This window comes from Klenkia taihuensis, from assembly GCF_900112525.1.
In the GTDB taxonomy this organism is placed as follows: domain Bacteria; phylum Actinomycetota; class Actinomycetes; order Mycobacteriales; family Geodermatophilaceae; genus Klenkia; species Klenkia taihuensis.
The window spans coordinates 226166-282501 of the sequence record NZ_FOMD01000001.1 but is presented as its reverse complement, the minus strand read 5'-3'; the positions used below and the strand labels follow the sequence as shown (position 1 = coordinate 282501).

The window sequence follows — 56336 nt, the reverse complement described above, 5'->3', positions numbered from 1 at the left end:
TGCCGCCGAGGATGCGCTGGTAGGTCTCCATCGCCTCCCGGGCGGTGCCGTCGAAGGACAGGTAGGGGCAGAGGTTCGCGGTCATGCCTGCAGGACGGCCGGGGTCGCCGGAACTCATCGCCCGCCGAGGAACTGGCCCAGCGCGCCGCCGAACCCGCCCTCGCCGGACTGCTGGCCGGCGCCCTGGCCGGCGATCGCGCTGACCGGCGGCTCCTCGGAGGCCTGGACGACGACGAAGCCCTGGCCGTGGAAGGAGAGGGTGAACCGCTCGCCGGTGGTGCGGCCGATGAGCGTGCCCAGGCCGAAGGAGTCGTTGGACTGCAGGCCGGTCTGCAGCGAGGAGGACCAGGCGACGGCGGCCTGCGGGTCGGCGTAGGTGGGCTGGTTGACCGCCAGCACGACCGGCTGGCCCTTGGTGGTGATGGCGATGCGCCCGACGCCGGTGAACACGCAGTTGAACAGGCCGGCGTTGCCGCCCATGCCGGCGCCGGAGACACGGCGGATGTCGTAGGACAGCGTGGGGTCGAAGGCCAGCACGTTGGCGCCGTTGATCGTGAGCCCGTCGGAGCCGTCGAGGTCGATGAGGTGCACGTCCTGCGCGGCGTCGGCGAGGAACAGGTCGCCCTGGCCGCGGACCTTCATCAGCGGCACGCCCTCGCCGGTGAGCTTCTGCTTGAGGAACCCGCCGATGCCGCCGGAGCCCATCGCGTCGAACTGCAGGTTCCCCTGGTAGGCCACCATCGAGCCGGCCCGGGCGAGCACCTCCCCGTTCAGCCCGACGCGGCACATCTTGCCGCCCTGCTTCTGGATGCCGACCGCCTGCTGCTCGGCGTACTCGGGGGCGAACAACTCGCTGCGCATCGTGCTCTCCTGCTGCTCCGGGGTGCCTGCCGCGGCCATGATGTCGGGTCCGGGGGCGGCGTGGCTACGGTCGGTGGATGAACAGCGCGGAGCTGGACCAGCTGCTCACCACCGCGGCCGGCGCGGCCGACCCGGCCGGCGGGTTCGGCTACCTCGACGAGCACGGCGCCCGCACGCCCGGGAAGGTCCCCGAGACCTGGATCGGCGCCCGGATGACCCACGTGTTCGGCCTCGCCGCGGCGTGGGGCCGGCCGGGGGCGGTGGAGCTGGCCGAGCACGGCCGGCGGGCGCTGACCGGGCTGCTGCACGACGACGTCCACGGCGGCTGGTGGCCCGACGCCCGCGGCGGGGGCACCAAGCAGGCCTACGTGCACGCCTTCGTCGTCCTGGCCGGGTCGACCCTCAGCCGGGTCGGGCTGCCCGGGGGCGACGACCTGCTCGACGACGCGCTCGCGGTGTGGGACGGGCACTTCTGGGACGACGACGCCGGCGCCGCCGTGGAGGAGTGGGACGCCGGCTGGACCAGCTGCGCCGACTACCGGGGCGCCAACGCGAACATGCACGGCGTCGAGGCGCAGCTGGCCGCCGCCGACGCGCTCGCCGCGCGGGGGGACGACGCCCGGGCCGCGCAGCTGCGGCGGCGCTGCCTGCGCACCGCGGAACGGCTGGTGGGGGAGGCCCGGGCGCGGGACTGGCGGCTGCCCGAGCACTTCGACGCCTTCTGGACCCCGCAGCCGGAGTACAACCGCGAGCGGCCGGCCGACCCGTTCCGGCCCTACGGCGTCACCGTCGGGCACCAGTTCGAGTGGGCCCGGCTGGTCGCCCAGCTCGGCACCGTCGTCGACCTCCCGGCCGGCCTCGCCGACGCGCCGGGCGAGCTGTACCGGGTGGCCGTCGAGCGCGGCGAGAGCCCCGACGGGCACCCCGGCTTCGTCTACACCCTCGACTGGGACGACCGGCCCGTCGTCCCCGCCCGCATGCACTGGGTGATGGCCGAGGCGCTGGCCGCGGCCGCCGTCCTCGGCCCGCTCACCGGCGACCCACGCCACGGCGCGGACCACGAGCGGTGGTCGAACCTGGTGGAGCTGCTGGTCCGCGACCCGCGGACGGGGAACTGGCACCACGAGCTCACCCCCGACGGCCAGCTCGGGCACACCACCTGGACCGGCCAGCCCGACGCCTACCACGTGGCCCAGGCCCTGCTGCTGCCCCGGCTGCCGGTGACCAGCAGCGTGGCGGAGTCCGTCGTCCGGGCCGTGGGCTGACCCGCTCCGCGCGGAACGGGTCAGCCCACGGCCACGGCGTGGAACTCGACCTCGGCGGCCAGCACCGCCGCGTACCAGCGGTCCAGGTCGGCGTCGGGCACCTCGGAGCCGATCAGGTCGACGTCGTCGCGCAGGGCGTCGACCTGGGCGAGGAAGGCGGGCTCGGCGTGCAGCTGCACCCAGACCTGCAGGTCCGGCTGCCGGGGCGCGTCGACGGCAGCCGCTGCGGTGCACCACCGGGCGTACATCGTCTCCGCGGCGTACATGCCGACCACCGCTGCGGACCGGCCACCCTCGGTGACCTGGGCCAGCACGACGTCGGTCAGCACCCGCGCCCGGTCGAGGACCGCCGGGGCCTGCGCCGGGTCGACCGGGTACCGGCCGCGCAACCCGGCGAAGTAGTCGCGCTGGTCGGTGACCAGGTTGGTCAGCGACCGGGCGTGCGGCAGCAGCTCGTCCCAGGTCGGGGAGTCCCACACCACCCGGCCGAGCACCCGGGAGGCGGTGAGCACGAAGGCCTCCTCGACCAGCAGGTAGCGGGCCAGCGCGCCGTCGGTCAGGGTCCCGTCGGTCACCTGCTGCACGAAGGGGATCGCGCAGGCGTCGTCCAGCGCCCCGGCCTGCCGCGCCAGCAGCCCGGCCGACCGGCTCAGGAGCGGGTCAGCCAACGGACCAGTCCGTCCCACAGGTCGGCGTAGCCGGGCCACTGCTCGCAGAACTCCGGCGGCGCCCAGTGCGGCGAGCAGTCGGACGTGAAGACCCCGGCCCGGCCCGACCCGTACTCGTCCACGGCCACCAGCGGGTCCGCACCGACCAGCGCGGGGACGGCGGCACCCGGCCGGGCGACCACCCGGTTGTAGCCCAGCAGCAGCGGCCACTCCTCGCCGGCGCCGCCGAGGGCGGGGTGGCCGGCGTCGGTGACCACGGGGGCGATGCCCGCCGGCGCCTCGACCCGGTCGTCCTCGGGCAGCATCTCCACCGGCAGCACCTCGGCGATCGCGGTCTGCCGGAACGCCGCCCGGGCCTGGAACCCGGAGAAGGAGAGGTAACCGCCGACCATCAGCAGCGCGCCGCCGGCCCCCACCCAGTCGCGGAGGGCGGCCAGCCGGTCGGCACCGGGGGTGAACCGCTCGAAGACCCCCGGTGCGAGCTGGATGGAGTTGGCGCCGATGTCCGACAGCACCACCAGGTCGTAGGCGTCCAGCGCCGCGGCGTCGTCCGGGAACCCCGTCGGCACCAGGTGCGCGGGCAGGTGCACGACCTCGTGCCCGCGGGCGGTGAGGGCGTCGCGCAACGGCCCCACGCCCTCCACGTAGGAGTGCACCGAGAACTCGTCCACCCCCTTGACGTGCGTCGAGGTGGTCATCCAGCTCTCGCCGGCGATCAGGATCCGGGCCACGTCAGCGTCCTCTCGTCGCGCGCTCGAACAGCGCGCGGGGGTTGGCGGTCATCAGGTCGGTCACCGTGTCGTCGTCCAGCCCGCTGCGGCGCAGCCGGTCGGCGAAGACGACGGGGACGTAGGCCAGCCCGTTGCCGCCGTGGCGGGTGAGCATGGCCTTGAGGAACAGGTCGTGGGAGAGCAGCAGCCGGTCGCCGTGGCCGGCGCCGACCAGGGCAGCGACCGCCGCGGCGGTCTCGGTGGGCGAGGGCGACTGGCCCTCCCCGGGGTAGTCGAAGGGCATCCCGACCATGTCGAACTCGAGCACCGCCCCGCGGTCGGCGACCGCGAGCTGGTACTCGCGGTCGGCACCGGAGGGGTCCATGTGGCAGAGCACGACCGCGCCGGGGTCCACGCCCTCGGAGCCCACCACGACGTCGAGCACCTCGTGCGCCCGGCGCTGCCAGCCGGGCAGGTGCACGAACAGCGGGACGCCGACCTCCCGCTGGGCCCGGCAGGCCGCCCGCAGCGCGGTCCGCTCGTCGTCGGTGAACGCGGGGGAGACCCCGATCTCGCCGATGACGCCGGGGCGGACGTCGTGGCCGGAGGTGAACTCGGCGACCAGCTCGGCGGCCAGCCGGTCGGCCGTGGCGGAGGCCAGGTGCGGCGGGTGGGTGGCCTGCAGGTACCACCCCGAGCCCATCACCACCTGCACCCCCGTCGCCTCGGACAGCGCCCGCAGCCGGCTCGGGGCCCGGCCGATGCCGGGCGGGGTCAGGTCGACCACCGTGCGGCCGCCGACGGCGGCGAACCCCTGCAGGTCGACGGCCATCGCGGGGTCGTCGTCCAGCCGGCAGTTGTCGGCGTTCTCGTAGGGGTGGTCGGCCAGCAGCCAGGCCAGGTCGGCGCTGACCGGTGCGTCCAGCAGCTCGCGCAGCCGCGGGTCGGGGGAGGGCCGGAAGGCCGACCGGTTGTCGTTGACCAGGTGCTCGTGGGGCAGCACCAGGCCCAGGTCGGCGGAGTCGACGTGGCCGGTGACCGTGCGGACGGCGGTCACGGGCGCCGGGTCAGGCGTTGCACGAACCAGGCCAGGTCACGCCCGCGCAGGTTGACCCACACGACCAGCACCAGCACGGCGCCGGTGATGATCGGCGTCAGGTACGGGCTGACCGACAGCAGGGTGAGCCCGTTGGCGATGATCTGGGTCAGCAGCGCACCGATCAGGGTGCCGACGATCGTGCCGCGGCCGCCGAGCAGGCTCGTGCCGCCCAGCACGACGGCGGCGATGACGGTGAGCTCGAAGCCCTGCGCGCTGTTGGCCGACCCCGACCCCAGCCGGGCGGCGATGAGCAGGCCGGCCAGGCCCGCGGCCAGGCCGGAGAACCCGAGGGCGGCCATCGTCACCAGCTTCACGTTCACCCCGGCCCGGCGGACGGACTCCGCCGCGGCACCGATGCCGATCACGTACTGGCCGAACCGGGTGGCGTGCAGCAGCACCAGCCCGAGGACGACGACGGCCAGCGCGATCCACGCGGTGGCGGAGAAGCCCAACCAGCGCGCCGTCCCCAGCTTCGCCACGAAGGTGGTGGAGGCGATCGGGACGGAGAAGCCCTCGGTCTGGAACAGCGCCAGGCCCCGGACCACCGACAGCGTGGCCAGCGTGACGATGAAGGCCGGGATGCCCTGGTAAGCGGTGAACCAGCCGTTGACCAGGCCCCAGCCCAGGCCCATGAGCAGCGCGGCGACCATGACCAGCGAGGAGTCCCAGCCCGAGACCAGCAGCTGGGCGGAGATCGCCGCGACGAAGGCGACGATCGAGCCCACCGACAGGTCGATCTGCCCGGCCGTGATCACGAAGGTCATGGCCACGCCGACGATGAGCACCGGCCCCACCTGGGTGGCCAGGTTGGACAGGTTGGCGAAGGTCAGGAAGGCGCTGTCGGCGAGGGCGAAGAAGACGAACACCGCCAGGGTGACCCCGGCCATGACCAGGGTGGCCTTGTTGGTGCGCTCCCACAGCGACCGCTGCCGGGCCAGCCGCTGCACGCTCGGCCCGGCCGGCGCCTCCGGCGGGGTCTGGGTGGTGCTCATGCCCGGCTCCCTTCGGTGCGGGTCGGCTGCGGGGTGCGGGTGATGAGGCCGACGAGCTTCTCGATGTCGAGGTCGGCGATGGCGGCGTCGTCGACGCTCTGGCCCTCGTACATCACGGTGATCCGGTCGCAGACCCGGAACAGGTCCTGCAGACGGTGGGTGATGAGGATGACGCCGACGCCCTGCGCGGCCACCTCGCCGATCAGCCGCAGCACCGACTCCACCTCGGCGACGGCGAGCGCGGCGGTCGGCTCGTCGAGGATGAGGACGTCGGGCGCGAAGGAGACGGCGCGGGCGATGGCGACCGTCTGCCGCTGCCCGCCGGACAGCGTGCCGATCTCCTGGTGGGTGCTGGTGACCTTGACGTGCAGGTCGGCCAGGATGCGGGCGGCCTGCTCGTGCATGGCCTTCCGGTCGATGAACGGGCCGCGCTTGGGCTCGCGACCCAGGAACAGGTTGCTGGCCACGTCGAGGGTGTCGCACAGCGCGAGGTCCTGGTAGACGATGCCGATCTTCTCCGCCTGGGCCTCGGAGGGGGTGCTGAAGCGCACCGGCCTGCCGTGCACCCGGATCTCGCCGTCGTCGTGCTGCACGGCGCCGGCCAGCACCTTCATGAGGGTGGACTTGCCGGCGCCGTTGTCCCCCACGAGACCGAGGACCTCGCCGCGGCGCAGGGTCAGGTCGACGCCGCGCAGCGACTTCACCGGCCCGTAGGACTTGGTGATCCCGGACAGCTCGACGAGCAGGTCACCGGGGGCGGTCGTGGTCGATCCCGTGGGGGCCATCGGTCAGTCCTCCAGGTAGAAGGTGTAGTCGTCCACGTTGTCCGGCGTGACGATCTCGGTGGGCACGGGCTGGTCGCGCTCGACCGGGTTGCCGCACGCCAGGTCGATCGCCGCGGCCATCGCGCGGTAGCCGAACTCGAAGGTCTGCTGCTGCACGACGCCGGTGATCCAGCCCTCGCGCAGGCCGTCGACGGCCGGGTCGGAGAGGTCCCAGCCCACGACGTCGACCCGGTCCTGGGCGCCCTGGCCGCGCACCGCGGCGGCGACGCCGATCAGCGCGGGCTCGCCCGTGGCGTACACGTACTGCAGGTCGGGGTTGCCGGTGAGCAGGTTCTCCGCGGCCGACTGGGCCGTCTCCTGCACGTTCTTGCCGTCCACCACGGTGCCCACGGTCATCCCCCCGGCGGTGACGGCGTCGGTGAAGCCCTGCTGGCGCTCGAGCTGGATGGTGGAGTTGAGCGCGCCGACGATGCCGACCTCGCCCTCGCCGCCGGACTGGTCGAGCAGCGCCTCGCCCATCTGCGCGCCGCCCTCGGAGTTGGCGGTGCCGACCTGGGCGTCGACGGTGGGGTCGTCGACGATGGCGTCGACCGCCACCACCGGGATGCCGGCGGCGTCGGCGGCCTGCACGGAGGGCTTGATGCCCTCGGTGTCGATGGCGTCGACGATGATCGCGTCCACCCCGCCGGCGACCAGGGTGTCGATGGCGTTGGCCTGGGTCACCGAGTCGTCGTTGCCGCTGATGATCTGCAGCTCCACGCCCTGGTCGTCGGCCATCGCCTGGGCGGCGGCGTTGATCTGGTTGAAGAACAGCGCCTGCAGGTTGATGGTGACCAGCCCGACCCTGAAGGGGCCGTCGGCGGGCTGCTCGCAGCCGGCGGGCTGCACGCTGGAGGCCGGCAGCGAGGACGGCGCCTGGCTGCCGGGCGCGGCGGAGTCGGCGGCGGGGGAGCCGCTGTCGCACGCGGCGAGGGCCAGCAGGCAGGCGCCTGCGGCGAGGGCGAGGGGGCGGCGCTTCACGGGTTCTCCTCGGGGCGGGGCGGGCGGGACGGGGCGGGCGGTGCGGGGCGGGGGTGGTCAGGCGGTGCGGGCGAGCTGGTCCAGGGCGGCGGTGACCTGGTCGGGAGCCGGAGCGGCGCGGGCACCCTCCCGGGTGCAGGACAGGCTCGCGGCGACCCCGGCCCGGGTGGCGGCGGCGACCGGGGGGAGACCGGCGGCCAGGCCCGCGAGGTGGGTGCCGACGAAGCAGTCCCCGGCGCCGGTGTCGTCCACGACGTCCACGGGCAGGGCCGGTCCGGACGCCGCCCCGTCGGGACCGGCGAGCTCCCAGCCGGCCGCGCCGTCGGTGACGACGAGCGTGGTGCGCGGGCCGCGGTCGGCGGTGGACAGCCCGAGCAGACCGGTCAGCCGGGTGCGGCCCACGACGACGTGGTCGGCGGCGGCGAGCGCCGCCCGGGCCACCCCGGTGTCCTCGCAGCCGTCCAGGTCGACGGCCAGCACCACGCCCGGGCGGACGGCGGCCGGCAGCTGCGCGGCGCGGTAGCCGTCCAGGTAGAGCACCCCGCCGCCCGCCCCGGCCAGCCGGTCGGCGACCCGGGCCACGTGCGCGGCCCCCAGGGCGTCGTCCTGGCTCACGACCGACCGCCGGCCGTCGCCGTCCACCAGCACGATGGCGGTGGACAGGTAGCCGGACCGGTCCGTCCAGGCGGTGTCGACGCCCTCGGCGTCCAGCTGGGCGAGGAACAGGTCGCTGGGCAGGTCCGACCCCACCACGCCGGCGAACGCGGCGCGGGCGCCGGCCCGGGCGGCGGCGACCGCGGCGTTGGCCCCCATGCCGCCGGGCAGCTGGTCGATGGCGGTGGCGTGCACCCGCTCGTCGGGGGCGGGGAAGCGGGGGACCCGGCCCACCACGTCGAGGTTGGCGTAGCCGCAGAAGACCACCGGCGCGCCGGGCGTCACCGGCCGGCCGCCCGGGCCACGTCGCGCACCTTCCCCGGGTCGACCCGGCCCCACCAGCGGCCGTTCTCCTTGGCCGCCGACGCCACGATCGCGCCGTCGCACTCGGCGAGCAGGGCCGCGGCGTTGGTCGGGTCGACCCCGCTGCCGATGATCACCGGCAGCTGGGTGTGGTCCCGGATGCCGACGACCTCGGAGACGCTGGTGGCGTGGCCGGTGCGCGAGCCGGTGGCGATGAGCACGTCGGCGTCGAAGAACTCGGCGTCCTCGGTCTGCTCGGCCAGCGTGCGGTCGGCCACGATCGCGTGCGCCCCGTGCTTGACGTGCACGTCGGCGAAGACCTTCACCGGGTCGGCACCGATGCCGTGCCGGTAGCGGGTGGTGCGGGCCGCCTGGCCCTCGATGAAGCCCTCGTTGGCAACGTAGGCGTTGACCCACTGGTTGACCCGGACCCAGCCGGCACCGGCGGCCCAGGCGCTGGCGACGGAGCACTCACCGGCGTTGGACAGCACGCTCACCCCGACCCTGGGGCCCAGCTCGGCGACCACCGCGGCGGTGATGACGCCCATCGACGCGGCCACCTCGTAGCCGTGCTCGCCGGGCTTGAGGAAGGGCAGGTCCCAGTGGTTCTCCACGATCACCGAGTCGAACCCGTTGCCGGTGTAGGCCCGGGCCTCCTCGACGGCGAAGCGCACGATCTCGGCGACCGGCTGGCCCCGGTAGGCCGGGCTGCCGGGCAGGGCGGGCAGGTGCACGGCCCCGATCAGGGCGGTGCCCTCCCCGAACAGCTCGGCCACCGCCGAGGGCTTGCGGGGGTAGACCCCGAGGGGTGCGGACACCGTCGTCACCATCCGTGTAATCGATTGCCAAGGCGTGACCGACGCTACAGCGAGCTCCCTGGCCGGCGTCAAGAGGCAATCGTTTACATTCGTGTTGCGGCTGGTCAGCGCGGTGACACGTGATCGTCACGGGCAGAACCGGACGCGGTCGTGCAGGATGGGACGGCCCCCGCTTCCGGGGTCGGGACGGGGGGGCCGTGGGCCGGGTGACCATCCGGGACGTCGCCGAGCGCGCCGGCGTCTCCACCGCCACCGTCTCGCGTGCGCTGTCCGGAGCCCGGCCGGTGTCGCCGTCGGTGCTCGAGACCGTCACCCGTGCCGCCGACGACCTGGGCTACTCCGGCAACGGCATCGCCAGCGCGCTGCGCCGCAGCCGCACCGACACCGTCGGCATGGTCGTGCCCAGCATCGCCAACCCGTTCTTCACCGCCCTGGTCGAGGGCGTCGAGCACGCCCTGCAGCAGGCGGGCCGGCAGCTGTTCCTGTGCTCGTCGCGCTCGGACCCCGACCTGGAGGCGCAGCGGCTGCGCAGCCTGGTCGCCCGGCAGGTCGACGGCATCGTGATCAGTCCGGTGCACGGCATCCGCAGCCGGGAGGCCCTGGCCTGGGCCACCGGCCAGCTGCCGCTGGTGCAGGTCGACCGCTACGTCGCCGGGGTCGACAGCGACTGGGTCGGGGTGGACGACGACCTGGCCCTGCGGCTGGTCGTCGACCACCTGGCCGACAGCGGGGTGACCAGCGCGGCCTTCATCAGCTCGACGCTGACCAACTCCTCCACCGAGCTGCGCGTCGCCGGGTTCACCGAGCACACGGCCCGCCGCGGCATCGCGGTCCGGGACGTGCTGCTCGGCGAGTACTCCATCGCCTGGGGCCGCGAGGCCATGCAGCGCCTGGTGGCCGCCGGCCCGCTCCCCGACGCCGTCGTCTGCGCCGACGACCTGATCGCACTGGGTGTGCTGCAGGCCTGCGCGGCGGCGGGCGTCGCCGTCCCCGCGGACGTGCTGGTGACCGGGTTCGACGACATCCCCTACGCCGCGCTGTCCGACCCCCCGCTGACCACCGTCCGCCAGCCCCAGGACGACATCGCCGAGGAGGCGGTCCGGCTGCTGTCGGCGGCGCTCGGCCCGCACCGGGCGCCGCCGGCCCGGTCCGCGCTCGCGCCGTCGCTGGTCGTGCGGGCCAGCACCGGCGTCAGCGCCAGCGGCTGACCACCTCGCCGAACACCCGCACCGCCTGCTCGAGCTCGGCGACCTCGACGTACTCGTCGCGGGCGTGCATGACCGCCGGGGTGCCCGGGCCCCACACGACCACGGGCGCGCCGGCGGCCAGCGGGCCGAGCACGGAGCCGTCGGTGAAGTAGGTGGCCGGCTCGGGGCGGACGCGCGCCGGCAGCGCCCGCACCCAGGCGTCGTCGGCGTCGGTGCGCAGCGGCGGCAGGTCGACCCGGACGTCGACCTCGGCCACCTCGGGCTGGGCCCGCCACCAGGCCTGCAGCGCGGCGCCGTCCCCCACGGTGCGCATGTCCACGACGACCTCGGCGGCGTCGGGCACCACGTTGGGCACGGTGCCACCGGTGATCACCCCGGGGTTCCAGGTCTCGGTGCCCAGGAACGGCTCGGTGGCCAGGGGCAGGTCCGCGCCGGCCCGGGCGAGCACCGCGACCAGGTCGAGGACGGCGTTGTGGCCCAGGTGCGGCGTGCTGCCGTGCGCGGCCCGTCCCGCCGCCCGGACGGCCAGCCACAGCGCGCCGCGGTGGCCGAGCACCACCTCGTTCCCGGTGGCCTCGGGGACGACGACCGCGCCGGTGGGTGTGCCGGCCAGTGCCTGCGCGGCGACGGCGGCGCCGTGCGAGCCGATCTCCTCGTCGCTGGTCAGCAGCAGCCCGACCGGGACCTCGGGGTCGGCGGCGGCCACCGCGGCGGCCGCGGCCACCAGGCCGGCCTTCATGTCCGAGCCGCCGCGGCCCCAGACCCGGCCGTCCTCGGCGTCGGCGCCGAACGGGTCGCGCTGCCACTGCGCGGCGTCGGCGGCCGGCACCGTGTCGACGTGGCAGGCGAACAGCAGCCGTGGCCGCCCGGGGTCGGTGGGCGTGGTCAGCAGCGTCCACGGGTGGTCGGGGTCGTCGCCGTCCCGGCGCTGCAGGTGCGGGGCCTGCGCGCCGACCACCTCGCCGACGACGCCGATGAGGTCGCGCTGGGGGCGGGGGTCGCCGGACACCGTGGGCCGGCGCACCAGCTCGCGGACGAGGTCGACCGGGTCGAGGGCCATGCCCCCACCCTGCCGGTTCCACGTGGAACCGGCACGCCTCACCAGGCGGGCGGGGCCGCCTGCGGCTGGGTCGGCGGCGGGGCGCCGCCGTCGCGGACGTGGTCCACCCAGCCGCCGACCACCGGCAGCGCGGCGAGGACGGCGGCCACGGCCGGGACGGGCAGCAGGAAGACCACAAGCAGCGCCTGGCCGAACGACGACCCGTAGGACGACGCCGCGCTCACCACCGCCTGCACCAGCACGGCCAGCGCCAGCGCGGCCCCGCCGCCCACGACCACCCAGCGGTCCCGGCCGGCCAGCAGCCGGGTGCCGCCGTACAGCAGGGCGGCACCGGAGGGGATGCCGACCGCGATGCCCAGCCAGCTGCTGGCGCCGCCGTCCGAGCCGGCCAGCAGCACGATCGCGACCAGGCCCCAGAGCAGGGCGATGCCCCCGGCGACGAAGCCCAGCGAGGCCGACGTCGTGGCCTGCGTCGGCCGGCCGGGTCCGCGCGGCCAGGCCGGCGGGGGCGGGGGAGGCGGCGTCCAGCCCCAGGAGCGGCCCCACGGCTGCGGCCCGGCCTGCGCGCTCCACGGCTGCTGGCCCCACGGCGCCGGGGCGCCCCAGGGCTGCTGCGGCGGGTAGGGCGGGAACGGGTCGGCCGGCCCGCCGGCCCACGGCTGCGACGGCGGCGGGCCGTCGTAGGGCTCGTGCTCGGGCGCGTCCGCGCCGTCCCGGGGTGCGCTCACCCCTGCAGTGTGGCCGACCCGGCCGCCGCTCCCGGTCAGGTCAGTCGCCGGGTGCCTCGTGCCGCCCGCGCCCACCGGCCGCCGCGGCGGGCTCGCGGGGCCCGTCCTCGGGGGCCTCGTGCGCGCCGTGGCGGGTCGGTGCGTCCAGCTTCGCCCCCTCGACGTCGAGGTCGGGCAGCACCTTCTCCGCCCAGCGCGGCAGCCACCAGGCCGACCGGCCCATGAGCACGAGGACGGCGGGCACCAGCGTCATCCGCACCAGGAAGGCGTCGATCAGCACGCCCACCGCCAGGCCGAAGGCGATGGACTTCACCACCGGCTCGTCGATGGTGAGGAAGCTGGCGAACACGGAGAACATGATCAGCGCCGCGGCGGTGACGACCCTGGCCGCGTGCCGCATGCCCTCGAGCACGGCCTCGCGCGGGGAGGCGCCGTGCACGTAGGCCTCGCGCATGCGGGAGACCAGGAAGACCTCGTAGTCCATCGCCAGCCCGAACAGCACCGCGATGAGGATGATCGGCATCAGGCTGACCACCGGCCCGGCGCTGGCCACCCCGAACAGGTCGATCAGCCAGCCCCACTGGAACACCGCGACCACGGCGCCGAAGGAGGCGACCACCGACAGCAGGAACCCCAGCGCGGCCTTGACCGGCACCAGCACCGAGCGGAAGACCAGCAGCAGCAGGACCACCGACAGGCCCACGACCACCAGGGCGAAGGGCACCAGCGCGGCACCCAGGGTGCTGGAGACGTCGATGGCCACCGCGGTCTGCCCGGTGACGGCGATCGTGCCGCCGGTCTGCTGCTCCAGCTGCGGGGCCAGGTCGCGGATGTCGCCGACCAGCCGGGTGGTGGCCTCGTCCTGCGGGCCGCTCTCGGGGATGACCTGGATCAGCCAGGTGGTCTCGCCGAGCTGCTGGGGGACGGCGGCCAGGACGTCGTCCAGCCCGCCGGTGGAGGTGCCGGGCAGCAGCCCGGGCGTGCCGCCGACGGCCTGCGCGACGGCCTGCGCACCGGCCTGGCCGTCCGCGGCGTCGACGCCGTCGAGCAGCACGACCAGCGGGCCGTTCAGGCCCGGGCCGAAGTACTCCGCGACGGCCTCGTAGGTGGCCCGCTGGGAGCTGCCCTCGGCGGCGGTGCCGTTGTCCGGCAGCGCGAGCTCCAGCTTGGTGGTCGGCAGCGCGACCACCAGCAGCCCGGCGACCACCAGCAGCGCGGTCAGCCACGGCAGGCGGGTGACCAGCGCGGCCCAGCGGACGCCGAGCGACCGGCCGCCCGACGCGCTGGCCGCCTCCAGGCGGGCGGTGCGGCTGCCCGGCTTCGGCGTCAGCCGGGCGCCGGCGAAGCCCATCAGCGCCGGGACCAGGGTCAGCGCGACGGCGACGGCGACCAGCACGGTGCCCGCGGCGCCCAGGCCCATCACGGTCAGGAAGGGGATGCCGACCACCGAGAGCCCGGCGAGGGCGACCACCACGGTGAGCCCGGCGAACACCACCGCCGACCCGGCGGTGCCCACGGCCCGGCCCGCCGACTGCTCGGGGTCGGCGCCCGCGGCCAGCTGGGTGCGGTGCCGGGACAGGATGAACAGCGTGTAGTCGATGCCGACCGCCAGGCCGATCATCAGCGCCAGCGTCGGGGCCGACGAGGACAGCGTGGTGAAGCTGCCGATGGCCAGGAACCCGAGCAGCCCGACCGCGACGCCGACCAGCGCGGTCAGCAGGTTCATCCCGGCGGCCAGCAGCGAGCCCAGGGCGATCGCGAGGACGGCGACGGCCACCGCGACGCCGACGAACTCCAGCGGCCCCACGGTCACCGCCGTGGTCTGGAAGGCGTTGCCGCCGACGTCGACGGTGAGCCCGGCGTCCGAGGCGGCCGTGGTGGCCTCCTGCAGCTGCTCGAGGGCGTCGTCGGCCAGCAGGGTGTTGTTGACCGTGTACTGCACGTTGGCCAGGGCCGCGCGGCCGTCGAGGCTGATGGCCTGGGACTGGAAGGGGTCGACGACGGCGCCGACGTCGGCGACCTGGCCCATCGCCTGCACGGTGGACTCGATGGCCTGCTGGTAGGCCGGGTCGGCCACGCCGGACCCGTCGGGGGCGATGAACACGACCTGGGCGCTGGCGCCGGCCGCGGCCGGGGAGACCTCGGTGAGCCGGTCGAGGGCCTGCTGGGACTCCGAACCGGGGATGGTGAACCGGTCGTCGAAGGACAGCCCGCGCACCAGCACGGCGGCCGCGACGCCGGCGAGGACCAGCACCCAGACGGCGACGACGACCCACCGGTTGCGGAAGGAGGCGCGGCCGAGCCGCTGCAGCAAGGTGGACACGGGGGCTCCTACGGGGTGGGGGCGGTGACGCCCCGGACGAGGGCGAGGAAGGCGGTGCGCTCGAGCGCGCCCACGGGGGTGCCGGGCGTGCTGGCCGAGGCCAGGGCGAGGCCGTGGTGCAGGGCGAGGAAGGCCTGGGCGACGTCGGCCGCGGGCGCGGTGAGGGTGGTGCCGAGGGTCTCCGCGGCGCGGGTGAGCACCTCGGCGACCTGGGTGGTCATGCCGGCTGCGAACCGGTCGAGCAGGGCGGCGGCGTCGGCGTCGCGGGCGGCCAGCAGCTGGTACTCGGTGAGCACCAGGGTCCAGGTGCGGCCGGCGGCGAGCAGGTCGGCCACCCGGTCGACGGCGGCGACCAGCGGGTCGGCGGCGCCGGACACCGCGGCGACCAGCTGCTCCGCGGCGGCCAGCTCGCGGGCGGTCTCGCGGGTCATCAGCGCGGCGAACAGCTCGTGCTTGGTGCTGAAGCTGGAGTAGAAGGCACCGCGGGTGAAGCCGCCGCGGCGGCAGATGTCCTCCACGCTGGCCGCGGCGAAACCGGTCTCGGCGAAGGTCTCCAGCGCCGCGTCGAGCAGGCGCTCGACGGTGACCGCCCGGCGGCGGGTCGTCGGGGCACTCACGATGCAGGACTGTATTGGGTACAGCCCTGCATCGCGCGGGCGGTCAGAGCCGGCGGACCGCCTCGGTCATCTGCTCGACGACGTCGTCGCCCAGCTTCTCCAGGGCGGGCTTGAGCAGCGGGCCGGCGAGGGCCGCGACGCCGTGGAAGTCGAACTCGGCGTGGTAGGTGACCTCGGTGGAGCCCGCGTCGACGGCGCGCAGGGTGATGTCGTCGTGCGACGTCACCGTCTTGTTGTCACCGACCAGCCGGACGTGGTCGGGCTCCCAGACCTCCAGCCGGTACTCCAGCTCGGTCTCCCGGCCCATGAACTCGCTGACGTTGTGCCAGCGGGAGCCGACCTGGACCGGCTGGCCGTCGAGCGGGGTGCAGGTCTTCGTGCCCGGGTCCCAGGCCTCGGCGTTGGCGAAGTCGGCGAGGTAGGGCCCCACCTTCTCGAGGGGGGCGGGGACGACGAAGGTGCGCTCGACGGTCGGCATGCCGCCGGGGTTGCCCCCGGCGGCACGTGCTCACACCAGGGCGCGGCCCACGGCGACGGCGCGGGTGTCCGGGGCGGCGACCCGGACGGCGTCGGCCGCCTGGTCGTCGGCCTCGGTCTGCGAGCGGCGCTCGGCCTCGACCCGGGCGGCGTAGGAGGCCACCTCGTTGCCGATCCGCTCCTCGTCCCACCCGAGGACGCCGGCGACGGCGCGGGCCACCGGCTCGGCGGACTCGGTGCCGCGGTGCGGGGTCTCGATGGAGATGCGGGTGCGGCGGGCGAGCAGGTCGTCCAGGTGCAGGGCGCCCTCGTGCGCGGCGCCCCAGACCATCTCGACCATGAGGTACTCCTCCGCGCCGGGCACGGGCTGGAGGAGGTCGCGGTCCTCGGCGGCCAGCGCGAGCACATCGGGGGTCATCGAGCCGAACCGGTTGAGCAGGTGCTCGGCCCGGTAGCGGCCGATGCCCCACTGCTCGGCCAGCCGGTCGAGGGAGTTGACCATCGCGTGGTAGCCCTCGGCGCCCAGCAGCGGGATGTCCTCGGTGACGCTGGCCGGGACGGTCCGGGTGACGTCCTCGGCGACGGCGTCCACGGCGTCGGCGGCCATCGGCCGGTAGGTCGTGTACTTGCCGCCGGCGACGGAGATGACGCCGGGCGAGGGGCGGGCGACGGCGTGCTCGCGGGAGAGCTGGCTGGTGTCCTCGGACTCCCCGGACAGCAGCGGGCGCAGGCCGGCGTAGACGCCGGAGATGTCCTCGTGCGACAGCGGCGTGGTGAGCACCTGGTTGACGTGCTCGAGGATGTAGTCGATGTCGGCCTTGGACGCGGCCGGGTGGGCCTTGTCCAGGTCCCAGTCGGTGTCGGTGGTGCCGACGATCCAGTGCGAGCCCCACGGGATGACGAACAGGACCGACTTCTCGGTCTTGAGGATCAGCCCGGTCTCGCCGTTGATCCGGTCGCGCGGGACGACGATGTGCACGCCCTTGGAGGCGCGCACGTGGAACCGGCCGCGGCCGCCCACCAGGGTCTGCAGGTCGTCGGTCCACACGCCGGTCGCGTTGACCACGACCTCGCTCCTGACGTCGACCTCCTGGCCGGTCTCCACGTCGCGCACCCGGGCGCCGACGACGCGGCCGCCCACGCGGGTGAAGGAGACGACCTCGGCGGAGTTGAGCACGGTGGCGCCGTACCTGGCCGCGGTGAGGGCGACGGTGAGGGTGTGCCGGGCGTCGTCGGCCTGCGCGTCGTAGTAGCGGACGGCGCCGACCAGCGCGTCGGGCCGCAGCGCCGGGAAGAGCTTGCGGGCGCCGGTGCGGGTCAGGTGCTTCTGCGCGGGCATCGGCTCGCTGAGCGCGCCGAACCGGGCCAGGCCGTCGTAGAGGGCCAGGCCCGCGGTGACGTAGGGCCGCTCCCACACGCGGTGGGTGAGCGGGTAGAGGAACTGCAGCGGCTTGACCAGGTGCGGGCTGATCCGGTTGACCGCGAGGTCGCGCTCGTGCAGCGCCTCGCGGACCAGGCCGAAGTCGAACTGCTCCAGGTAGCGCAGGCCGCCGTGGAAGAGCTTGGAGGACCGCGACGAGGTGCCCGACGCGAAGTCGCGGGCCTCGACCAGGGCGGTCTTCAGTCCGCGGGTGGCGGCGTCCAGGGCGACGCCGGCGCCGGTGACACCGCCGCCGACGACGAGGACCTCGTACTCCTCCGCGGCCAGCGCGGCCCACGCGGCGGCGCGCTGCTCGGGACCCAGGGACGGGACGGCGGACATGGCGAACTCCTCGCGACGTCGAGTCCGGCGCGGCTCTGCTCCGGACGCTCGACCGCCACGGTAGGACCGGCGCACCGCCCCTGCGACGCGAGCCGTACGACGATGTCGCACACCTGGTGGCTAGTCGGCGCCCCACGCGATGGACAGCCGGACCGCCTTCTCCCAGGTCGGGTGCTCGGCGGCCAGCTGCGCGGCCCGCGCCGGGACCGGGCTCCACTGGGCCGAGCGGTGCCAGTTGCGGCGCAACGCCTCGACGTCGGCCCACAGCCCCACGGCCAGGCCCGCGGCGTAGGCCGCACCGAGGGAGACGGTCTCGCCGACCATCGGCCGGACGACGGGGGTGTCCAGCACGTCGGCGACGAACTGCATGAGCAGGTTGTTGGTGGTCATCCCGCCGTCCACCCGCAGGGACGGCAGCTGCAGCCCGGAGTCCGCGGCCATCGCCAGGACGACGTCGCGGGTCTGCCAGCCGGTCGCCTCCAGCACCGCCCGCGCCAGGTGGCCCTTGGTGACGTAGGAGGTCAGCCCGGCGACCAGCCCGCGGGCCTCGCCGCGCCAGTGCGGGGCGAGCAGCCCGGAGAACGCGGGGACGACGTAGCAGCCGCCGTTGTCCTCCACCGTGCGGGCCAGCGTCTCGATCTCGGGGGCGGTGCCGATCAGGCCCAGCCCGTCGCGCAGCCACTGCACCAGGGCGCCGGCGACGGCGACCGACCCCTCCAGCGCGTAGTGCACCGGCTCCCCGGCCAGCTGGTAGGCCACCGTGGAGATCGACCCGGAGCGGGTCCGCACCAGCTCGGTGCCGGTGTTCTGCAGCAGGAAGCTGCCGGTCCCGTAGGTGCACTTGGCCTCGCCCGGGGCGAAGCAGGCCTGCCCGAACAGCGCCGCCTGCTGGTCGCCGAGGGTGCCGGTGATCGGGATCGGCGAGCCCAGCGCGGTCGCGGTCCCCAGCTCGCCGACCGACGGCCGGATCTCGGGCAGCAGCGCGGCGGGGATGCCGAAGAAGTCCAGCAGGACGGGGTCCCAGGTGCAGCTGCGGCAGTCCATCAGCGACGTCCGGCTGGCGTTGGTCACGTCGGTGACGTGCACGCCGCCGTCCGGGCCGCCGGTGAGGTTCCAGACCAGCCAGGTCTCCATCGTGCCGAACAGCAGCTCGCCGGCCTCGGCCCGCTCGCGGGCACGGGGCACGTGGTCGAGCACCCAGCGCAGGCGGGGCCCGGCGAAGTAGCCGGCGATGTCCATGCCGCTGCGCTCCCGGACGACGGCTGCGTCGGGCCGGGCCGCCAGCCGGCTCACCAGGTCCGCGGTGCGGGTGTCCTGCCAGACGATGGCCCGGGTGACCGGCCGGCCGGTGGCGCGGTCCCACACCACGGTGGTCTCGCGCTGGTTGGCGATGCCGAGGGCCACCACCTCGCCGGCCGAGGACGCCGCGTCGCGCAGCGCCTGGGCCGCGGTCCGCTGGGTGTTCGCCCAGATCTCCATCGGGTCGTGCTCGACCCAGCCCGGTCGGGGGAAGTACTGCCGGTGCTCGCGCTGGCGCACCGAGACCAGCCGGCCGCCGCGGTCGAACACGATGGAGCGGGTGGACGTGGTGCCCTGGTCCACGGCGAGGACGACGCGGTCAGCCATGCCAGCCCAGCTCGCGGGAGATGGCCTGCGCCGACTCGACCACCATCGACACCAGCAGGGGCCGCGCCTGGTGCTGCCGGTCCAGCACCGACTCGGCCGGCCCGCTGATGCCCAGCGCCGCGACCACCAGCCCGGTGGAGCCGCGCACCGGTGCGGCCAGCCCCGCCGTCCCCGGTTCGTGGCCGCCGTCCTCGACCGCCCAGCCGCGGGCGCGGACGGCGGCGACGTCGGCCCGGCGGGCGTCGACGGCGCCGCGCACCGAGCGGTGCGGGGCGAAGGCGAGCAGCACCGTGCCCAGCGCCGTCCGGTCGGCGGGCAGCACCGCGCCGACGTCGAGCACCTGGACGGAGTCGTCGGGGCGGAAGACGTGGTGCACCACGCGGACCTGCTCGCGGTCCAGGGTGGCCAGCCGGACGGCGTGGCCGCTGCGGGAGGCCAGCGCGTCGGTCCAGTTCGACCCGCGGGAGCGCAGCTCGTTCACGTCGAGGTGGGCCGCGCCCAGGCGGAGCAGGCCCGGGCCCAGCGCGTAGCGGCCCTCGCGGTCCTGCTCGACGAACCGGACGCCGAGCAGCGTGCGGAGCAGGCTGTGCGCGGTGGTCTTGGGCAGCCCGACGGCCGCGGCGATGTCGGTGACCCCGAGCGTGCCGCCGCTGCCGGCGACCACCTGCAGGATCGCGGCCGCCCGCTCGAGGGACTGCACGGATCCGGGCACACCGCGGAACCTAGGGCATCCGGCACCCTCCGGTCCTGTCCGACCATGTCGCACTCCGGCGCTTCCGCGAGGTGATCGGGCCCACCTAGCGTCCCCCCGACAGCGCCGGGGGGTGATCGGGGACACAGGCGGTACCCCTCGGCGTGGACCGGCCCGCACCGCCGCGGGCCACGTGACAGGAGAACGACCTTGGACCAGACCACCAGTCTGCTGACCGTGTTCGGCAGCGAGGTGACCGGAACGGCCATCCTCATCCTGCTCGGCGTCGGCGTCGTCGCCAACGTCCTGCTGGCCAAGTCCGGCGCCCTCGGCGGCGGCTACATCGTGATCATCTTCGGCTGGGGCCTGGCGGTCTTCGCCGGCGTCTACGCCGCGGCGAAGTCCGGCGCGCACCTGAACCCGGCGGTCACGGTCGGCCTGCTCGTGGGCCCGGGGGACACCTACGCCCCCGGCGTGCCCATCACCGTCGCCTCGACGCTGACCTACTTCGCCGGCGAGCTCGTCGGCGCGATGATCGGCGCCGTGCTGGCCTGGCTGGCCTTCCGCAAGCACTACGAGGCCGAGACCGACCCCGGCACCATCCTGGGCACCTTCTCCACCAGCCCGGCCATCAAGAGCCACGCCGACAACGTCATCACCGAGCTGATCGGCACGTTCGTGCTGGTCTACATCGTGCTGCGCTTCGGCGACACCCCGACCCAGATCGGCCCGCTGGCCGTCGCCCTGCTCGTCGTCGGCATCGGTGCTTCGCTGGGCGGGCCCACCGGCTACGCCATCAACCCGGCCCGCGACCTCGGCCCGCGCATCGTGCACGCCATCCTGCCCATCAAGAACAAGGGCGGCAGCAACTGGGGCTACGCCTGGGTGCCGGTGGTCGGGCCGATCATCGGTGGCCTGCTCGCCGGCCTGTTCGCGCACGTGTCCGTCTGACCCACCCACCTACTCAGAGCTGAGGAGACCACCCCATGGCAGGGAAGTACGTCGCCGCGATCGACCAGGGCACCACCAGCACCCGCTGCATCCTCTTCGACCACGACGGCAAGATCGTCGCGACCGGGCAGAAGGAGCACGAGCAGATCTTCCCGCGCGCGGGCTGGGTCGAGCACGACCCGATGGAGATCTGGGGCAACACCCGCGAGGTCGTCGGCCAGGCCCTGGCCCGCGGCAACGCCTCGACGTCGGACATCGTCGCGGTCGGCATCACCAACCAGCGCGAGACCACCGTCGTGTGGGACAGGACGACCGGGCAGCCGGTCTACAACGCGATCGTCTGGCAGGACACCCGCACCGGGAAGATCTGCGACTCCCTCGCCGCGCTCGGCGGCGGGGACGAGCGGTACAAGGACCGGGTCGGCCTGCCGCTGGCGACCTACTTCGCCGGGCCCAAGGTCCGCTGGATCCTGGACAACGTCGACGGCGCCCGCGAGAGGGCCGAGGCCGGTGACCTGCTCATGGGCACCATCGACTCCTGGCTGATCTGGAACATGACCGGCGGCACCGACGGCGGCAAGCACCTCACCGACGTCTCCAACGCCAGCCGCACCATGCTCATGGACTACCGCACCCTGGAGTGGCTGCCCGACATCGCCGAGGAGATGGGCATCCCGATGTCCATGCTCCCGGAGATCCGCTCGAACTCCGAGGTCTACGGCGAGGGCCGGGCGGCCGGCTTCCTGGCCGGCGTGCCGATCTCGGGCTCGCTGGGCGATCAGCAGGCGGCCACCTTCGGGCAGGTCTGCTTCGAGCGCGGCATGGCCAAGAACACCTACGGCACCGGCAACTTCATGCTGCTCAACACCGGCGAGGAGGCCGTCCCGTCGGAGAACGGCCTGCTCACCACGCTCTGCTACAAGCTGGGCGACGCGAAGCCGGTGTACGCGCTGGAGGGCTCGATCGCCGTCACCGGGTCGCTGGTGCAGTGGCTGCGCGACAACCTGGGCATGATCAAGGACGCCCCGGAGATCGAGACCCTCGCCGCGGGCGTCGAGGACAACGGCGGGGCCTACATCGTCCCGGCGTTCTCCGGCCTGTTCGCCCCGCACTGGCGCTCCGACGCCCGCGGTGCGCTGGTCGGCCTGACCCGCTACGTCAACAAGGGCCACATCGCCCGCGCCGTGCTGGAGGCCACCGCCTTCCAGACCCGGGAGGTGCTCGACGCGATGAACGCCGACTCCGGCGTGGACCTCACCGAGCTGCGGGTGGACGGCGGCATGGTCGGCAACGAGCTGCTCATGCAGTTCCAGGCCGACGTGCTCGACGTCCCGGTGATCCGGCCGGAGATCGTGGAGACCACCGCGCTGGGCGCTGCCTACGCGGCGGGCCTCGCGGTCGGGTTCTGGTCCGACCTGGACGAGCTCACCGCCAAGTGGGCCGAGGACAAGCGCTGGGAGCCGGCGATGGACGCGGGCGAGCGCGACCGGCAGTACCGCAACTGGCAGAAGGCCGTCACCAAGACCCTGGACTGGGTCGACGACGACGTCTCCTGACCCCCGCGCGCCCCGGCGTTGATCAGGGGCGTTGATCGAACTCCGGCCTCCTGCACCAGATCTGGTGCAGGAGGCCGGACTCCGGTGCAGGGAGTCAGCTGCCGAGGGCCGCCGAGACGACCGCGCGGGCCTCCTCCTGCACCTTCGCCAGGTGGTCGGGACCCCGGAAGGACTCGGCGTAGATCTTGTAGACGTCCTCGGTGCCCGACGGGCGCGCGGCGAACCAGGCGTTCTCGGTCGTCACCTTCAGGCCGCCGATCTTGGCGCCGTTGCCCGGGGCCTCGGTGAGCTTGCCGGTGATGGGCTCCCCGGCCAGCTCGGTGGCGGAGACGTCGGCGGGGGAGAGCCTGCCGAGCGCGGCCTTCTCCTCACGGCTGGCCGCGGCGTCGACCCGGGCGTAGGCGGACTCGCCGTGCTTCTGCGTCAGCTCCCGGTGCAGCTCGCTCGGCGAGGACCCGGTGACCGCCTGGATCTCGCTGGCCAGCAGGGCGAGCAGGATGCCGTCCTTGTCCGTCGTCCACACCCCGCCGTCCCGGCGCAGGAACGACGCCCCGGCCGACTCCTCGCCGCCGAACCCGACCGACCCGTCGATCAGCCCGGGCACGAACCACTTGAACCCGACCGGCACCTCGCGCAGCTCGCGGCCGAGGTCGGCCACCACCCGGTCGATGAGGGAGGACGACACCAGCGTCTTGCCCACCGCGGTGGACGGCGCCCACTCGGGCCGGTGGGCGAACAGGTAGGAGATGGCGACGGCCAGGTAGTGGTTGGGGTTCATCAGCCCGCCGTCGGGGGTGACGATGCCGTGCCGGTCGGCGTCGGCGTCGTTGCCGGTCGCGACCTGGAAACGGTCCTTCTGCCCGATGAGCGAGGCCATCGCCGACGGCGAGGAGCAGTCCATCCGGATCTTGCCGTCCCAGTCCAGCGTCATGAACCGCCACGTCGCGTCGACCAGCGGGTTCACCACGGTGAGGTCGAGGCGGTGCGCCTCGGCGATGCGGCCCCAGTAGTCGACGCTGGCCCCGCCGAGGGGGTCCGCACCGATCCGCACGCCGGCCGCGCGCACGGCGTCCAGGTCGAGCACGCCCGGCAGGTCGGCGACGTAGTCGCCGGTGAAGTCGTGGCCCTGCGCGGCGGCGCGGGCCCGGGCGAACGGCACCCGCCGGACGCCGTCCAGCCCCGCGCGCAGCAGCTCGTTGGCGCGGTTCGCGATCCAGCCGGTGGCGTCGGAGTCGGCCGGGCCGCCGTGCGGCGGGTTGTACTTGAACCCGCCGTCGCGGGGCGGGTTGTGGCTGGGCGTGACGACGATGCCGTCGGCCAGGCCGGTGGTCCTCCCGCGGTTGGCCCGCAGGATGGCGTGGCTGACCGCGGGGGTGGGGGTGTACCGGTCGGCGTCGTCGACCAGCACGGTGACGTCGTTGGCGACCAGCACCTCCAGCGCGCTGGCCCAGGCCGGCTCGCTCAGCCCGTGGGTGTCGCGGCCGACGAACAGCGGGCCGTCGAAGCCCTGCCCGCGCCGGTACTCCACGATCGCCTGCGTCGTGGCCAGGATGTGCGGCTCGTTGAACGCGCCGTCCAGGCTGGACCCGCGGTGGCCGCTGGTGCCGAACACGACCTGCTGGCCGGGGTCGTCGAGGTCGGGCTGCACCGTGTAGTAGGCGGTGACCAGGTGCGCCAGGTCGACCAGGTCCGAGGGCTGGGCCGGGGTGCCGGCGCGGTCGTCGCTCATGCCGGTGATCCTCGCCCGTGCCGCCCCCCGCCCGCGAGTCGTCGTCCACAGCTGGTGGCGTCGTCCACAGATCGTGGCGACGCGCCCGGGATGTCGGAGGCCGTGGCTACCGTCGTGGACGTGACCGCAGCGCTCTCCCTCCCCCTGGACGAGGAGTTCCTCGCGTCCTGCTTCGGGGACGCGGTGACCTTCCGCGGCCGGGCCTGCCTGCGCGAGCGCAAGGTCCGCTCGGTCACCGTGCAGTCCGGTGACCACGTCTCCGGCGTCGTCGCCGGGTCGCGCGGCGAGGTCTACCAGGTGGCCGCCTTCGCCGACGTCGAGGAGTGGGTCAGCCGCTGCACCTGCCCGGTCGGGCAGGCCTGCAAGCACGCGGTCGCGGTGCTGCTCAGCCTCGGCCCCGACGGCCAGGGGACGGCGGTCGACCAGGCCGGTGCGATGGTCGAGGCGTGGCCCGCCGCCGCGCCCCGCGTGGTGAAGCCCAAGCCCGCCTGGGAGACCGCGCTGGCCGACCTGACCCCGAACGCCGCCGGCACCGACCTGGTCCCCATCGGCCTGCAGTTCGAGCTCAACGCCGCCACCGGCCGGTCCGGGCAGCGGGTGCCGGTGCAGGTGCGGCTGCGGCCGGTCGTGCCGGGGCGCGCCGGCCGCTGGGTGCGCACCGGCATCTCCTGGCGCGACCTGCCCTTCGAGTACGGGCCGCTGCGCCGGGTCCCCGAGCACCGCGACGTGCTGGTGGAGCTGTACCGGGCCGCGCAGAGCGCCGGCAGCACCGGCTTCTACGGCACCACCGACGCGGTCTTCCTCGACGACGTCGGCCCGCAGCTGTGGCGGCTGCTCGGTGAGGCGCACCGCGCCGGGGTGACCTTCGTGACGGCGAAGACCCAGGCCGACCGGGTGGTGCTGGAGCCGCCCGCGCCGCTGCGCATGGAGGCCACCCGCGATCGCGACCTGCTGCTCGAGGCCGTCGTCGGCCGGGCGTCCGGCCCCACCCCGGTGGCCGGGCTGACGCTGGTCGGCACCCCTGTCCACGGGGCGTTCGTGGTCACCGACGACGCGCTGCGGCTGGTCCCGTTCGCCGGCCGGGTCCCGGTGGAGCTGTCCCGGATGATCTCCCGGTTCCCCCGGCTCGAGGTGCCCGCCGCCGACGTCGAGCGGGTGCGCGCCGAGCTGGTGCCGGCCCTGCAGCGCATGGTCGAGCTGGTCTCGCCCGACGGCTCGGTGGAGCTGCCCTCGGTCGAGCCGCCGGTGCTGGCGCTGACGGTCAGCCACGCCGAGGGCGCCCGGCTGACCCTGGAGTGGGCGCTGGTCTACCCCGCCGCCCCGGTCGAGGGCGACGGCGTCCCCGAGGGCCGGCGGGTCCCGCTGGGCGGGGCGGGCAGCGACCCGGGCCGCGACGACCGCGCCGAGCGGGCCCTGCTCACCGGGCTGGTGCTGCCCGACGGCCGGTTCCCCCAGCTGCGGCAGGCCACGGTGCAGCGCGGCCTGGTGCCCACCGTCGAGCTGCGCGAGCTCGACGCCGCGGTGTTCTGCGAGGGCGTGCTGCCCTCCCTGCGGGCCCAGGGGGTCAAGGTCACCGAGCTGGGCGACGCCCCCGACTACCGCGCCGCCACCTCCGCGCCGGTGGTCAGCGTGTCGGTCACCGACCCCGCCGCCGACGGCTCCGACTGGTTCGACCTGGGCATCACGGTCACCGTCGAGGGCCAGGAGGTGCCCTTCGCGCACCTGTTCCGCGCGCTGGCCACCAAGCAGACCCACCTGTTCCTGCCCAGCGGCACCTACTTCCCCCTCGACGGGCCCGAGTTCGCCGTGCTGGCGCAGCTCATCGCCGAGGCGGCCGGCATGGCCGACCCCCGCAAGCCGCCCACCCGGATCAACCGCTGGCAGGCCGGGCTGTGGGGCGACCTGCGCCAGCTGGGCGTGGTCGCCGGGCAGAGCGCCCGCTGGGAGCGCAGCACCGCTGCCCTGCTCGCCCTCGACGAGCTGCCCACCCCGCCGGTGCCGGCCGGCATCACCGCGCAGCTGCGGCCCTACCAGCTGGAGGGCTACCGCTGGCTGTCCCTGCTCTGGGACCACGACCTCGGCGGTGTGCTCGCCGACGACATGGGCCTGGGCAAGACGCTGCAGGCCCTCGCGCTGCTGCAGCGGGCCAAGGACGCCGGTGAGCTGACCGCGCCGGTGCTGGTGGTCGCCCCGACCAGCGTGGTGGGCAACTGGGTGTCCGAGGCCGCCCGGTTCGCCCCCGGCCTGCAGGTGAGCGCGGTCGAGGAGACCTCCGCCAAGGCCGGCCGGCCGTTGACGGAGCGCATCGCCGGGGCCGACCTGGTGGTCACCTCCTACACCCTGCTGCGCCTGGACGAGGCCGAGTACGCCCGGGCCACCTGGCGCGGGATGCTGCTCGACGAGGCCCAGTTCGTGAAGAACCGGCAGGCCAAGGCCTACCGCGCGGCCCGCACCGTCGACGCCCCGTTCAAGCTGGCCATCACCGGCACGCCGATGGAGAACAGCCTGATGGACCTGTGGTCCCTGCTGTCCATCTGCGCACCCGGGCTGTTCCCCGACCCGGAGGCGTTCAACGAGCTGTGGCGGCGGCCGATCGAGCGCGGCACCGACCCCGGCCGGCTGGGCACCCTGCGCCGCCGGCTGCGCCCGCTGATGCTGCGCCGCACCAAGGAGCTGGTCGCCGCCGACCTGCCGGCCAAGCAGGAGCAGGTGCTCGAGGTCCGGCTCACCGGCCGGCACGAGACCCTCTACCGCACCGCGCTGCAGCGCGAGCGCCGGAAGGTGCTGCGGCTGGTCGAGGACATGGACGCGCACCGCTTCGAGATCCTGCGGTCGCTGACCCTGCTGCGGCAGCTGGCCCTCGACCCGGCGCTGGCCGACCCCGAGCACGACGCGGTCCGCTCGGACAAGACCGAGGCGTTCCTGGAGCACCTGCGCGAGGTGCTGGCCGAGGGCCACCGGGTGCTGGTGTTCAGCCAGTTCACCGGCTACCTGGCCCGGATCCGGGCCCAGCTGGACGCCGAGGGCATCGGCTACGCCTACCTCGACGGCAGCACCCGGCAGCGGCCCGCGGTGATCCAGAGCTTCACCGACGGCCTCGTCCCCGTGTTCCTGATCAGCCTCAAGGCCGGCGGGTTCGGGCTGAACCTCACCGCCGCCGACTACGTGTTCGTGCTCGACCCGTGGTGGAACCCGGCCGCCGAGGCGCAGGCCGTCGACCGGGCGCACCGCATCGGGCAGACCCGCAACGTGATGGTCTACCGGCTGGTCGCCAAGGACACCATCGAGGAGAAGGTGATGGCGCTCAAGGCCCGCAAGCAGGCGGTCTTCGACCAGGTCGTCGACGACGACGGCACGCTGTCCGCGCCGCTGACCGCCGAGGACATCCGGGGCCTGTTCGACTAGCGCTCGACCTGGGCCAGGAAGCGCCGCACGGTCTCGGTGAAGACCTCGGGGGCCTCGGAGTGCACCCAGTGCCCGGCGTTCTTCACCCGCACCAGCCGGACCCGCGGGAACAGCTCCTCCATCCGCGGCCGGTCGGCGTCCAGCACGTAGGTGGAATCCGCGCCGGCCACCCACAGCACCGGGCCGCCGAACACCGCGCCGGTGGGCGGGTCGGGGAACTCGCGCAGCACCGCCAGGTCACGCGCCAGCACCGGCAGGTTGAGCCGCCACCGCCACGCTGGTCGTCCACCCGCCCCGCCACCCCCGGCTACCCCGTCGCGCACCAGCGACTGCAGCAGGAACCCGCGGACCATGTCGCTGGGCACCGCCGCGGCCAGGGCGGCGTCGGCCTCCTCCCGCCGGGACAGCGAGGTCAGGTCCACGGCCTGCATGGCCTCGATGAACTCCGCGAACGGGGAGGCCTCCTCGTCCGGGTCGTCGGTCCGGCCACCGGCCAGCGGGTAGACCGACGGGGAGATGTCGACGACGACCAGCCCGCGCAGCAGCTCGGGGTGCCGCAGCGCCAGCTGCATCGCCACCTTGCCGCCCATCGAGTGCCCGACCAGCGTCACCGGCTCGCCGAACCCGGCGAGCAGACCGGCGACCAGCTCGGCCATCTCCACGTAGTCCAGCCGCTCGGTCCACGGCGAGTGCCCGTGGTTGGGCAGGTCGACCAGCGTGACCCGGTGCCTGTCCTCGGCCAGCTGCTTGCCGACCGTCGTCCAGTTGCGGCCCTGCCCGAACAGGCCGTGCACGAAGACGACCCGGGGGCCGTCGTCGCCGAGGGTCCGGGTGGCCAGCTCGAGGTCCGCGCTCACCCCGACATCCGACCAGACGGCGGCGACCGGCGGGGCAGGAGCCACCCCCGGGGACGGCGTGACCGGTGTGACCACGGAGGCGCAGCCGGTGCCGTGTCGTCGCCCGGCGGTGGTCGGCGCGCCCGCCAAGGTGGTCGCCGTGGTCACGGGCGAGGCAGTGGTGTGGGCAGGCAGCGGCACCCTGTGGCCCGGCACGGGTTGGGGAGAACCGCTGGCCGAGCAGCTGGCCGCGCTCGGCTGGCGGGTCTCGCTGGTCCCGTGGGGCGACCCGGCCGACGAGCACCGCGGCCGCGCCGACGTGCTGCACGTGTTCAGCGGCGGCCTCGAGGCCGTCGGGTCCCGGACCGCGGCGATGGCCGAGCGGCTGGACGCCGTCCGGTCCGCGCTGGCCGTGGCCGACGAGGGCCGCGCCGCCGTGCTCGGGGTCTGCCTGGGCGCCCAGATGATCGCCGCCGTCACCACCGGCGTGGCCCCCCAGCCGGTCGCCGCGGGCGGCGAGGTCGGGACCACCACCGTGCACGGGCACGGCGTCCCCGACCTGACCGTGCCCACCGCGCACGTGCAGGAGGTGCCCGCCTCCGTGCTGCAGCGGCCCGACGTCCGGCTGCTCTGGAGCAACGCGGTCAGCACCGTGCAGGGCTTCGCCGTCGGCCGCGCCGCCGTCGGCGTGCAGTTCCACCCGGAGCTCACCGCGCCCGAGGCGCGCTGGGCCGCGGCGTCCTTCCGGTCACTGCTGGACGTCCCCGACGCACCGCCCGCCACCGGCGTCGTCGACCCGGCCGCCAGCCTGTCGACCGTGCTCGCCGCCGCCGGCGCGCACCGCCGGGTCGGCGCGCTCGCCGCCTGACCCGCCGCCGGCCCGCCGGCACGTAGCGTCGGACGCCGTGCCCGGACGCCGCAGGACCACCCGCAAGGCCAGCCCGACCACCGCCCGGACGACGGCGCGCACGGCCGCGGCGCGGAAGGCGCCCACGAAGGCACCGGCGCGACCGGTGGCCGGGCCGGGGGAGCGGGTGTGGGTGCTCGCCGTCCCCTTCCGCGCCCCGGCGCCCGGTGCCTCCTGGGACAAGGACCTGCAGGCCCACGTCTGGGTCGGCACGACCCCGCCGCCCGAGCTGGCGCCCTACGTCCCCGGCCCGCACACCGTCGAGCGCTTCCTCGAGGACGAGCTCAACGCCGACCCCCGGCCGGTGCCCGCCGGTGACCGGATGACCCCGCGCGCCGAGCAGGTCAGCGGGGCCGCCGCGGTCGCCGCCGCCGAGGCCGCCGGCGCCCGGATGTTCCTGCTCGGCGACGACCCCGGCGTCGGCAAGACCGGCACCGCCGTCCTCGCCGTGCAGCAGATCGCCGCCCGCCGCGGCGCGCGGACCGTGCTCGTCGTCGCCGACCGCCCGGCGGCCATCACCATCCCGCACTGGACCCGGTCCATCAGCGCCTTCGGCACCGGCGACCTGCGCTGGTGCGTCACCACCTGGGACCGGCTGGGCAAGGTCCGCGACCTGCGGTTCGACGTCGTGGTGGCCGACGAGGCGCACATGGTCCGGCACACCACCACCCAGCGGTGGAAGCACTGGAAGGCCGTCTCCGGCGGCGGACGGGTCAAGGACGCCCCGTTCGTCCTGCTCACCACGGCGACCCCGGCGCACTCCCCGCTCGAGCTGCCCTACCTCGCCCCGCACTTCGCGACCCTGCACGGCGAGCCGCTGCGGGCCTGGTCGGACCTGCCGGCCCGGCTGACCGAGCACGGGTTCCACGTGGAACGTGGTCGCTACGGCAGCACCTGGACCGAGGACCCCGACGAGCGGCGCGCGGACCTGGCCCGGCTGCGGGCCTGGCTCACCGACACCGACCCGCCCACCACGCTGCACCGCGCGGCTCCCTGGGGGGACGTGCAGGTCACCGGCACCCCGGTCGCGCTGACCCCCGCCGAGCGCGCGCAGTACGACAGCGACTGGCAGGAGTTCCGGAGCGAGATGCAGCTGGCCAGGAGGTCGCGGCAGACCGCCCGCGGCCGGGCCGCGCTGCTGCGGTTCCGGCAGAAGGCCGGCCTGATCCGGGTGCCCGCCACGGTGGACTGGGTGAGGGCGCAGGTCGAGGCCGACCGGCAGGTGGCGGTGTCGGTGGAGTTCGTCGAGACTGCGGCCGACCCGATCCGCGAGGCGCTGCTGGCCGCCGGGGTGCCGGTGTCGGGCATCTACGGCCGGGACCGCTTCGACGTGGAGGCCGAGCGGCTGCGGTTCCAGCGCGGGGAGTCGCGGGTCTGCGTGTTCACCGTGACCGCCTCGATCAGCCTGCACGCCGGCGAGCAGTTGCCCGGCGCCGCCGCCTCCAGCTCGCCGCGGGTCGGCCTGTTCCACCAGCCGCGGTTCTCCGGCATCGCCGCCCGCCAGGTCACCGGACGCACCCACCGCGACCACCAGGTCTCGCCGTGGCGGATCGCCTACGCCGAGGACACCGTCGAGGAGCAGGTGGCGAAGGTGATGGTCGAGCGGCTGGCGGTCACCGGATCGACCGCCGGCGGCGACACCGCCGGTCTGCAGCAGATCGCCGAGCTCCTGGACGCCGACTGGCTGCCCCAGGCCTCGCTCACCGGCTCGGACTGAGGGCTCAGGTCGTGGGCGCGACCATCCGCATGGGCAGGTGCGGGATGCCGTCCTCTAGGTAGTCCTCGCCCGACCGCTGGAAGCCGAACCGGGCGTACCAGCCCTCCAGGTAGGCCTGGGCGCCGATGTCCACGGTGCGGCCGGCGCAGAGCTCCAGCCCGCGCCGGACCAGCTGCGCCGACAGGCCGCGGCCACGCGCGGACGCCGCCGTCGCCACCCGGCCGACGGCCCGGTCCTCGCCGTTCTCCAGCACCCGGATGCAGGACAGCACCTCGCCGTCCGCACCGGGGACCCAGACGTGCAGCGTGCCCGGTTCGGCGTCCCGCCCGTCGAGCTCGGGGTACGGGCAGGTCTGCTCCACCACGAACACGTCGACCCGCAGCCGGAGCAGGCCGTACAGCTCGGTGGTGGTCAGGTCGGCGAACCGCTTCTCGACGATCACGCAGGACGGTGCCCGTCGCCGTCCACGGCGACGCGCTCGACGGCGGGCCCGGCACCCATGCTGTCCGCGGCGGCACCGGAGAGCCGCTTGAGCAGCGCGGTGACGTCCAGGCCGGTCAGGTCGCCGGACAGCTGCAGGCCCTGCGCGACGTTGGAGGCCACCGACTTCGACAGCGACCCCGGGCCGTCGGCACTGATCACGGTCATCTTGTCCACGCTGGACAGCGGGGCGGCCGCCGCGGCGACGACCTCGGGCAGCACCTTGACCAGCAGGTCCAGGATCGCGGCCTCGCCGTAGGTGCTGAAGGCCTGCGAGCGGGCGTCCATCGACTCGGCCTCGGCCTTGCCCTTGGCCAGGATCGCGGCGGCCTCGGCGGCACCCTCGCGCTCCACGGCGTCGGCGACGGCCTGGCGGCGCAGCTTCTCGGCCTCACCGCGCTTGGCGCCCTCGATGGCCTCGGCCTCGGCCAGCGCCGACCGGCGGGCCCGCTCGCCCTCACCGGAGAGCTTGGCCTGCTCGGCCGCGGCCTGGGCGGCAGCGATGGTGGCCTGCCGGTCGGCCTCGGCGGCGAGGATGGCGGAGTTCTTGCGGCCCTCGGCCTCCTGCTCCACCCGGTAGCGCTCGGCGTCGGCGGGGCGGCGGACCTGGGTGTCCAGCTGGGCCTGGGTCAGCGAGGCGTTGCGCGCGGCGACCTTCTCCTGCTCGGCGAGCACCTGCTGGTCCTGCGCGGCCTGGGCCAGCGGACCGGCCGCGGCGGCCTTGGCCTTGGCGGCGTCGATCTCGGCGTTGATCTCGGCCTGCTTGAGCGCCAGCTGCCGCTGGGAGACCGCGATGGCCTCGTCGGCGAGCAGCTGCTCCTGCTGGGCGGCCTGGCGGGCGCGGGCCTCGGCGATGGAGGCCTCCTTGAGCACGCGGGCGGCCTCGGGACGGCCCAGGTCGGCCAGGTAGGTGCCCTCGGCCTGGATGTCCTGCAGCTGGAAGGTGTCCAGCACCAGGCCCTGGCCGGTCAGGGAGGACTCGGCCTCCTCGGCGACGGCGGAGGCGAACGCGGCGCGGTCGCGGATGATCTCCTCGATCGTCAGCCGGCCCACGATGGAGCGCAGCGCACCGGCGAGCACCTCCGAGGTGAAGGTGTCGATGCCCTGCTGCTGCTGCAGGAACCGCTGCGCGGCGGCCCGGATCGAGGACTCGTTGCCGCCGACCTTGACGATGGCCACGCCCTCGAGGTCGCACTTGACGCCCTGCTTGCTCACCGCGCCGCGGATGCCGACCGGGATGCGCCGGCTGGACAGGTCCAGGGTGTGCAGCTTCTGCACGACCGGGAGCACGAAGACGCTGGCGCCCATGACGACCTTCTGGCCGCTCATGTCGCGGCTGACCGTGCCGTCGGCGCCGGTGACCGACCGGCCCTGCCGGCCGGTGACCAGGAACGCCTGGTTGGGCCCGGCCACCTTGATGCGGGAGAGCACCAGCAGCACGAGCAGGATCACCAGGACGGCGATGCCGCCGATCGCGTAGAGCAGGGTCACGGGGTGCTGCCTCCAGACTCATCCGGTGCGGTCGAGACGACCTCCACCGAGGTCGGCGACGGGGTGTCGACGACGTAGACGGGCGTGCCGGTGGGCAGCGGGACCTCGCTGCGCGCCGCGTACTTCAGCTGCTGGCCGTGCAGCGACAGCCGCACCTCGCCGAACCCGCCGGCCGGGACGGCGGAGACCACCACGCCCTGCGCGCCGAGGACGTCGCCGCTGGTGAGCGTCGGGGTGGTGGCCATGCCGCGCAGCGAGGAGGCGAGCTTGACCGCGCCGGCGGCCAGCGGCAGCGCCACGACGACGCCGACCAGCAGGCACAGCAGCACGGTGACGACGCCGGGCAGCGCCGGCAGCAGCGCCGAGGCGGCCGCGCCGCCGAAGCCCACGCCACCCACGAAGGCGGCGATGGCCGGCAGCGAGAACGGGCCGTCGGCGTCGGGGTGGCCGAGGTCGGCCATCTCCCCACCCAGCAGCGCGACCAGCAGGACCAGGACGCCGACACCGCCCACGGCGAGGAAGACGATCGCGGTGGCGTCCAACGTGCTCCTCTCCGGCGGGCGAGCGGCCAGCCTCACAGCCGGGCCGGTTCCGATCAAGTCGCGTGCAGGATCTGGGGACGGACCTCACCCCTGTGGACGAGGCCCCGTGACGGGGTGCCAGGATCGGTGACGACACGGGGTGCCCCGCCTGGGGGCTGAGATGACACCCGTCGAACCTGCTCCAGCTCGTACTGGCGAAGGGATGTCGACATGAGCCGTTCCACGACCGCGTCGCTGATGGCGGCCCGGGCCGCCCTCACCGAGGTGCGCCCCCTGGTGCACTGCCTGACCAACACCGTCGTGCAGGCCTTCACCGCGAACGCCCTGCTCGCCGTCGGCGCCTCGCCGGCCATGGTGGACGCCCCCGAGGAGGCCGCGGAGTTCGCCGGCCTCGCCTCGGCCGTGCTGGTCAACGTCGGCACGCTCAACGCCCGCACGGCCGAGGCCATGCGGGCCGCCGCTGCGCGGGCCGCCGACGACGCGAAGCCCTGGGTGCTCGACCCGGTCGCGGTGGGCGCGCTCGGGTTCCGCACCCGGCTGGCCGCCGAGCTGCTCGATCACCGGCCCGACGTCGTCCGCGGCAACGCCTCCGAGGTCATCGCGCTGGCCGGCGCCGGGGCCGGCGGGCGGGGCACCGACAGCACCGCGGGGGTCGACAGCGCCGCGGCGGCGGCCACCGACCTGGCCCGCCGCACCGGTGGCGTCGTCGCGGTGAGCGGCGAGGTCGACCTGTTCACCGACGGCGAGCGCACCCTCCGGGTCGGCGGCGGCCACGTCCTGCTGACCCGCACCACGGGGGCCGGCTGCGCCCTGGGCGCGCTGACCGCCGCGTACGTGGCCGCGACGGGGTCCGGCCTGTGGGGCGCCGTCGCCGCCCACGCGCACACGGCCCGGGCCGCCGAGCGCGCGGCGGCGGTCTGCGGCGGCCCGGGGTCCTTCGCGACCGCCTGGCTGGACGCCCTCGACGCCATCGGCCCCGACGAGCTGGCCGACGCCGACGTCCGGGACCAGGCGTGAGGTTCGACCCGACGCTGTACCTGGTCACCGACACCGCCCTCTGCGCCCCGCGCTCGGTGCCCGAGGTCGTGGCGGCCGCGGTCGCCGGCGGGGTCACCGCCGTCCAGGTGCGGGACAAGACCGCCTCCCGGCGCGAGCTGCTCGAGCTGACCCGGGCCGTGCAGGCCGCGCTCGCCGACCGGCGGGACGTCGCGGTCGTCGTCGACGACGCCCTGGACGTCGCGCTGCTGGCCGGGGCGGACGGCGTGCACGTGGGCCGGTCCGACCTGCCGGTCACCGAGGTCCGGGCGCACGCCCCCCACCTGCACGTCGGCCTCTCGGTGGGCACCGACGAGGAACTGGCCGCCGCCCGGGCGCTGCCGGCGGGCACGGTGGACCTGCTGGGCATCGGCCCCGTCTGGGCGACCGCGACCAAGACCGACGCCGGCCCGGCCCTCGGCCCCGCGGGCGTCGCCCGGCTGGTGGCCGGCGCCGGGGGGCTGACGACGGTGGCGATCGGCGGCGTCCGTGCCGACCGGGTCGCCGAGCTGACCTCCACCGGTGTCGACGGCGTGTGCGTGGTCTCCGACGTCTGCGCCGCACCCGACCCGCACGCTGCCGCGGCCGCCCTCCGCCGGGCGTCCCGGTGAGTGCCCGGGTGGCGCTCAGCGTCGCCGGGTCCGACCCGAGCGGGGGAGCGGGCATCCAGGCCGACCTCAAGGCGTTCAGCGCCCTGGGTGCCTACGGCTGCGCGGTCCTCACCGCGCTCACCGCGCAGAGCACCCGCGGCGTGACCGGGGTGCACGTCGTCCCGGCGTCCTTCGTGGTGGACCAGCTCACCACCCTGCTCGACGACGTCGCCGTGCACGCCACCAAGACCGGCATGCTCCCCACCGCCGAGGTGGTGGAGGCCGTCGCCGGCGTGCTCGGCGGCGGGACGGCGGGGCCCGTGGTGGTCGACCCCGTCATGGTCGCCACCAGCGGCGACGCCCTGGTCGACGCCGAGGCCGTGGCGGCCATCCGGGACGTGCTGCTGCCGGTGGCCGCCCTGGTGACGCCGAACGTCCCGGAGGCCGCCCGCATGCTGTGCACGGACCCCGCGCGCAGCGAGGCCGACCTGCGCGCGCAGGCGGTGGCACTGCTGGACCTGGGGCCGGCTGCGGTGCTGGTCAAGGGCGGGCACCTGGCCGACGAGCTGGGGGAGGGCGTCGACGTGCTCGCCGTCCGCGGCGGCGGGGTGCACGTGTCCCGCCGTCCCGTCGTCCCGACGTCGAACACGCACGGCACCGGCTGCACGCTGTCCGCAGCCCTGGCCGCGGTCGCCACCGTGCCGTCGACGGCCGGGGCCGCCCCCGACTGGCCCGCGCTGGTCGAGGACGCCCGGGACCTGCTGCAGGCCGGGCTCGAGGCCGCCGACGACCTGCACGTCGGCACCGGCAACGGGCCCGTGCACCACCTGGCGCAGCTGTGGGGGGACCACCGGTGACCTTCAGCGAGCGGGCGTGGGCCGGCACCGAGGTGGTGCGTGCCGAGATCGACGCGCTGGGGTTCCTCGCCGACCTGGCCGACGGCAGCCTCGACCCCGCCGCTTTCCGGTTCTACCTGGAGCAGGACGCGCTCTACCTGGCCGGCTACGCCAGGGCGCTGGCGCTGCTGGCCGCCCGCGCCCCCGACCCGCGGGCCGGGGCGTTCTGGGCGGGCTCCGCGCACACCGCCGCGGTGGTGGAGACCGCGCTGCACGGTGACCTGCTGGAGCTGCTCGGCGGCGGCCCGCGCACCGACGAGCCCAGCGCGACCTGCCGGGCCTACGTCTCCTACCTGGTGGCGACGGCGGCGACCGAGCCGTACGCGGTGGGCTGCGCGGCGGTGCTGCCCTGCTTCTGGGTGTACGCGCACACCGGCGCCCGGCTGGCCCCCGCCGCCCGCGCCGTCCCGGACCACCCCTACCTGCGCTGGGTGACCACCTACGACGACCCGGCGTTCCAGGAGTCGACCCGGCGGGCCCGGGAGCTCACCGACGCCGCCGCGACGCCGGAGCTCGAGCCGGCCATGCTGCGGGCGTTCGCGGTCGCGACCGCCTACGAGCGGGAGTTCTGGTCCTCGGTGCCCCGCCAGTCGGGTGGCTCGGCGGGCACCAGCGCCGGGTCGTCGACGGCGTAGGTGCGCACCGGGCCCGGCGGCGTCAGCGGCCCCTCGAACCGGACGGTGACCCGGCCCAGCCCGCTGCCCCACACCCAGCCGGCGCCCATGTCGGCGTGCGCGACGTCCTGGCCGGGGTGCCAGGACCGCGACTGCGGCTCCGGGGTCTCCGGGTCGTCGTCCTCGGTGTCGAGGACGACGGGGGCCTCGTCGGGGGCGAACAGGTCGCCCTGCACGTAGGTGGCCAGGCCCGAGACGCCGACGCCGAGCAGCCGGACGCCGCCGGTGCGGTCGATGCCGGCCAGCAGCCGGGTGGCGACGTCGCTGACGGTGCGGGCGTCGTCCACCGGCTGGGGCAGGGTCTGCGAGCGGGTCAGCGTGGTGAAGTCGTAGCGCCGGAACTTGAGGGTGACGGTGCGTCCCGCCGTCCCCTCCTTCTGCAGCCGGGCGACGACCCGGTCGGCCAGCCAGCGGATCTCGCTCTGCAGCCGGCCCAGGTCGGTGAGGTCGGTGGCGTAGGTGCGCTCGGCGGAGACGCTCTTGGCCTCCCGGTCGGGGACGACGGGCCGGTCGTCCAGGGCCCGGGCGAGGCGGAACAGGCCGCTGCCGTGCGCCTGGCCGACGAGGGCGACCAGGTCGGTCAGCGACCGCTCGTGCAGGTCGCCGACGGTGCGGACGCCGACCGCCGACAGCCGGTCACCCGTGGCCGGACCCACGCCGGGCAGCGAGCGCACCGGCAGCGGGTGCAGCACGTCGGTCTCCGAGCCGGCGGGGACGACGAGCAGGCCGTCGGGCTTGTCCAGCTCGCTGCCGATCTTGGCCATCGTCTTCGACGACCCGATGCCCACCGACCCGCGGACGCCGCCGGTGGCGGTGTGGATGCGCTCCTTGAGGTCGCGGGCCAGCGCGGTCAGCCCGTCGGTGGACAGGTCGTGGTCGCCGGCGGCCAGGTCGACGTAGGCCTCGTCCACGCTGACCTGCTCCACCAGCGGGGACAGCTCGCGCAGCAGGTCCATGACCACGCGGGAGGTGACCGAGTAGGCGGCGAACCGGCCGCCGAGGAACGCCGTCCCGGGTGGGCAGCGGCGGCGGGCCTCGGCGGTGGACATGGCGCTGCGGGCGCCGTAGGCGCGGGCCTCGTAGGAGGCGGTCGAGACCACGCCGCGCCCGCCGGTGCCGCCGACGACGACGGGCTTGCCCCGCAGCGAGGGCTTGTCGCGCTGCTCGACGGCGGCGAAGAAGGCGTCGAGGTCCAGGTGGAGCACGCCGGCCTCGGATCGCATCCCCTGCATGATGCCCGGATGAGCGAGCACGCGAGCTGGGCCGCCATCACGGCCGAGGACCCCGACCACTCCCAGTGGTACGTCGACCGCTTCCGCGGCCTGGCGGCCGAGGGCGCCGACCTGGACGGCGAGGCACGCCTCGTCGACGCGATGCTGCCCCGCGGTTCGCGGGTGCTGGACGCCGGCTGCGGGCCGGGCCGGGTCGGCGGCGCGCTGCACCGCGCCGGGCACGTCGTCACCGGGGTGGACGGCGACCCGGTGCTGGTCGCCGCCGCCGGGACCGACCACCCCGGACCCCGGTGGCTGGTCGACGACCTGACCACCTTCGACCTCGGCGAGACCTTCGACGCGGTGGTCTGCGCGGGCAACGTCATCACCTTCGTCGAGCCGGCGCTGCGCCGGGACGCGCTCACCCGGCTGCGCGCGCACCTGGTGCCCGAGGGCCGGATGGCCATCGGGTTCGGCGACCACCGCGGCTACGGGTTCGCCGAGTTCCGCGCCGACGCCGCGGCGACCGGCTGGGCGGAGGACGTGCTGCTGTCCACGTGGGACCTGCGCCCCTTCGCCGCGGACTCGACCTTCCTGGTCGCCCTCCTCCGCCCGGCTGGGTGACCGTCGATCGACGCACATCGATCATTCCGCGCTCGAACTGATCGGTCAGCGTCGATCGACGGCCCGCAGGTGAGCTCACAGGACCAGCTGCAGCGCCCGCTCCGCCCGGCCGACGGTCACCCGCTGACCCCAGGTGAGGGTCAGGTGGTCGTCCTCCAGTCCGTCGCCGAAGGCCACCAGGCGGTCGCTCTCCACGGTCACCGCCAGCTCCTCGCCGGCCGCCAGCAGACCCTCGGTGCAGCTGGCGCCGGTGACCGGGGAGGGCCAGGCCTCCCGCACGAACCAGGCCAGCGCCGGGTCGGTCGGACCGGGCAGCGCGAGCTCGCTGCGCCGCTCCAGGGCTGCCGACCGGCACCACCCGGTGGCGCCGGTCCCGGTCGACACCAGCAGCCCGGACGACGCCTGCCGCTCCGGCTCGGCCCCGGGCGCCTGCAGCCGGTAGCGGGCGGTCTGGTGGGTCGGCTGGCCCAGGTAGACCTCGTTGAGCGCGGTCAGCTCCTGCCCGTCGTCGGTCCGGGCCCGCACCGTGGTCCGCGCCTGGGTGCGGTGGCGGGCGGCCAGGAGCTCGCCGACGTCGGCGGCCCGGTGCCGGACCAGCACGCCGGCGTTGCGGCCGGGCTCGGGGTCGACCCCGACGACGGGCTGGCCGTCGAGGTACTTGGCCACGTTGGCGACCAGCCCGTCCTGCCCGACCACGAGGACGACGTCGTCCGGGGCGAACAGGAACCGCGGCAGGTCGGCGCGCTCCACGCTGCCCCGCCGCCACTCCAGCGGCACCTGCGCCAGCGCGGTGGCGACGGCGGCCTGCTGGGCGGCGTCGCGCGCGGCGACCTCCTCGACGTCCCGGCCGCGGCTGCGCAGGAAGAACGCCGCCTGCCCGCGGGTGCCGTGCCGGGCCACCAGCTCGGTGAGCTCGGTGGCCCGGTGCACCAGCACCACCCGGGGGGCCAGGCTCAACGCTCGCTCCCGAGCTTGGCCAGCAGGCCCGTCAGCATGTCCGGCGTCACCGTGACGTTCTGGATCTGCGGCAGGTTCGAGGCCAGCTGGCGCAGCGCCAGGGCGTGCACGGTCTCCACCGGCATGTCCACCCAGACGGCCCACTCGGCGCGGTTGGCCGCACCGCGGGCCTCACCCTGCACCCGGGTGCGCTCGGCCTCGACCTGCGCGGCGGCACGGTCGCGGCGGGCCTTGGACTCCGCGGCCACCTCGGCGGCGGCCGCGGCGTTCTCGGCCTCCCGCCGGGCGTTGACGCCGCGCTGGCCGACCAGCTCCTCCTCGCGGCGGGCCAGCTCCACCTGGTTGGCGAGCTCGTTCTCGCTGATCGCCCGCTCCCGCTCCACCGCGGTGGCCCGCCGGGCGTAGGTCGCGGCGTCCGCCTCGGCCTGCACCCGCTCGCGGGTCGGCGTCCGCAGTGCCCGCTCGACCTCGGGCTCGGGCCGGATCGCCACCACCCGGACGTCGACGACGGCGATGCCGGTCTCGACCAGCCGCGCGTCGGCGGCCAGGCCGGCGGCGACGGCGTCGCGCACCGGGCCGACGCCGGCGGTGAGCGCGGTGGTCAGCCCGGTGCCGGCCAGCAGGTCGATGGCGTGCTGCTGGGCCGACTCGGTGAGCAGCCCGGCGACCTGCTCCAGCGGGGTGCCGCGCCACAGGCCGGTGTCGGGGTCGACGGAGAAGTCGACCCGGCCGACGGCGAGCGCGGGGTCGGCGAAGCGGAAGGTCAGCGTCATCTGCACGGTGACGTCCTGGAAGTCCGCCGTCCGGGCGTGGAACAGCAGGGGCAGCTCGCGGTCGTCGACCGGCACCTCGCTGAGCACCGCCGACAGCGGGCGGAACCAGAAGCTGGCGCCGGTGCCGCCGTGCCGCAGCCGGCCGGCCGTCACGTGCTGCACGTAGGCGGTCGCCGATCCGCGCAGGTGGCGGGTGAAGGGGTAGCGGGCGATGTCGGCCATGACGTCCTCCTCGTTCGTTGTCGTCAACGCGACGATAAACAGGCGGATGGCTTGTCGTCAACTTGACGCTAGGGTGGCGCCGTGGCCCACCCCCCGTTCGCGGTGACCGTCGACCTGGTCGTGCTGACCGTGCGCGCCGACGAGCTGTGCGTGCTGCTGGTGCGCCGCGGCGAGGAGCCGTTCCGGGGCCGGGACGCCCTCCCCGGCGGGTTCGTGCGCCCCGACGAGGACCTGGCGACGGCGGCCGCCCGCGAGCTCGCCGAGGAGACCGGGCTGGCGGTGGGGCACCTGGAGCAGCTGGCCTCCTACGGCGACCCGGACCGCGACCCCCGACAGCGGGTGGTCACCGTCGCGCACCTGGCGCTGGTGCCCGACCAGCCGGTGCCGACGGCGGGGACCGACGCCGCGGAGGCGCGCTGGGTGCCGGTCACGCAGGCCCGAGGGCTGGCGTTCGACCACGACCGGGTGCTCGCCGACGGCGTGGAGCGGGCGCGGGCGAAGCTGGAGTACACCGCGCTGGGCACGGCCTTCTGCGACGGCGAGTTCACCGTCGCCCAGCTGCGCCGGGTCTACGAGGTGGTCTGGGGCCGGGCGCTGGACCCGCGGAACTTCCACCGCAAGGTCACCGGCACCCCCGGCCTGCTGGAACCGACGGGGGAGACCACCACGAGGGACGGCGGCCGGCCGGCGCAGCTGTTCCGGCGCGGCGCGGCCGAGCAGCTGCACCCGCCCCTGCTCCGCGCCGACACCTGATCAGCCGGCCCGCAGCCGCGCGGGCGCCATCACCCGCCAGGCATCCTCGACCAGCTCCGCGAGCAGGGTCGCCTCGACGTCGTCCAGGCGCACCAGGACCGCGGCGTAGCCGTCGAAGTGCGGGATGGTGAAGCAGACCTCGGGCTCGGCGGCCAGCAGCTCGGCCTTGCCGCCCTCGCCGTCCACCCGGATGCCCATGACCTCGCCGTCCGGGGCGGCGTCCCCCAGGTCGGCCCGGTCCTTCTTCCCCAGCGGCCGCACCCACACGAACGTCTTGCCGGCCACCTTCCAGCAGCGGTTGCCCCAGGTGGTGCCCTCGGCGACCGACGGCAGGCCGGTCGCGATCCGCTCCACGTCGTCCCAGGTGGCCACGGCGGACACTCTGGCCCGTCCCGGGGTCAGCCGGCAAGGGCCGCCCGGAGCCGGTCGGCCACCTGGGCCATGGTGTCGCGGGCGCGCACCGGGTCCTCGGTGAGGAAGTAGTGGTCGACGCCGGGGGTGTCGTGGTGCCAGACCTCGACGCCGGCCTCCCGCAGCCGCCGGGCGTAGGCGACGCCGTCCGGGCGGAGGGTGTCGCGGCCGGCGGTGAGCACCAGGGCGGGGGGCAGGCCGGTGAGGTCGGGGGCCAGCAGCGGGGAGGCGTAGGGCTCGCGGCGGCGCTCGACGTCGGGGAAGTAGACGCGGCGGACCAGCCCGCGGAGGGACGGCGAGATCATCCCCGCCCCGGCCGGCACCTCCGACGCCATGTCGAGGGCCGGGATGCCCAGCACCTGCAGCGCCGGGGTGAAGGAGCCCCGGTCGCGGGCCATCAGGGCGACGGCGGCCGCCGTGCCGCCGCCGGAGGAGAACCCGCCGACGGAGGTGCGGTCGAACCGCTGCGCCACCCACGCCGCCACGTCGTGGGCCTGCTCCTGGGCGACCGGGTAGGCGACGTAGGGGCCGGTGCGGAAGTCGACGTTGTGCACCACCGCGCCCGTGGTGGCGGCCAGGTAGCGGCACCACCAGTCGTCCATCTGCGGGTAGCGCATCAGCCAGGCGCCGCCGTGCAGGTGCACGTGCGCCGTCCTCCCCTCCCCGTACACGTGGACCGGCACCGGCCCGTGCCGGGTCGGGACCCGGACGACGGAGGGCGGGGGCAGCTCGGAGCCGGCGAAGCGCAGCTGCTCGCCGTAGCGGACGGTCCACCGCGCGGTCGCGTGCATCGCCATGGCCTGCAGCCGGTCGGTGATCCGCACGGCCGGTGTTCGTCGCGGGGGGCTGGGCGGATGGGGTAGACCCTGGGCATGAGCTACCTGCCTGACCCGGCGACCGTCTCCCGGCGCGGTGACCAGGAGGTCGCCGGGCCGACCCGCTTCATCGCCACCGGCGCGCAGACCCGCGGCGACTTCGGTCTGTTCGAGGTGACGATCCCGCCCGGCGGGGGTGGACCCGGGCCGCACCTGCACCGGACCTTCAGCGAGTCCTTCCACGTGCTCGAGGGCCGGCTCGCGGTCCTCTCCGGCGAGCGGTGGACGACGGCCGGGCCGGGGGACCTGGTCTACGTGCCCCGGTCGGGCGTGCACGGGTTCCGGGCGGCCGAGGAGGAGACCGGGTGCCGGATGCTGGTCCTGTTCACGCCCGGCGCCCCGCGGGAGGACTACTTCCGCGGCATGGTCGAGCTGCACGCCGGCGGCCGCACCCCGAGCACCGAGGAGCTGGACGAGCTGGCCGCCCGGTACGACCAGCTCAACCTGCGGGACTGACCTCACCGGGTGCGTCCCGGTCCTGCCAGGTGCAGACGCACACCTCGTTGCCCTCGACGTCGGCGAGCACCCAGAACGACCGGGCCGCGTCGTCGGACAGCAGCCGGCCGCCCGCCGCCAGCGCCGCGGCCACCCGGGCCGGCGCGACGTCGTGCGGCACGGTGACGTCGAGGTGGATCCGGTTGCGCTGCGGCCGGGCGGCGTCCATCTGCTGGAACCACACCGCGGGCAACCGGCCGGCGGGGTCGACCAGCGCCTCCTCGTCGCCGGGCTGGGGGACGAGGCCGAGGACGGCGGCCCAGAACGGGCGCACGGCCGGGATGTCCAGGGCGTCGACGGCGATCTCCAGCTCCTGCACGCCGGTCTCGCCGACCGGGTCGACGGGCCGGTCCACCAGCTCGGTGACCCGGCGGGCCAGCTCGACGTCGGTGGCGGTCACGACGCCGCGGGCCCGGTCCTGCACCGCGAGCCGCAGCCGGTCGGGGCGCAGGTCCGCCCGCAGGTGCGCGTCGCCGTCCGGCCCGAGCTCGACGGCGACCGCGGTGAGCAGGCCGGCGCCCTCGGCGAGGGAGTCCAGCGGGACGGCGGTGACCAGCTCGCCGAGCAGCAGCCGCCAGCCGAGGCCGGCGACGGCGTCCTGGGCCTGGGCGCGGGTCAGCGCGGGGGAGTCCACGCCGTCATCGTGCCGGGTGCCTCCGACAGCCCGGCCAGCAGCCGGGCGAGGGCGCGCTGCTGCTGGGCGTGCAGCGGGGAAGCCGGTCCGGTGACCAGCGCCTTCCACAGCGCCCACCCCCGGGCGCGCGCCCAGCAGCCGTCGTCGAGGGCGACCGCGTCCCGGAACGCGGCGCGGCCGGCGTCGTCCAGTCCGGTCCAGGCGATGACCAGGTCGCAGGCGGGGTCGCCGGTGCCGCAGGTGCCGAGGTCGATGACCGCGGACAGCCGCCCGTCGACCAGCAGCAGGTTGCCCGGCGCCAGGTCGCCGTGGAACCACACCGGGTCCCGGTCCCAGGAGGTGGTCAGCGCGTCGTCCCAGATCGCTGCGCAGCGGCGGCGGAGGTCGTGGTCCAGCGCGGGCAGGGCGGCCCGCACCTCGGCGTCGTAGGTGCCCGGGTGCAGGCCGCGCCCGCAGGAGTGCGCACCCGCCGCGGGCCCGTCCTCCGCCGGCACGGCGTGCAGCTCGCGCAGCGTCCTGCCCAGGTCGGCGCCCAGCTGCTCCCCGTCGGCACCGGCGACGGCGTCGAGCACGACGCCGGGCAGCCAGCGGCGCACCGACCACGGGTGCGGGTACCCGGCTCCGGGCCGGCCGACGGCGACCACCTCGGGGACGGCGACGGCCAGGTGCCGGGCCAGCAGCGGCAGGGCTCGCGCTTCCTTGGCCACGGCGTCGGCGTACCCGGGGGCGGCGGGCAGCCGGACGGCGAGGTCGTCGCCGAGCCGGAAGGTCCGGTTGTCGTTGCCCTGCGGCTCCACCGGCGTGACGGAGCGGTCCGCCCACTGCGGGAACTGCTCGGCGACCAGCGCGCGGACCATGGCCTGGTCCATCAGCTCTCCAGTTCCCACAGCGCCCGGTAGTACCTGATCCGCTCCGGGTCGGGCTCGATGCCGTAGGCGCGGAACAACTCGGGCTGGTGGCCCTCCCCGAAGTTCCAGTCCAGGCTCAGGGAGGCCACGGCCAGGTCGGCCCAGCGGTCGCCGACGCCCAGGTCGCCGAGGTCGACGTGGCCCACCCAGGCGCCGGCACCGGAGACGAGGGTGTTGGGCGCGCAGGCGTCCCCGTGCACGACGACCGGGTCGGTCAGCGGTGGGCGGGGACCCAGTCCGGTCGGGGTGCGGGCGGCCCAGCTCTCGCCGGCCCGGTGAGCCGGCACGACGTCGACCGGCAGGGCGTGCACGGCCCGCAGCCCGACGGCGATGGCCGCGATCGCCTCCGAACGGCGGGCGCGCCACCGGTCGCCGACCGCGTGCTCGCCGGGCAGCGGCGCGGTGAGCAGCCACTGAGCGTGGTCGTCGGCGCCGTGGTCGAGCAGGGCGGGGACGGGGTGCCGGCCGGCAAGCCAGCCCAGGGCGTCGCGCTCCCGGTCCAGGGCCGGTGCGGCCGGGCGCGGGCTCCACTTCAGGTAGGGCCCGTCGCCGAGCCGGAAGGTCAACCCGCCGAGCTCGTTGCGCCAGACCAGCTGCGCCGTCCCGTACCGCTCCTGCAGCCCGAGGACGACGGCCGGCACGCCGTCGGGCCCCAGGGTGTGGAACGCGGCCAGGTCCGCGACGTCGCTCACCGGCCCATCACCGCACACCAGCGGCGCGGGGCGCCACCGGATTCGCGGAGATCAGTTGGCCATGTCCACGAAGCGGGAGTAGTGGCCCTGGAAGGCGACGGTGACGTTCGCGGTGGGGCCGTTGCGGTGCTTGACCAGCATGATGTCGGCCTCGCCGGCCCGCGGGGACTCCTTCTCGTACATGTCCTCGCGGTGGATCATCATGACCATGTCGGCGTCCTGCTCGATCGAGCCGGACTCGCGCAGGTCGGACAGCATCGGCTTCTTGTCCTGGCGCTGCTCGGAGCCACGGTTGAGCTGGCTCATCGCGATGACCGGGACCTCGAGCTCCTTGGCCAGCAGCTTGAGCGCACGGGAGAACTCCGAGACCTCCTGCTGACGGGACTCCACCCGCTTGCCCGACGTCATCAGCTGCAGGTAGTCGATGACCACGAGCTTGAGGTCGTTGCGCTGCTTGAGCCGCCGCGCCTTGGCCCGGATCTCCATCATCGTCATGTTGGGGGAGTCGTCGATGTAGAGCGGGGCGTCGGCGACCTCGCCCATGCGGCGGGCCAGCTTCGACCAGTCCTCGTCGGACAGCGTGCCGGCGCGCATGTGGTGCAGCGGCACCTTCGCCTCGGCCGACAGCAGACGCATGGTGATCTCGTGCTTGCTCATCTCCAGGGAGAAGATGCAGGCCGCCATGTGGTGCTTGACCGACGCCGAGCGCGCGATGTCCAGGCCGAGGGTGCTCTTGCCGACACCGGGGCGGGCGGCGATGACGACCATCTGGCCGGCCTGCAGGCCGTTGGTGAGCTCGTCGAGGTCGCGGATGCCGGTGGGCACGCCGCGGGCGGTGCCACCGCGGCTGGCGATCGCGTCGAGCTCGTCCATCGTGGGCTGCAGGACGTCCTCGAGGCGCGAGTAGTCCTCGCTCATCCGCTTCTCGGTGACGTCGTAGATCTCCTGCTGGGCGCGGTCGACGATGTCGTCGACGTCGCCCTTCCCGCCGGCGGCGCCGTAGCCCAGCTGCACCACGCGGGTGCCGGCCTCGACCAGCCGCCGCAGCACGGCCTGCTCGGCCACGATCGCGGCGTAGTAGCCGGCGTTGGCCGCGGTGGGCGTGGAGGCGATGAGCGTGTGCAGGTACACCGCGCCGCCCATGCGGGACAGCTGGTCGGTGCGGTTGAGCTCGGCGGCGACGGTGATCGCGTCGGCGGGCTCGCCGCGGCCGTAGAGGTCGAGGATGCAGTCGAAGACGACCTGGTGCGCCGGACGGTAGAAGTCGGCGCCGTGCAGGACCTCCACGACGTCGGCAATCGCGTCCTTGCTCAGCAGCATGCCGCCCAGGACCGACTGCTCGGCAGCGACGTCCTGGGGGGGCTGGCGGTCGTACTCCGGTGCCGAGGCCACCGGCCTGCTGATGTCGTCGACCACTGCCACGCGCGGTGCTCCCCTTCGCTGTTGCGTCCCCCGGCCACGACCGGCGCCCGCCTCCGGGCGGGCCGTCGTGGTCCTTGCTACCGCCGGGGTCCGACAGTTCCGCGGGGCGGCCGGTCGGGCGCCCGCGGCGCGCTCGGGGAGGAACGCTAGGCAGCCGCGGGGGCGTCGTCCACGACCGCTGTGCACACCGCTCTGCACAACCTGTGGACACCGCGGTGGACGGACGCAGCCGCCGTGTGGACGGCGTCGGGACGGCCACCCGTCACCTGACGGAAAGGGCGCCGTCACCTGGTGATCGGCTGGCCCCAGGCTGTGGACGGCAGAAAAACTTCATCCGGTCGCCGGCCCGGGCGCGTCGTGGACGGGCGCGTCGCACCACCCTCACCACCAGCCCCGTGCGCGCCTGGCACATGCCGCCGGCGCCGTCCTCCTGCACGGGAGTCCGTCCTCCCGCACCAGATCTCGCGAGGGAGGACGGAGTTCGATCAACCCCCCTGATCAACGCTGGGCGCAGGGGGCCGGGAACGGCGGAGGGGGCGCCGGACCAGTGGTCCGACGCCCCCTCCGGGACGACCTGGGATCAGGCCGCGACGACCTCGATGGCCAGCGTGGCGCTGACCTCGGGGTGCACCCGCACCGTGACGGTGTGGGCACCGGTCGACTTGATCGAGCTGGGCAGCTCGACGCGACGACGGTCCAGCGAGGGACCACCGGCGGCGGTCACCGCGGCGACGACGTCGGCCGTGGTGATCGAGCCGAACAGGCGGCCGCCCTTGCCGGCCTTGGCCGGCACGGTGACGGTCAGCGAGCCCAGCTGGCCGGCGACCTGCTTGGCCTCCTCGAGCGTGGCGACCTCGCGGGCCGCACGCGCCCGGCGGATGCCGGCCACCTGCTTCTCGGCACCGCGCGAGGCGACGATCGCCAGGCCGCGGGGCAGGAGGTAGTTGCGGGCGTACCCGCCCTTCACCTCGACGGTGTCCCCGGCGGAGCCGAGGCCGGCGACCTCGTGGGTCAGGATCAGCTTCGATGCGCTCATGGTCAGCGCGCCGTGGAGGTGTAGGGCAGCAGGGCCATCTCGCGGCTGTTCTTCACGGCCACGGCGACGTCGCGCTGGTGCTGGCTGCAGTTGCCGCTGACGCGGCGGGCACGGATCTTGCCGCGGTCGGAGATGAACTTCCGCAGCAGGGTCGTGTCCTTGTAGTCGACGTAGGTCGCCTTGTCCTTGCAGAACTGGCAGACCTTCTTCTTCGGCTTGCGAATCGGAGGCTTGGGCACTGGGTTCTCTTTCTCAGGGGTGGTACGAGATCAGAAGGGGGGCTCGTCGGAGGACGAGGCCGGGGTCGACCACGGGTCGCTGGAGCCGCCACCGCCGCCGGAGGAGCCGAAGCCCCCACCGCCGCCGGAGCCGCCGCCGAACCCGCCACCGCCGCCGTCGCCGCGGTTGGCCTTGGTGACCTTCGCGGTGGCGTAGCGGAGCGAGGGGCCGATCTCGTCGACCTCCAGCTCGACGACGGTGCGCTTCTCGCCTTCCTTCGTGTCGAAGGAACGCTGCTTCAGGCGACCGCTGACGATGACCCGGGAGCCACGGGTGAGGGACTCGGCGACGTTCTCGGCCGCCTGCCGCCACACGTTGCAGCGCAGGAAGAGGGCCTCGCCGTCCTTCCACTCCGACGTCTGGCGGTCGAAGGTCCGCGGCGTGGACGCCACGGTGAAGTTCGCGACGGCAGCCCCGGACGGCGTGAAACGCAACTCCGGGTCGGCGGTCAGGTTGCCGATGACGGTGATGACGGTTTCGCCGGCCATGGTCAGTGGACCTCGGGACGCATCAGCTTCGTGCGCAGGATGGACTCGTTCAGGTTGAGCTGGCGGTCCAGCTCGGCGACCGCGGCGGGCTCGGCCTGGATGTCGACGACGGCGTAGATGCCCTCGACGTTCTTCTTGATCTCGTACGCCAGGCGGCGACGGCCCCAGATCTCGGTCTTCGCGGTGCCACCGGCGTTGGTGACGACGGAGAGGAACCGGTCCAGGCTGGGAGCGATCGAACGCTCCTCCAGCTCGGGATCGAGGATGATCATCAATTCGTAGTGACGCACGGAGAACCCCACCTCCTCTGGTCTCGGCGGCTGCAGGGCATCTGCAGCAGGAGGGCTTGCACGCGTCGCGCCCCCGGACGGCCCAGGACAGCAGCCGGACAGGAGCGCTCCGCCGAGGGTACCAGCCGCCGGGGGCGGCGTCCTCGCAGGTCAGGAGCGGGAGGACGCCCGCTGGGCCAGGTGGGTGCGCACCAGGGCGGCGGTGACTCCGGCCAGCGCGACCACGGCGGCCAGGGCCGGCACCGACAGCGCCGGGTCGGGGCTGGCGGCCTGGGAGTCCGAGGCCACCTCGACGTCGTCCCCGCTGCCGCCGGGCAGCGCGCCGTCCAGCCCGGCGAGCTGGCCGAAGACCGGGACCGAGGCGCCGTCGTAGCTGCCGGCCACCCCGCCGCCACCGCTGCCGTTGCCGCGCGAGGACGCGGCGTCACCGGTCGCGAAGCGGGAGGGGTCGAAGGCCGCGGCCGCGGAGGTGTCCAGCGGGGCCAGCTGCCCGGAGGTGCTGGGCACCCCGTAGGCGTAGCCGGTGCCGTCGACCGACGGGGCCGGCTGCTCGGTGGCCGGGGCGGGGGCCTGCTCGCCGCCACCCGTCACCGGGGTGTCCACCGGGGCGGACGGCGCCGCGGGCACCTGGGTCGGGACGGCCACGTTGACCGGCGGCAGCGTGGGCAGGTTCGCCGAGGGCAGGTTCGGCAGCGGCACCAGGGTGTTCACCACGAAGGGCGTGCCGACCGGCAGCGCCGGGAGGCTGCGGACGATGCCGTTGACCAGGTCGTTGACCACGGCCGACGGCGTGCCCGTGGCCGGCACCACCCGGTAGGTGTAGGTGATCGCGCCGACCGTGCTCGACGGGAACGTGTACTGCGCCGACTGGCCCAGCTGCAGGCCCTTGGTGGAGCCGTTGAAGGTCACCGAGATGTCGGTGTAGACCGTGCCGCCCAGCGAGCCGACCAGCGGCAGGGTGACGCTGGCCGGGTAGGAGGCCACCGAGTTCACGAACGTGACGGTGCCGCCGGCGTCGATGCTCACCGTCGGCGGGGTGAGCGTCCTGATCTCCACCGTCGCCGTCGGGGCCGCGGTGGCGGCCGGCGCGGCGAGCACCGAGCCCGCCACCGCGAGCAGCCAACCGAGCGTGAGCACGGCGATGCCACGCCGTGCCGACCGGGCGATCCGTCCGCTGTGCATCGTCCTGCGCCTCTCCGTCGAGACCCGAGCTGCCGGTTACCCGCCAGTAGTACCTACGAGTAACACCTATCACGTGCGACAACGAGTGTGTGACGTGGGAGATACGCGCGCATCTCGATGTCACCCCCACGGCCTACGTTCGGGGGCATGTCGTCACAGGCCGTGGGAGTGCACGTCGGGTCGGGTCTCACCGAGGGGAACGAGGTCGAGGACGGCGGCGTGCTGGCCCGGGCCGCCGAGGTCGACGCCTCGGCGGTCCAGGTCTTCCTCGCCGACCCGCAGGACTGGAAGGCCCCCAAGCCCCGGCCCGACGCCGACGAGCTGCGTGACGCCGACCTGACGGTGTTCGTGCACGCCCCGTACGTGCTCAACGTGGCCTCGACGAACAACCGCATCCGCATCCCCAGCCGCAAGCTGCTCGGCCAGCACGCGCAGGCCTCGGCGGCGATCGGTGCGGCCGGGATGGTGGTGCACGGCGGGCACGTCACCGGCAAGGACGACCCGGCCGCGGGCTTCGACAACTGGCGCAAGCTCTTCGAGCGGCAGGCGGCCGACGGCGGCTTCCCCGTCCCCGTGCTCGTCGAGAACACCGCCGGCGGCGACGGGGCGATGGCCCGCGAGCTCGACGCGCTGGCCCGGCTGTGGGACGCGGTCGGGGAGTTCGGCGCCGGGTTCGTGCTCGACACCTGCCACGCCTGGGCGGCCGGGTGGGACCTGGCCACCGTGGTCGACGACGTGCGGGCGATCACCGGCCGCATCGACCTGGTGCACCTCAACGACAGCCGTGACGAGGCCGGCTCCAACCGCGACCGGCACGCCCCGCTCGGCGAGGGCGCCATCCCGGAGGAGCTACTGCTCGGTGTCGCGCGGGCGGCCGGCTGCCCCGTCGTCCTGGAGACCCCCGGCGACGCCGCGTCCCACGCCGGCGAGATCACCCGGGTCCGGGCGGCGCTGGGCTAGCCGGAACCGGTCGGGGGCGCCGTCGAGGACGCCGCCCGCGGGGTCGTCGGTGCCGGGCCAGCTGCGCCGGACCCGGTCCAGCTCCGGGTGCCACACGTCCCGCACCACCAAGGCCATCAGCACGAGGACGGCGACGTCGCGCACCCCGACGGCGAGGAAGAACCACTGCACGTCGACGCCCTTGTTGTCGGTGCCGAGGTACCAGAGCAGCCGGGGCACCCAGAGCACCGCCTCGGTGGCCTGCCACAGCAGCAGCGACCGCCAGGACGGCCGGGCCAGCACCGCCAGCGGGAGCAGCCACAGCGAGTACTGCGGGCTCCACACCTTGTTGACCAGCAGGAACCCGGCCACCAGCAGGAACGCCAGCTGGGCGACGCGGGGCCGCTGCGGGGCGGTGAGTCCGAGCACCGCGACCGCGACGCAGACCGCCACGGTGGCCACCGCGACCCAGGCGTTGAGCACCGACGGGCTCTGCCCCTCGGCGAGCGGGCCGTCGAACAGGGTGCCGCCGCTGGCCTGGATGGCGATGTTCCACAGCGTGTCCGGGTCGGCGGGCCGGCTGTCGTTGAGCGTGAAGAACAGCTGCCAGTTCTCCGGCGCCAGCAGCGCGACCGGCAGGTTGACCACCAGCCAGGCGGCGGCCGCGGCCACGGTGGTCATGGCCCAGGCGCGCAGCTTCCCGGCCCGCAGGCACAGCACCAGCAGGACGCCCAGCAGCAGCACCGGGTAGAGCTTGGCCGCCGTCCCCAGGCCGATCAGCACCCCGGCCAGCACCGGGTGCCGCTTCGCCCAGGCCCACATGCCCAGCGAGGCCAGCGCGACGGCGAACAGGTCCCAGTTGGTGAAGGCGTGCACCACCAGCAGCGGGGACAGCCCGATCATCGCGGCGTCCCAGGGCCGCCGTCCGGTCAGGCCCACGACCGACCGGGTCACCAGCAGCGCGCAGACGCCGAGCATCAGGCAGGTCACCACGTAGTAGCTCTGCACCGGCACGACGGCGGGCAGCAGGCCGACCGTCTGGGCCAGCGAGTCGTAGCCGCGGGCCAGCACCGAGGCGATCCACATGAACCCGCCGGTGAGCACCGGGTACTCCACCGCCGAGCCCAGGTAGGGCACCTGGCCGGTGTCCAGGCCGCGCAGGCCGAACAGCGGGACGGTGTCGGAGTAGCAGAAGTGGGTGTACTGCTTCGAGCCCACCCAGTTGCCGTCCGAGCAGGGGTTCTGCTTGGCCCAGGCGAGCGCGAGCCCGACCACGCAGAACAGCAGGCAGACCCGCAGCGGGGTCCAGAACAGCGCGCGCCCGGTGACCGCGTGCCGGCCCCACGGACCACCGACGGCCTCGCTGGCCTGGGCGGCGACCCGGTCGGTCCAGCTGGGCACCACCCGGTCCGGCCACGGCGGTGCGGCCACCCGGGGCGGCTCGCTCACCCGCACCGGGGACGACGCGGGCCCGCCGTCCGGCTGGTCGGCCGGCGGCGGGCCCGTGTCCTGCGTGCTCACGGCGACAGTCTGCCCCGGCGTCTCAGCCGTTCGGCTGACCGTTCCCGGGAGGCACCACGATGGACGGTGGGCCCTGCGTCGTCGGCGGTGGGGCCTGCGTCGTCGGCGGTGGGGCCTGCGTCGTCGTCGGCGGGGCCTGCGTCGTCGTCGGCGGGGCCTCGGTGGTCGGCGCCGGGGCCTCGGTGGTCGGCGCCGGGGCCTGCGTCGTGGTGCGCGGCGGGGCCTGGGTGGTCTGCTCCACCGGCGCACCCCGGCCGGAGTCGCCGTCGATGACCGGCTCGCTGGGCAGCTCCTCCACCGGCGTGCCGGCGAGGACGGCGTCCATGTACTGCTGCCAGATCGCCCCCGGCAGGCCCGAGCCGAAGATGATCGACCCGGAGGCGTTCACGATCGGCTCGCTGGGGCTGTCGTTGCCCATCCACACCGCCGTCGAGATCGACGGGGTGAAGCCGACCATCCACGCGTCGGAGTTGTCCTCGCCCTGGCCCTGGGTGCCGGTCTTGCTGGCCACCGGCCGGTCGCCGTCCAGGCTGCGGCGGGAGTACTCCGCGACGCCCTCCATCGAGTAGGTGGTGTCGCTGGCGACGTCGGCCGGCATGGCCTGCGTCCCGGTGTCGACCACGGCGTCGGGCGAGACGATGACCCCGCCCGCCGAGTCGGTCACCTGGGACACGATGTGCGTGGCGTGCCGCACCCCGCCGTTGGCGATGGTGGCGAACCCGGACGCCTGGTCGATCGGGCGCATCTCGTACTCGCCGATGCCGATCGCCGAGCCGGTGAAGCCGTCGGCGTTCGCCAGGGTGCGCAGCCCGTCGAGGGCACCCCCGGACCAGGTGTCGGGCATGCCGGTGGCGGCCAGCGCCGTGTCGCGCACGTTCTCGGCCCCGACCTCGTAGGCCAGCCCGTAGAAGGTGGTGTTCAGCGAGCGCGTCATGGCCTGGACCAGCGTGCAGTTGCCGCACGAGGCGCCGCCGGAGTTGCGCACCGGGGCCTCGCGGTCGGGGAAGGTCTGCGGCGAGCTGCCGTCCCAGCGGGTCTGCACCCCGATGCCCTGCTCCAGCGCGGTGGCCATCACGTACGGCTTCATCGACGAGCCGGGCTGGCGCTGCGCCTGGACGTAGTCGGTGCCGGTGGACGTCACCGGGCTGTAGTAGGTCAGCACCGCGCCGGTGCGCGGGTCGACCGACACCAGGGCCTGCCGCAGGTTCTCCGGCTCGCCCGCCATGACGTCGGCCACCGCGGCGGCCGCGGCGTCCTGGTAGCCCTTGTTGACGGTGCTGGTGATCCGCAGGCCACCGGCGAAGACGTCCTGGTCGTCGAGGCCGTAGCGGTCCTGCAGCTCGGAGACCACCTGGCGGGCGATGAACCCCTCGGGGCCGTCGGGGTAGTTGAGGTTGGCCGTGGACGCCGGCAGCACCTCGGGGTAGGTCGAGGCCTCCCGGTCGGCGGGGCTGAGCCAGTCCTGCTCGACCATGCCGTCGAGCACCAGGCCCCAGCGGTCCTGCGCGCCCTCGGGGTTGGTGGCCGGGTCGTAGGCACTGGGGCTGCGGATCAGGACGGCGAGGACGGCGCCCTGCTGCGCGGTCAGCGCACTGGCGTCGACGCCGAAGTAGGTCTGCGCCGCGGCCTGGATGCCGTAGGCGCCGCGACCGAAGTAGATGGTGTTGAGGTACCCCTCGAGGATCTCGTCCTTGGAGTAGTTGTTGTCCAGCTTCACCGCCAGGAACAGCTCCTGGAACTTGCGGCTGAACGTCTGGTCGGCGGTGAGCAGCGTGTTCTTCACGTACTGCTGGGTGATCGTCGACCCGCCCTGCGTGGACCCGCTCGTCAGGTTGCTCCACGCCGCCCGGGCGATGCCGGTGACCGAGATGCCCGGGTCGGAGTAGAAGTTGCGGTTCTCCGCGGCCAGCACGGCCTCCCGCGCGGGCTCGGAGACCTGGTCCAGGGGGACGTTGATCCGGTTCTCGGTGCCCAGCCGGGCCATCTCGGTGGTGCCGTCGGAGTAGTAGATGATCGACAGCTGGTCCTGCTGGACGTCGTCCAGGTCGGGGACCGACGTGTTGGCGTAGACCACGCCGACGAAGACGCCGAGCAGCAGCAGGCCGCCCAGCACCAGCGAGGCGAGGACCTTGTAGACGCGGCGCCGCTTCTGCTTCGCCGTCCGCTTGCCCTTGCCCCGCTTCCGGGCCGCGGGCTTGGCCGACACCGTCGCGGCCCCGCCGGAGCGGGCGGCCGTCGTCCGGCCGCGGTCGCCGCCGCGCCGCGCGGACCGGGGGTCGGGGCGGCGCGGGTCGGGCCGGCCGCCCCCGCCCCCGCCGGAGCGGGCGGCCCGGGCCGGCGGGGGACGGCGCACGGAGCCCGCGGGCGGCCCGACGGGCGAGGTCTCGTCGTGGGGAGGCACGGCGGTGGCCCCTCTCTGCGGATCGGTGGTCGGGTCGGTGCCGACGGGCTCGGGTCAGCGGACCAGCATGCCCCGGCCGGTGTGTCGCGGTCCAGGATGACCGCTCTCCCTGTGCACGGCCGGGAACGGTCCGTCCACGGACCCGTGTCGTGGGGCCGGGCGTCAGTCCGGGGCGGTCCGGCGCCGGGTGCGGCGGGGCTGCTGGCCGGGGACGGGCTCCGCGCCGAGCACGTACGAGCTGACCAGGTGGTTCCAGCGGCAGCTGCGGCAGACCTCGACGGCGTAGACGGCGAACTCGTCCTGCATCGCGTCCATCCGGGCGAGCTCGCGTTGCCGCTTCGCCTGCCCGGCGACCGTCCCCAACGCCTCACCGTAGACGTAGTTGACCCTGGTCAGCAGCGTGTTCTGGCACACCGGGCAGCGGTCGGCGGTCTCCTCGCCGTGGTGGCGGGCGGCCTGGACGAGGTGCGGGGTGGCGTCGCAGACCTCGGCGAGGGCGACCCGGCCGGCGCGCACGTCGGCCAGCACGGCGCGCTTGCGCAGGGTGTGGTCGACCACCGATCGGCGTGGCACCGATCCACCGTACGACCACCGGCGGCCGGCCGGGACCTGACAAACGGATCCGTATGCAAGCTGACAAACTTCCCGTTATGTTCGTGTCGTCCGGCCGGCAGCGCGGCCGTCCCTGACGGAGCGCACCAGCAGCCCGCACCACACCACCAACCGCCGCGCAGCGTCGCCGGCACTCCAGGAGGACCCATGGGATCGGTCAAGGTCGCGATCGTCGGCGTCGGCAACTGCGCGGCGTCGCTCGTGCAGGGCGTCGAGTACTACAAGGACGCCGACGAGACGCACAGCGTCCCCGGCCTGATGCACGTCCGCTTCGGCGACTACCACGTCTCCGACGTGCAGTTCGTCGCCGCGTTCGACGTGGACGCCAAGAAGGTCGGCCAGGACCTGTCCGCGGCCATCGGCGCCAGCGAGAACAACACGATCAAGATCTGCGACGTCCCGCCGACCGGGGTCACCGTGCAGCGCGGCACCACCCTCGACGGGCTGGGCAAGTACTACCGGCAGACCATCGAGGAGTCCGACGAGCAGCCGGTCGACGTCGTCGCCGCGCTGCGCGAGTCCGGCGCCGACGTCCTGGTCTGCTACCTGCCCGTGGGCTCGCAGGAGGCCGCGGAGTTCTACGCCCAGGCCGCCCTGGACGCCGGGGTCGCCTTCGTCAACGCCCTGCCGGTCTTCATCGCCGGCACCAAGGAGTGGGCCGACAAGTTCACCGCCGCCGGGGTGCCGATCGTCGGCGACGACATCAAGAGCCAGGTCGGCGCGACCATCACCCACCGGGTGCTGGCCAAGCTGTTCGAGGACCGCGGCGTGCAGCTCGACCGCACGATGCAGCTCAACGTCGGCGGCAACATGGACTTCAAGAACATGCTCGAGCGCGAGCGCCTGGAGTCCAAGAAGATCTCCAAGACCCAGGCGGTGACCAGCCAGGTCGATCGCGACATGGGCAAGGACAACGTGCACATCGGCCCGTCGGACCACGTGCCGTGGCTGTCGGACCGCAAGTGGGCCTACGTCCGGCTCGAGGGCCGCGCGTTCGGCGACGTCCCGCTGAACCTGGAGTACAAGCTCGAGGTCTGGGACTCCCCGAACTCGGCCGGCATCATCATCGACGCCGTCCGGGCCGCCAAGATCGCCAAGGACCGCGGGATCGGGGGCCCGATCCTGTCGGCGTCCT

The 56336-nt window shown here is 74.7% G+C and carries 56 protein-coding genes and 1 riboswitch (2 of these 57 running past the window's edge); of the genes, 16 read left to right on the top strand and 40 right to left on the bottom strand.

Translation table 11 applies throughout. The annotated features are described in order from the left end of the window. Positions 1-85, bottom strand: partial view of a VOC family protein gene (locus tag BM158_RS01375; RefSeq protein ID WP_091553821.1) — the 5' end (the start) only. 323 nt of this gene lie to the left of the window's left edge; 85 of the gene's 408 nt are visible here — the first part of the coding sequence; it begins with the start codon at positions 83-85; its stop codon lies beyond the left edge, outside the window. 29 nt (positions 86-114) lie between these two features. Then, positions 115-900: an AIM24 family protein gene (locus BM158_RS01370; RefSeq protein WP_091553819.1), complete on the bottom strand. Its 786-nt coding sequence runs from the start codon at positions 898-900 to the stop codon at positions 115-117. A gap of 38 nt (positions 901-938) precedes the next feature. On the opposite strand from BM158_RS01370, the gene BM158_RS01365 reads away from it, so the two are divergent. Further along, the gene (locus BM158_RS01365; RefSeq protein WP_091553815.1) at positions 939-2126 is read left to right on the top strand and encodes an AGE family epimerase/isomerase; all 1188 of its coding nucleotides are present in this window, start codon (positions 939-941) and stop codon (positions 2124-2126) included. Positions 2127-2146: 20 nt separating this feature from the next. Here the strand turns inward: BM158_RS01365 and BM158_RS01360 are convergent, their stop codons facing one another. From BM158_RS01360 to BM158_RS01325, 8 genes are read right to left on the bottom strand one after another with little or no spacing between them, the layout of a single operon-like run. Continuing rightward, a complete protein-coding gene (locus BM158_RS01360) occupies positions 2147-2794 on the bottom strand; it encodes a TenA family protein (RefSeq protein WP_207506069.1) in 648 nt (215 codons plus the stop codon). Continuing rightward, a complete protein-coding gene (locus tag BM158_RS01355) occupies positions 2776-3525 on the bottom strand; it encodes a glutamine amidotransferase (protein WP_091553812.1) in 750 nt (249 codons plus the stop codon). Before BM158_RS01355 ends, BM158_RS01360 begins: the two co-directional genes overlap by 19 nt. 1 nt (position 3526) lies before the next feature. After that, positions 3527-4561, bottom strand: coding sequence for a phosphotriesterase family protein (locus BM158_RS01350; RefSeq protein WP_091553809.1), 1035 nt, complete (start codon positions 4559-4561; stop codon positions 3527-3529). Further along, the gene (locus BM158_RS01345; protein WP_091553806.1) at positions 4558-5595 is read right to left on the bottom strand and encodes an ABC transporter permease; all 1038 of its coding nucleotides are present in this window, start codon (positions 5593-5595) and stop codon (positions 4558-4560) included. The genes BM158_RS01350 and BM158_RS01345 overlap by 4 nt, the downstream gene beginning before the upstream one ends. Next, positions 5592-6380, bottom strand: coding sequence for an ATP-binding cassette domain-containing protein (locus BM158_RS01340; RefSeq protein WP_091553804.1), 789 nt, complete (start codon positions 6378-6380; stop codon positions 5592-5594). Before BM158_RS01340 ends, BM158_RS01345 begins: the two co-directional genes overlap by 4 nt. A gap of 3 nt (positions 6381-6383) precedes the next feature. After that, positions 6384-7400 (bottom strand): substrate-binding domain-containing protein, encoded by a 1017-nt coding sequence (locus BM158_RS01335; protein ID WP_091553800.1) that lies wholly within the window; start codon positions 7398-7400, stop codon positions 6384-6386. 57 nt (positions 7401-7457) lie between these two features. Beyond that, positions 7458-8339, bottom strand: coding sequence for a carbohydrate kinase family protein (locus tag BM158_RS01330; RefSeq protein ID WP_165628803.1), 882 nt, complete (start codon positions 8337-8339; stop codon positions 7458-7460). Further along, positions 8336-9175, bottom strand: a complete 840-nt coding sequence (locus BM158_RS01325; RefSeq protein ID WP_229827528.1) for a BtpA/SgcQ family protein — start codon at positions 9173-9175, stop codon at positions 8336-8338. Before BM158_RS01325 ends, BM158_RS01330 begins: the two co-directional genes overlap by 4 nt. 206 nt (positions 9176-9381) lie before the next feature. Here BM158_RS01325 and BM158_RS01320 point away from each other — a divergent pair, with 206 nt between their 5' ends. After that, positions 9382-10383, top strand: a complete 1002-nt coding sequence (locus BM158_RS01320) for a LacI family DNA-binding transcriptional regulator (protein ID WP_229827529.1) — start codon at positions 9382-9384, stop codon at positions 10381-10383. On the opposite strand, the gene BM158_RS01315 is transcribed toward BM158_RS01320, so the two are convergent. From BM158_RS01315 to BM158_RS01280, 8 genes are all read right to left on the bottom strand, one after another. Continuing rightward, the gene (locus BM158_RS01315; RefSeq protein ID WP_091553788.1) at positions 10367-11443 is read right to left on the bottom strand and encodes a M20 family metallopeptidase; all 1077 of its coding nucleotides are present in this window, start codon (positions 11441-11443) and stop codon (positions 10367-10369) included. The two genes, BM158_RS01320 and BM158_RS01315, sit on opposite strands and share 17 nt — an antisense overlap. Before the next feature lie 38 nt (positions 11444-11481). Further along, positions 11482-12171 (bottom strand): hypothetical protein, encoded by a 690-nt coding sequence (locus tag BM158_RS01310; RefSeq protein ID WP_131801953.1) that lies wholly within the window; start codon positions 12169-12171, stop codon positions 11482-11484. Between the two features lie 40 nt (positions 12172-12211). Next, on the bottom strand, positions 12212-14494 hold the full coding sequence (locus BM158_RS01305) for an MMPL family transporter (protein ID WP_091553782.1): 2283 nt from the start codon (positions 14492-14494) through the stop codon (positions 12212-12214). Between the two features lie 8 nt (positions 14495-14502). Then, positions 14503-15111 carry a TetR/AcrR family transcriptional regulator gene (locus BM158_RS01300; RefSeq protein WP_109504814.1) on the bottom strand — a complete coding sequence of 203 codons (609 nt, stop codon included), beginning with the start codon at positions 15109-15111 and terminating at the stop codon, positions 14503-14505. 43 nt (positions 15112-15154) lie between these two features. Next, entirely contained in the window at positions 15155-15589 is a 435-nt protein-coding gene (locus BM158_RS01295; protein ID WP_091553775.1) for an SRPBCC family protein, read from the bottom strand. Positions 15590-15619: 30 nt separating this feature from the next. Then, the gene (locus BM158_RS01290) at positions 15620-17350 is read right to left on the bottom strand and encodes a glycerol-3-phosphate dehydrogenase/oxidase (protein ID WP_091553771.1); all 1731 of its coding nucleotides are present in this window, start codon (positions 17348-17350) and stop codon (positions 15620-15622) included. Between the two features lie 120 nt (positions 17351-17470). Next, positions 17471-18976 (bottom strand): glycerol kinase GlpK, encoded by a 1506-nt coding sequence (gene glpK / locus BM158_RS01285; RefSeq protein ID WP_091553768.1) that lies wholly within the window; start codon positions 18974-18976, stop codon positions 17471-17473. Further along, positions 18969-19688: an IclR family transcriptional regulator gene (locus tag BM158_RS01280; protein WP_091553765.1), complete on the bottom strand. Its 720-nt coding sequence runs from the start codon at positions 19686-19688 to the stop codon at positions 18969-18971. The genes glpK (BM158_RS01285) and BM158_RS01280 overlap by 8 nt, the downstream gene beginning before the upstream one ends. A gap of 189 nt (positions 19689-19877) precedes the next feature. Between BM158_RS01280 and BM158_RS01275 the strand changes: the two genes are divergently transcribed. Further along, on the top strand, positions 19878-20618 hold the full coding sequence (locus BM158_RS01275; RefSeq protein WP_229827530.1) for an MIP/aquaporin family protein: 741 nt from the start codon (positions 19878-19880) through the stop codon (positions 20616-20618). Between the two features lie 35 nt (positions 20619-20653). Next, a complete protein-coding gene (glpK, locus tag BM158_RS01270) occupies positions 20654-22174 on the top strand; it encodes a glycerol kinase GlpK (protein ID WP_091553758.1) in 1521 nt (506 codons plus the stop codon). A gap of 94 nt (positions 22175-22268) precedes the next feature. Here glpK (BM158_RS01270) and pgm read toward each other — a convergent pair whose 3' ends face one another. After that, on the bottom strand, positions 22269-23903 hold the full coding sequence (gene pgm / locus BM158_RS01265) for a phosphoglucomutase (alpha-D-glucose-1,6-bisphosphate-dependent) (RefSeq protein ID WP_091553755.1): 1635 nt from the start codon (positions 23901-23903) through the stop codon (positions 22269-22271). A 120-nt stretch (positions 23904-24023) separates the two neighbouring features. Here pgm and BM158_RS01260 point away from each other — a divergent pair, with 120 nt between their 5' ends. Continuing rightward, positions 24024-27308 carry a DEAD/DEAH box helicase gene (locus tag BM158_RS01260; RefSeq protein ID WP_131801952.1) on the top strand — a complete coding sequence of 1095 codons (3285 nt, stop codon included), beginning with the start codon at positions 24024-24026 and terminating at the stop codon, positions 27306-27308. Here BM158_RS01260 and BM158_RS01255 read toward each other — a convergent pair. Next, the gene (locus tag BM158_RS01255; protein ID WP_165628802.1) at positions 27305-28165 is read right to left on the bottom strand and encodes an alpha/beta fold hydrolase; all 861 of its coding nucleotides are present in this window, start codon (positions 28163-28165) and stop codon (positions 27305-27307) included. The two genes, BM158_RS01260 and BM158_RS01255, sit on opposite strands and share 4 nt — an antisense overlap. 67 nt (positions 28166-28232) lie before the next feature. Here BM158_RS01255 and BM158_RS01250 point away from each other — a divergent pair, with 67 nt between their 5' ends. Then, positions 28233-29012 carry a glutamine amidotransferase-related protein gene (locus BM158_RS01250; RefSeq protein ID WP_165628801.1) on the top strand — a complete coding sequence of 260 codons (780 nt, stop codon included), beginning with the start codon at positions 28233-28235 and terminating at the stop codon, positions 29010-29012. Positions 29013-29049: 37 nt separating this feature from the next. Further along, the gene (locus BM158_RS01245; RefSeq protein ID WP_229827531.1) at positions 29050-30768 is read left to right on the top strand and encodes a DEAD/DEAH box helicase; all 1719 of its coding nucleotides are present in this window, start codon (positions 29050-29052) and stop codon (positions 30766-30768) included. A gap of 4 nt (positions 30769-30772) precedes the next feature. Here BM158_RS01245 and BM158_RS01240 read toward each other — a convergent pair whose 3' ends face one another. Genes BM158_RS01240 through BM158_RS01230 form a run of 3 tightly spaced genes read right to left on the bottom strand, consistent with a single transcriptional unit; the run spans position 30773 to position 33281 of the window. Next, positions 30773-31210, bottom strand: a complete 438-nt coding sequence (locus BM158_RS01240; protein WP_091553734.1) for a GNAT family N-acetyltransferase — start codon at positions 31208-31210, stop codon at positions 30773-30775. Then, positions 31207-32739: a flotillin family protein gene (locus BM158_RS01235; RefSeq protein WP_091553731.1), complete on the bottom strand. Its 1533-nt coding sequence runs from the start codon at positions 32737-32739 to the stop codon at positions 31207-31209. The genes BM158_RS01240 and BM158_RS01235 overlap by 4 nt, the downstream gene beginning before the upstream one ends. After that, a complete protein-coding gene (locus BM158_RS01230; RefSeq protein ID WP_091553727.1) occupies positions 32736-33281 on the bottom strand; it encodes a hypothetical protein in 546 nt (181 codons plus the stop codon). The genes BM158_RS01235 and BM158_RS01230 overlap by 4 nt, the downstream gene beginning before the upstream one ends. A 125-nt stretch (positions 33282-33406) precedes the next feature. Continuing rightward, positions 33407-33501, top strand: a riboswitch (TPP riboswitch). On the opposite strand from BM158_RS01230, the gene thiM reads away from it, so the two are divergent. The 4 genes from thiM (at position 33492) to BM158_RS01210 (ending at position 36437) form a co-directional block, all read left to right on the top strand. After that, positions 33492-34298, top strand: a complete 807-nt coding sequence (gene thiM / locus BM158_RS01225; protein WP_091553724.1) for a hydroxyethylthiazole kinase — start codon at positions 33492-33494, stop codon at positions 34296-34298. It overlaps the preceding riboswitch by 10 nt. Next, positions 34295-34927, top strand: coding sequence for a thiamine phosphate synthase (gene thiE, locus BM158_RS01220; protein ID WP_091553721.1), 633 nt, complete (start codon positions 34295-34297; stop codon positions 34925-34927). The genes thiM and thiE overlap by 4 nt, the downstream gene beginning before the upstream one ends. A gap of 8 nt (positions 34928-34935) precedes the next feature. Further along, positions 34936-35763 (top strand): bifunctional hydroxymethylpyrimidine kinase/phosphomethylpyrimidine kinase, encoded by an 828-nt coding sequence (gene thiD, locus BM158_RS01215; RefSeq protein ID WP_229827532.1) that lies wholly within the window; start codon positions 34936-34938, stop codon positions 35761-35763. After that, positions 35760-36437, top strand: coding sequence for a TenA family protein (locus tag BM158_RS01210; protein ID WP_165628800.1), 678 nt, complete (start codon positions 35760-35762; stop codon positions 36435-36437). Before thiD ends, BM158_RS01210 begins: the two co-directional genes overlap by 4 nt. Here BM158_RS01210 and BM158_RS01205 read toward each other — a convergent pair. Further along, positions 36356-37699 carry a DNA polymerase IV gene (locus BM158_RS01205; protein ID WP_091553712.1) on the bottom strand — a complete coding sequence of 448 codons (1344 nt, stop codon included), beginning with the start codon at positions 37697-37699 and terminating at the stop codon, positions 36356-36358. The two genes, BM158_RS01210 and BM158_RS01205, sit on opposite strands and share 82 nt — an antisense overlap. Positions 37700-37717: 18 nt before the next feature. On the opposite strand from BM158_RS01205, the gene BM158_RS01200 reads away from it, so the two are divergent. Continuing rightward, entirely contained in the window at positions 37718-38311 is a 594-nt protein-coding gene (locus BM158_RS01200) for a class I SAM-dependent methyltransferase (protein WP_091553709.1), read from the top strand. A gap of 75 nt (positions 38312-38386) precedes the next feature. On the opposite strand, the gene BM158_RS01195 is transcribed toward BM158_RS01200, so the two are convergent. Together BM158_RS01195 and BM158_RS01190 are read right to left on the bottom strand one after the other, a co-directional pair. After that, a complete protein-coding gene (locus BM158_RS01195) occupies positions 38387-39268 on the bottom strand; it encodes an NAD(+)/NADH kinase (RefSeq protein ID WP_091553705.1) in 882 nt (293 codons plus the stop codon). Beyond that, on the bottom strand, positions 39265-40263 hold the full coding sequence (locus BM158_RS01190) for an SPFH domain-containing protein (RefSeq protein ID WP_091553700.1): 999 nt from the start codon (positions 40261-40263) through the stop codon (positions 39265-39267). Before BM158_RS01190 ends, BM158_RS01195 begins: the two co-directional genes overlap by 4 nt. 81 nt (positions 40264-40344) lie before the next feature. Here BM158_RS01190 and BM158_RS01185 point away from each other — a divergent pair, with 81 nt between their 5' ends. Continuing rightward, entirely contained in the window at positions 40345-41016 is a 672-nt protein-coding gene (locus tag BM158_RS01185) for an NUDIX hydrolase (RefSeq protein ID WP_091553696.1), read from the top strand. Here BM158_RS01185 and BM158_RS01180 read toward each other — a convergent pair whose 3' ends face one another. After that, entirely contained in the window at positions 41017-41388 is a 372-nt protein-coding gene (locus BM158_RS01180; protein ID WP_091556112.1) for an MmcQ/YjbR family DNA-binding protein, read from the bottom strand. A gap of 26 nt (positions 41389-41414) precedes the next feature. After that, a complete protein-coding gene (locus BM158_RS01175; RefSeq protein ID WP_207506067.1) occupies positions 41415-42251 on the bottom strand; it encodes an alpha/beta hydrolase fold domain-containing protein in 837 nt (278 codons plus the stop codon). A gap of 48 nt (positions 42252-42299) precedes the next feature. Between BM158_RS01175 and BM158_RS01170 the strand changes: the two genes are divergently transcribed. Further along, a complete protein-coding gene (locus BM158_RS01170) occupies positions 42300-42758 on the top strand; it encodes a cupin domain-containing protein (protein ID WP_091553693.1) in 459 nt (152 codons plus the stop codon). Here the strand turns inward: BM158_RS01170 and BM158_RS01165 are convergent. From BM158_RS01165 to BM158_RS01125, 9 genes are all read right to left on the bottom strand, one after another. Then, on the bottom strand, positions 42742-43431 hold the full coding sequence (locus BM158_RS01165) for a VOC family protein (protein WP_091553689.1): 690 nt from the start codon (positions 43429-43431) through the stop codon (positions 42742-42744). The two genes, BM158_RS01170 and BM158_RS01165, sit on opposite strands and share 17 nt — an antisense overlap. Then, positions 43413-44300, bottom strand: a complete 888-nt coding sequence (locus tag BM158_RS01160) for an aminoglycoside phosphotransferase family protein (RefSeq protein WP_091553686.1) — start codon at positions 44298-44300, stop codon at positions 43413-43415. Before BM158_RS01160 ends, BM158_RS01165 begins: the two co-directional genes overlap by 19 nt. After that, positions 44300-45031: an aminoglycoside 3'-phosphotransferase gene (locus tag BM158_RS01155; RefSeq protein ID WP_207506066.1), complete on the bottom strand. Its 732-nt coding sequence runs from the start codon at positions 45029-45031 to the stop codon at positions 44300-44302. The genes BM158_RS01160 and BM158_RS01155 overlap by 1 nt, the downstream gene beginning before the upstream one ends. A 51-nt stretch (positions 45032-45082) precedes the next feature. Further along, positions 45083-46453, bottom strand: a complete 1371-nt coding sequence (gene dnaB / locus BM158_RS01150) for a replicative DNA helicase (protein WP_091553682.1) — start codon at positions 46451-46453, stop codon at positions 45083-45085. Between the two features lie 580 nt (positions 46454-47033). Beyond that, positions 47034-47489 carry a 50S ribosomal protein L9 gene (gene rplI, locus BM158_RS01145; protein WP_091553679.1) on the bottom strand — a complete coding sequence of 152 codons (456 nt, stop codon included), beginning with the start codon at positions 47487-47489 and terminating at the stop codon, positions 47034-47036. Positions 47490-47491: 2 nt separating this feature from the next. Continuing rightward, positions 47492-47728 (bottom strand): 30S ribosomal protein S18, encoded by a 237-nt coding sequence (rpsR, locus tag BM158_RS01140; protein ID WP_055763176.1) that lies wholly within the window; start codon positions 47726-47728, stop codon positions 47492-47494. 30 nt (positions 47729-47758) lie between these two features. Next, on the bottom strand, positions 47759-48256 hold the full coding sequence (locus BM158_RS01135) for a single-stranded DNA-binding protein (RefSeq protein ID WP_091553677.1): 498 nt from the start codon (positions 48254-48256) through the stop codon (positions 47759-47761). Between the two features lie 2 nt (positions 48257-48258). After that, positions 48259-48546, bottom strand: coding sequence for a 30S ribosomal protein S6 (gene rpsF, locus BM158_RS01130; RefSeq protein WP_091556106.1), 288 nt, complete (start codon positions 48544-48546; stop codon positions 48259-48261). 150 nt (positions 48547-48696) lie between these two features. Beyond that, the gene (locus tag BM158_RS01125; RefSeq protein WP_131801951.1) at positions 48697-49683 is read right to left on the bottom strand and encodes a hypothetical protein; all 987 of its coding nucleotides are present in this window, start codon (positions 49681-49683) and stop codon (positions 48697-48699) included. A 192-nt stretch (positions 49684-49875) separates the two neighbouring features. On the opposite strand from BM158_RS01125, the gene BM158_RS01120 reads away from it, so the two are divergent. Then, on the top strand, positions 49876-50688 hold the full coding sequence (locus BM158_RS01120; protein ID WP_091553670.1) for a deoxyribonuclease IV: 813 nt from the start codon (positions 49876-49878) through the stop codon (positions 50686-50688). Here the strand turns inward: BM158_RS01120 and BM158_RS01115 are convergent. From BM158_RS01115 to BM158_RS01105, 3 genes are all read right to left on the bottom strand, one after another. Continuing rightward, positions 50578-52188: a glycosyltransferase family 87 protein gene (locus BM158_RS01115; protein ID WP_229827533.1), complete on the bottom strand. Its 1611-nt coding sequence runs from the start codon at positions 52186-52188 to the stop codon at positions 50578-50580. The two genes, BM158_RS01120 and BM158_RS01115, sit on opposite strands and share 111 nt — an antisense overlap. Positions 52189-52210: 22 nt before the next feature. After that, on the bottom strand, positions 52211-54589 hold the full coding sequence (locus BM158_RS01110) for a transglycosylase domain-containing protein (RefSeq protein WP_091553666.1): 2379 nt from the start codon (positions 54587-54589) through the stop codon (positions 52211-52213). A gap of 162 nt (positions 54590-54751) precedes the next feature. After that, positions 54752-55162, bottom strand: coding sequence for a DUF5318 family protein (locus BM158_RS01105; RefSeq protein ID WP_091553664.1), 411 nt, complete (start codon positions 55160-55162; stop codon positions 54752-54754). 186 nt (positions 55163-55348) lie between these two features. Between BM158_RS01105 and BM158_RS01100 the strand changes: the two genes are divergently transcribed. Continuing rightward, positions 55349-56336, top strand: the 5' portion of a protein-coding gene (locus tag BM158_RS01100; RefSeq protein ID WP_091553662.1) for an inositol-3-phosphate synthase. 92 nt of this gene lie beyond the right edge of the window; only the first 988 of its 1080 coding nucleotides appear in the window; it begins with the start codon at positions 55349-55351; its stop codon lies beyond the right edge, outside the window.

Excerpts from the sequence above, each read along its gene's own strand:
- BM158_RS01200 (WP_091553709.1), top strand. The coding sequence starts at position 37,718 with ATGAGCGAGCACGCGAGCTGGGCCGCCATCACGGCCGAGGACCCCGAC.
- pgm (WP_091553755.1), bottom strand. The coding sequence starts at position 23,903 with ATGAGCGACGACCGCGCCGGCACCCCGGCCCAGCCCTCGGACCTGGTC.
- BM158_RS01290 (WP_091553771.1), bottom strand. The coding sequence starts at position 17,350 with ATGTCCGCCGTCCCGTCCCTGGGTCCCGAGCAGCGCGCCGCCGCGTGG.
- BM158_RS01295 (WP_091553775.1), bottom strand. The coding sequence starts at position 15,589 with ATGCCGACCGTCGAGCGCACCTTCGTCGTCCCCGCCCCCCTCGAGAAG.
- BM158_RS01135 (WP_091553677.1), bottom strand. The coding sequence starts at position 48,256 with ATGGCCGGCGAAACCGTCATCACCGTCATCGGCAACCTGACCGCCGAC.
- BM158_RS01205 (WP_091553712.1), bottom strand. The coding sequence starts at position 37,699 with ATGCGATCCGAGGCCGGCGTGCTCCACCTGGACCTCGACGCCTTCTTC.
- glpK (WP_091553758.1), top strand. The coding sequence starts at position 20,654 with ATGGCAGGGAAGTACGTCGCCGCGATCGACCAGGGCACCACCAGCACC.
- rplI (WP_091553679.1), bottom strand. The coding sequence starts at position 47,489 with ATGAGCGCATCGAAGCTGATCCTGACCCACGAGGTCGCCGGCCTCGGC.
- BM158_RS01160 (WP_091553686.1), bottom strand. The coding sequence starts at position 44,300 with ATGGACCAGGCCATGGTCCGCGCGCTGGTCGCCGAGCAGTTCCCGCAG.
- BM158_RS01190 (WP_091553700.1), bottom strand. The coding sequence starts at position 40,263 with ATGGCCGACATCGCCCGCTACCCCTTCACCCGCCACCTGCGCGGATCG.
- BM158_RS01120 (WP_091553670.1), top strand. The coding sequence starts at position 49,876 with ATGTCGTCACAGGCCGTGGGAGTGCACGTCGGGTCGGGTCTCACCGAG.
- glpK (WP_091553768.1), bottom strand. The coding sequence starts at position 18,976 with ATGGCTGACCGCGTCGTCCTCGCCGTGGACCAGGGCACCACGTCCACC.
- BM158_RS01365 (WP_091553815.1), top strand. The coding sequence starts at position 939 with ATGAACAGCGCGGAGCTGGACCAGCTGCTCACCACCGCGGCCGGCGCG.
- BM158_RS01315 (WP_091553788.1), bottom strand. The coding sequence starts at position 11,443 with ATGGCCCTCGACCCGGTCGACCTCGTCCGCGAGCTGGTGCGCCGGCCC.
- BM158_RS01340 (WP_091553804.1), bottom strand. The coding sequence starts at position 6,380 with ATGGCCCCCACGGGATCGACCACGACCGCCCCCGGTGACCTGCTCGTC.
- thiM (WP_091553724.1), top strand. The coding sequence starts at position 33,492 with ATGAGCCGTTCCACGACCGCGTCGCTGATGGCGGCCCGGGCCGCCCTC.
- BM158_RS01345 (WP_091553806.1), bottom strand. The coding sequence starts at position 5,595 with ATGAGCACCACCCAGACCCCGCCGGAGGCGCCGGCCGGGCCGAGCGTG.
- BM158_RS01170 (WP_091553693.1), top strand. The coding sequence starts at position 42,300 with ATGAGCTACCTGCCTGACCCGGCGACCGTCTCCCGGCGCGGTGACCAG.
- BM158_RS01370 (WP_091553819.1), bottom strand. The coding sequence starts at position 900 with ATGGCCGCGGCAGGCACCCCGGAGCAGCAGGAGAGCACGATGCGCAGC.